At 73.5% G+C, this 57,671-nt stretch carries 50 protein-coding genes (1 of these 50 running past the window's edge); 19 read left to right on the forward strand and 31 right to left on the reverse strand.

All coding sequences use genetic code 11. From position 1 onward, the window contains the following. Positions 1 to 121: 121 nt before the first annotated feature. Together ACI783_RS06860 and ACI783_RS06865 are read right to left on the reverse strand one after the other, a co-directional pair. Positions 122 to 1,369, reverse strand: a complete 1,248-nt coding sequence (locus ACI783_RS06860; protein WP_457139750.1) for an SPFH domain-containing protein — start codon at positions 1,367 to 1,369, stop codon at positions 122 to 124. 128 nt (positions 1,370 to 1,497) lie between these two features. Further along, on the reverse strand, positions 1,498 to 1,929 hold the full coding sequence (locus ACI783_RS06865; RefSeq protein WP_457139751.1) for an NfeD family protein: 432 nt from the start codon (positions 1,927 to 1,929) through the stop codon (positions 1,498 to 1,500). A 101-nt stretch (positions 1,930 to 2,030) separates the two neighbouring features. Between ACI783_RS06865 and ACI783_RS06870 the strand changes: the two genes are divergently transcribed. Beyond that, on the forward strand, positions 2,031 to 2,771 hold the full coding sequence (locus ACI783_RS06870) for a hypothetical protein (RefSeq protein WP_457139752.1): 741 nt from the start codon (positions 2,031 to 2,033) through the stop codon (positions 2,769 to 2,771). 104 nt (positions 2,772 to 2,875) lie between these two features. Here ACI783_RS06870 and ACI783_RS06875 read toward each other — a convergent pair whose 3' ends face one another. From ACI783_RS06875 to fabG, 3 genes are read right to left on the reverse strand one after another with little or no spacing between them, the layout of a single operon-like run. Next, the gene (locus ACI783_RS06875; protein ID WP_457139753.1) at positions 2,876 to 4,069 is read right to left on the reverse strand and encodes a ferrochelatase; all 1,194 of its coding nucleotides are present in this window, start codon (positions 4,067 to 4,069) and stop codon (positions 2,876 to 2,878) included. Continuing rightward, the gene (gene fabI, locus ACI783_RS06880) at positions 4,062 to 4,841 is read right to left on the reverse strand and encodes an enoyl-ACP reductase FabI (RefSeq protein ID WP_457082751.1); all 780 of its coding nucleotides are present in this window, start codon (positions 4,839 to 4,841) and stop codon (positions 4,062 to 4,064) included. The genes ACI783_RS06875 and fabI overlap by 8 nt, the downstream gene beginning before the upstream one ends. Next, positions 4,841 to 5,545 (reverse strand): 3-oxoacyl-ACP reductase FabG, encoded by a 705-nt coding sequence (fabG, locus tag ACI783_RS06885; RefSeq protein ID WP_457139754.1) that lies wholly within the window; start codon positions 5,543 to 5,545, stop codon positions 4,841 to 4,843. Before fabG ends, fabI begins: the two co-directional genes overlap by 1 nt. A 227-nt stretch (positions 5,546 to 5,772) precedes the next feature. Between fabG and ACI783_RS06890 the strand changes: the two genes are divergently transcribed. The 3 genes from ACI783_RS06890 to ACI783_RS06900 all read left to right on the forward strand — a co-directional run bounded on the left by ACI783_RS06890 (position 5,773) and on the right by ACI783_RS06900 (position 7,434). After that, positions 5,773 to 6,606, forward strand: a complete 834-nt coding sequence (locus ACI783_RS06890) for an alpha/beta fold hydrolase (protein WP_457139755.1) — start codon at positions 5,773 to 5,775, stop codon at positions 6,604 to 6,606. A gap of 98 nt (positions 6,607 to 6,704) precedes the next feature. Next, positions 6,705 to 6,914 carry a hypothetical protein gene (locus ACI783_RS06895; RefSeq protein ID WP_457139756.1) on the forward strand — a complete coding sequence of 70 codons (210 nt, stop codon included), beginning with the start codon at positions 6,705 to 6,707 and terminating at the stop codon, positions 6,912 to 6,914. Positions 6,915 to 6,975: 61 nt separating this feature from the next. Further along, the gene (locus tag ACI783_RS06900; protein WP_457139757.1) at positions 6,976 to 7,434 is read left to right on the forward strand and encodes a nuclear transport factor 2 family protein; all 459 of its coding nucleotides are present in this window, start codon (positions 6,976 to 6,978) and stop codon (positions 7,432 to 7,434) included. A 130-nt stretch (positions 7,435 to 7,564) separates the two neighbouring features. On the opposite strand, the gene ACI783_RS06905 is transcribed toward ACI783_RS06900, so the two are convergent. Beyond that, positions 7,565 to 8,020, reverse strand: a complete 456-nt coding sequence (locus ACI783_RS06905; protein WP_457139758.1) for a heavy metal-responsive transcriptional regulator — start codon at positions 8,018 to 8,020, stop codon at positions 7,565 to 7,567. 89 nt (positions 8,021 to 8,109) lie between these two features. On the opposite strand from ACI783_RS06905, the gene ACI783_RS06910 reads away from it, so the two are divergent. Beyond that, entirely contained in the window at positions 8,110 to 9,750 is a 1,641-nt protein-coding gene (locus ACI783_RS06910) for a RecQ family ATP-dependent DNA helicase (RefSeq protein ID WP_457139759.1), read from the forward strand. A 3-nt stretch (positions 9,751 to 9,753) separates the two neighbouring features. Here the strand turns inward: ACI783_RS06910 and ACI783_RS06915 are convergent, their stop codons facing one another. Further along, positions 9,754 to 10,245 (reverse strand): YetF domain-containing protein, encoded by a 492-nt coding sequence (locus tag ACI783_RS06915; protein WP_457139760.1) that lies wholly within the window; start codon positions 10,243 to 10,245, stop codon positions 9,754 to 9,756. A gap of 408 nt (positions 10,246 to 10,653) precedes the next feature. Between ACI783_RS06915 and ACI783_RS06920 the strand changes: the two genes are divergently transcribed. The 6 genes from ACI783_RS06920 (at position 10,654) to ACI783_RS06945 (ending at position 17,375) form a co-directional block, all read left to right on the forward strand. Next, entirely contained in the window at positions 10,654 to 11,430 is a 777-nt protein-coding gene (locus ACI783_RS06920) for a DeoR/GlpR family DNA-binding transcription regulator (protein WP_457139761.1), read from the forward strand. A 154-nt stretch (positions 11,431 to 11,584) separates the two neighbouring features. Then, positions 11,585 to 12,634 (forward strand): autoinducer 2 ABC transporter substrate-binding protein, encoded by a 1,050-nt coding sequence (locus ACI783_RS06925; protein ID WP_457139762.1) that lies wholly within the window; start codon positions 11,585 to 11,587, stop codon positions 12,632 to 12,634. Positions 12,635 to 12,714: 80 nt separating this feature from the next. After that, complete coding sequence (locus ACI783_RS06930; RefSeq protein WP_457139763.1) at positions 12,715 to 14,271, forward strand: sugar ABC transporter ATP-binding protein; 1,557 nt, start codon at positions 12,715 to 12,717, stop codon at positions 14,269 to 14,271. Then, a complete protein-coding gene (locus ACI783_RS06935; protein WP_457139764.1) occupies positions 14,268 to 15,314 on the forward strand; it encodes an ABC transporter permease in 1,047 nt (348 codons plus the stop codon). Before ACI783_RS06930 ends, ACI783_RS06935 begins: the two co-directional genes overlap by 4 nt. Further along, positions 15,311 to 16,423 (forward strand): ABC transporter permease, encoded by a 1,113-nt coding sequence (locus ACI783_RS06940; RefSeq protein ID WP_457139765.1) that lies wholly within the window; start codon positions 15,311 to 15,313, stop codon positions 16,421 to 16,423. The genes ACI783_RS06935 and ACI783_RS06940 overlap by 4 nt, the downstream gene beginning before the upstream one ends. Positions 16,424 to 16,484: 61 nt before the next feature. Beyond that, positions 16,485 to 17,375, forward strand: a complete 891-nt coding sequence (locus ACI783_RS06945; protein WP_457139766.1) for a sugar phosphate isomerase/epimerase family protein — start codon at positions 16,485 to 16,487, stop codon at positions 17,373 to 17,375. Positions 17,376 to 17,412: 37 nt separating this feature from the next. Here the strand turns inward: ACI783_RS06945 and ACI783_RS06950 are convergent, their stop codons facing one another. The 4 genes from ACI783_RS06950 to ACI783_RS06965 all read right to left on the reverse strand — a co-directional run bounded on the left by ACI783_RS06950 (position 17,413) and on the right by ACI783_RS06965 (position 22,540). Continuing rightward, positions 17,413 to 18,873, reverse strand: a complete 1,461-nt coding sequence (locus tag ACI783_RS06950; RefSeq protein ID WP_457139767.1) for a rhamnulokinase — start codon at positions 18,871 to 18,873, stop codon at positions 17,413 to 17,415. Then, the gene (locus ACI783_RS06955) at positions 18,870 to 20,906 is read right to left on the reverse strand and encodes a bifunctional aldolase/short-chain dehydrogenase (protein ID WP_457139768.1); all 2,037 of its coding nucleotides are present in this window, start codon (positions 20,904 to 20,906) and stop codon (positions 18,870 to 18,872) included. The genes ACI783_RS06950 and ACI783_RS06955 overlap by 4 nt, the downstream gene beginning before the upstream one ends. Positions 20,907 to 21,011: 105 nt before the next feature. Continuing rightward, positions 21,012 to 22,184, reverse strand: coding sequence for an L-rhamnose isomerase (rhaI, locus tag ACI783_RS06960; RefSeq protein ID WP_457139769.1), 1,173 nt, complete (start codon positions 22,182 to 22,184; stop codon positions 21,012 to 21,014). Then, the gene (locus ACI783_RS06965; protein WP_457139770.1) at positions 22,181 to 22,540 is read right to left on the reverse strand and encodes an L-rhamnose mutarotase; all 360 of its coding nucleotides are present in this window, start codon (positions 22,538 to 22,540) and stop codon (positions 22,181 to 22,183) included. Before ACI783_RS06965 ends, rhaI begins: the two co-directional genes overlap by 4 nt. 56 nt (positions 22,541 to 22,596) lie before the next feature. Here ACI783_RS06965 and ACI783_RS06970 point away from each other — a divergent pair, with 56 nt between their 5' ends. From ACI783_RS06970 to ACI783_RS06985, 4 genes are read left to right on the forward strand one after another with little or no spacing between them, the layout of a single operon-like run. Beyond that, entirely contained in the window at positions 22,597 to 23,676 is a 1,080-nt protein-coding gene (locus ACI783_RS06970) for a LacI family DNA-binding transcriptional regulator (protein WP_457139771.1), read from the forward strand. A 13-nt stretch (positions 23,677 to 23,689) separates the two neighbouring features. Next, positions 23,690 to 24,454 (forward strand): (Fe-S)-binding protein, encoded by a 765-nt coding sequence (locus ACI783_RS06975; RefSeq protein ID WP_457139772.1) that lies wholly within the window; start codon positions 23,690 to 23,692, stop codon positions 24,452 to 24,454. Beyond that, on the forward strand, positions 24,451 to 25,911 hold the full coding sequence (locus ACI783_RS06980) for a LutB/LldF family L-lactate oxidation iron-sulfur protein (protein ID WP_457139773.1): 1,461 nt from the start codon (positions 24,451 to 24,453) through the stop codon (positions 25,909 to 25,911). Before ACI783_RS06975 ends, ACI783_RS06980 begins: the two co-directional genes overlap by 4 nt. Next, positions 25,908 to 26,537 (forward strand): LutC/YkgG family protein, encoded by a 630-nt coding sequence (locus ACI783_RS06985; RefSeq protein WP_457139774.1) that lies wholly within the window; start codon positions 25,908 to 25,910, stop codon positions 26,535 to 26,537. Before ACI783_RS06980 ends, ACI783_RS06985 begins: the two co-directional genes overlap by 4 nt. A 33-nt stretch (positions 26,538 to 26,570) precedes the next feature. On the opposite strand, the gene ACI783_RS06990 is transcribed toward ACI783_RS06985, so the two are convergent. The 5 genes from ACI783_RS06990 to ACI783_RS07010 all read right to left on the reverse strand — a co-directional run bounded on the left by ACI783_RS06990 (position 26,571) and on the right by ACI783_RS07010 (position 30,691). Further along, a complete protein-coding gene (locus ACI783_RS06990; protein ID WP_457139775.1) occupies positions 26,571 to 26,747 on the reverse strand; it encodes a hypothetical protein in 177 nt (58 codons plus the stop codon). Positions 26,748 to 27,083: 336 nt separating this feature from the next. Further along, entirely contained in the window at positions 27,084 to 27,272 is a 189-nt protein-coding gene (locus tag ACI783_RS06995) for a hypothetical protein (RefSeq protein WP_457075843.1), read from the reverse strand. A 59-nt stretch (positions 27,273 to 27,331) separates the two neighbouring features. Beyond that, a complete protein-coding gene (locus ACI783_RS07000; protein WP_457139776.1) occupies positions 27,332 to 29,722 on the reverse strand; it encodes an ATP-binding cassette domain-containing protein in 2,391 nt (796 codons plus the stop codon). A gap of 34 nt (positions 29,723 to 29,756) precedes the next feature. Beyond that, positions 29,757 to 30,236: a VOC family protein gene (locus tag ACI783_RS07005; protein ID WP_457139777.1), complete on the reverse strand. Its 480-nt coding sequence runs from the start codon at positions 30,234 to 30,236 to the stop codon at positions 29,757 to 29,759. Positions 30,237 to 30,241: 5 nt separating this feature from the next. Beyond that, on the reverse strand, positions 30,242 to 30,691 hold the full coding sequence (locus ACI783_RS07010) for a helix-turn-helix transcriptional regulator (RefSeq protein WP_457082214.1): 450 nt from the start codon (positions 30,689 to 30,691) through the stop codon (positions 30,242 to 30,244). Positions 30,692 to 30,774: 83 nt separating this feature from the next. Between ACI783_RS07010 and ACI783_RS07015 the strand changes: the two genes are divergently transcribed. Next, positions 30,775 to 33,021, forward strand: coding sequence for an EAL domain-containing protein (locus tag ACI783_RS07015; protein WP_457139778.1), 2,247 nt, complete (start codon positions 30,775 to 30,777; stop codon positions 33,019 to 33,021). Positions 33,022 to 33,035: 14 nt separating this feature from the next. Further along, positions 33,036 to 33,674, forward strand: coding sequence for an HD domain-containing protein (locus tag ACI783_RS07020; protein ID WP_457082218.1), 639 nt, complete (start codon positions 33,036 to 33,038; stop codon positions 33,672 to 33,674). Between the two features lie 187 nt (positions 33,675 to 33,861). Here ACI783_RS07020 and ACI783_RS07025 read toward each other — a convergent pair whose 3' ends face one another. After that, complete coding sequence (locus ACI783_RS07025; protein WP_457082220.1) at positions 33,862 to 34,293, reverse strand: VOC family protein; 432 nt, start codon at positions 34,291 to 34,293, stop codon at positions 33,862 to 33,864. A 115-nt stretch (positions 34,294 to 34,408) separates the two neighbouring features. Here ACI783_RS07025 and ACI783_RS07030 point away from each other — a divergent pair, with 115 nt between their 5' ends. Continuing rightward, positions 34,409 to 35,503, forward strand: coding sequence for a helix-turn-helix transcriptional regulator (locus ACI783_RS07030; RefSeq protein ID WP_457139779.1), 1,095 nt, complete (start codon positions 34,409 to 34,411; stop codon positions 35,501 to 35,503). On the opposite strand, the gene ACI783_RS07035 is transcribed toward ACI783_RS07030, so the two are convergent. From ACI783_RS07035 to ACI783_RS07095, 13 genes are all read right to left on the reverse strand, one after another. Further along, entirely contained in the window at positions 35,403 to 37,175 is a 1,773-nt protein-coding gene (locus tag ACI783_RS07035; protein WP_457139780.1) for a sulfatase, read from the reverse strand. The genes ACI783_RS07030 and ACI783_RS07035 overlap by 101 nt on opposite strands. Next, positions 37,172 to 38,722 (reverse strand): carboxylesterase/lipase family protein, encoded by a 1,551-nt coding sequence (locus tag ACI783_RS07040; RefSeq protein WP_457082226.1) that lies wholly within the window; start codon positions 38,720 to 38,722, stop codon positions 37,172 to 37,174. Before ACI783_RS07040 ends, ACI783_RS07035 begins: the two co-directional genes overlap by 4 nt. Further along, positions 38,719 to 41,154: a beta-glucosidase gene (locus tag ACI783_RS07045; RefSeq protein WP_457139781.1), complete on the reverse strand. Its 2,436-nt coding sequence runs from the start codon at positions 41,152 to 41,154 to the stop codon at positions 38,719 to 38,721. Before ACI783_RS07045 ends, ACI783_RS07040 begins: the two co-directional genes overlap by 4 nt. 53 nt (positions 41,155 to 41,207) lie before the next feature. After that, positions 41,208 to 42,776 carry a sulfatase family protein gene (locus ACI783_RS07050; RefSeq protein WP_457082231.1) on the reverse strand — a complete coding sequence of 523 codons (1,569 nt, stop codon included), beginning with the start codon at positions 42,774 to 42,776 and terminating at the stop codon, positions 41,208 to 41,210. 56 nt (positions 42,777 to 42,832) lie between these two features. Then, positions 42,833 to 43,675, reverse strand: a complete 843-nt coding sequence (locus ACI783_RS07055; RefSeq protein WP_457082233.1) for a formylglycine-generating enzyme family protein — start codon at positions 43,673 to 43,675, stop codon at positions 42,833 to 42,835. 113 nt (positions 43,676 to 43,788) lie between these two features. Beyond that, positions 43,789 to 45,909: a dipeptide ABC transporter ATP-binding protein gene (locus ACI783_RS07060; protein WP_457082235.1), complete on the reverse strand. Its 2,121-nt coding sequence runs from the start codon at positions 45,907 to 45,909 to the stop codon at positions 43,789 to 43,791. Next, entirely contained in the window at positions 45,906 to 46,838 is a 933-nt protein-coding gene (locus ACI783_RS07065; protein ID WP_457082237.1) for an ABC transporter permease, read from the reverse strand. Before ACI783_RS07065 ends, ACI783_RS07060 begins: the two co-directional genes overlap by 4 nt. Before the next feature lie 5 nt (positions 46,839 to 46,843). Further along, the gene (locus ACI783_RS07070) at positions 46,844 to 47,788 is read right to left on the reverse strand and encodes an ABC transporter permease (protein WP_457139782.1); all 945 of its coding nucleotides are present in this window, start codon (positions 47,786 to 47,788) and stop codon (positions 46,844 to 46,846) included. A gap of 262 nt (positions 47,789 to 48,050) precedes the next feature. Further along, the gene (locus tag ACI783_RS07075) at positions 48,051 to 49,607 is read right to left on the reverse strand and encodes an ABC transporter substrate-binding protein (protein WP_457082241.1); all 1,557 of its coding nucleotides are present in this window, start codon (positions 49,605 to 49,607) and stop codon (positions 48,051 to 48,053) included. 182 nt (positions 49,608 to 49,789) lie between these two features. Further along, positions 49,790 to 51,424: a sulfatase family protein gene (locus ACI783_RS07080; protein ID WP_457082243.1), complete on the reverse strand. Its 1,635-nt coding sequence runs from the start codon at positions 51,422 to 51,424 to the stop codon at positions 49,790 to 49,792. Between the two features lie 114 nt (positions 51,425 to 51,538). After that, the gene (locus tag ACI783_RS07085) at positions 51,539 to 51,883 is read right to left on the reverse strand and encodes a DUF202 domain-containing protein (protein WP_457082245.1); all 345 of its coding nucleotides are present in this window, start codon (positions 51,881 to 51,883) and stop codon (positions 51,539 to 51,541) included. Further along, positions 51,880 to 52,269 (reverse strand): YidH family protein, encoded by a 390-nt coding sequence (locus ACI783_RS07090; RefSeq protein WP_457082247.1) that lies wholly within the window; start codon positions 52,267 to 52,269, stop codon positions 51,880 to 51,882. The genes ACI783_RS07085 and ACI783_RS07090 overlap by 4 nt, the downstream gene beginning before the upstream one ends. Next, on the reverse strand, positions 52,262 to 52,888 hold the full coding sequence (locus ACI783_RS07095; protein ID WP_457082249.1) for a TetR/AcrR family transcriptional regulator: 627 nt from the start codon (positions 52,886 to 52,888) through the stop codon (positions 52,262 to 52,264). Before ACI783_RS07095 ends, ACI783_RS07090 begins: the two co-directional genes overlap by 8 nt. Before the next feature lie 279 nt (positions 52,889 to 53,167). On the opposite strand from ACI783_RS07095, the gene ACI783_RS07100 reads away from it, so the two are divergent. Next, the gene (locus ACI783_RS07100; protein WP_457139783.1) at positions 53,168 to 55,636 is read left to right on the forward strand and encodes a glycoside hydrolase family 3 protein; all 2,469 of its coding nucleotides are present in this window, start codon (positions 53,168 to 53,170) and stop codon (positions 55,634 to 55,636) included. Positions 55,637 to 55,672: 36 nt separating this feature from the next. Here ACI783_RS07100 and ppsA read toward each other — a convergent pair whose 3' ends face one another. Further along, positions 55,673 to 57,671 carry the 3' portion of a phosphoenolpyruvate synthase gene (gene ppsA / locus ACI783_RS07105; RefSeq protein WP_457082253.1) on the reverse strand. Its footprint extends 416 nt past the window's final position, so the window shows 1,999 of its 2,415 coding nt (coding positions 417–2,415); its start codon lies beyond the right edge, outside the window — the gene reads right to left on this strand; it ends in the stop codon at positions 55,673 to 55,675.

Below are 57,671 nucleotides of genomic sequence, written 5' to 3' on the forward strand. Positions count from 1 at the left end.
CCCCCCCCCCCCCCCCCCCCCCCCCCCCCCCCCCCCCCCCCCCCCCCCCCCCCCCCCCCCCCCCCCCCCCCCCCCCCCCCCCCCCCCCCCCCCCCCCCCCCCCCCCCCGGCGTTCAGCGCATCAGGACGGCGGGAGCTGCGCCGGGTCGTCGTCCGCAGGTCGGTTGCGCGGGTCGGCGGCCGGGCCGCTCTCCTGCACGTCCTGCTTCACCTGCGCCAGCGGCGGCGGGGTGGGGATCTGCGGCGTCGTCTCCGCCGGCTGGTCGGCGATGCTGGACAGCGAGATCTTGGCCTCGGGCTGCTCGGCCGCCGGCGGCAGGTTCGAGTCGAACCAGTTGCTGGTGTCCAGGGAGGACGCCGGTGGCTGGGTCGCACCCGCCCCCTGCCCGCCGGACGACGCGTCGACGTCGAGCCAGCTGCGCGACTGCTCGCCGTCGTCGCCACCGCCCAGCTTGGACAGGCCCTCCAGCGCCTTGCTGAACTCGCTGGGGACGATCCACATCTTGTTCGCGTCGCCCTGGGCGATCTTCGGCAGGGTCTGCAGGTACTGGTAGGCCAGCAGCCCCTGGTCGGGCTTGCCGTCGTGGATGGCCTGGAAGACCGTCTCGATCGACTTGGCCTGCCCCTGCGCCTGCAGGAACAGCGCGGCGCGCTCACCCTCGGCGCGCAGGATGCGGCTCTGCCGCTCGGCCTCGGCGTCCAGGATGGCCGCCTGCTTCTTGCCCTCCGCCGACAGGATCGAGGCGGCCTTCTGGCCCTCGGCGGTGGTGATCGCCGACTGCCGCTGCCCCTCGGCGGTGAGGATGACCGCGCGCTTGTCGCGGTCGGCGCGCATCTGCTTCTCCATGGAGTCCTGGATCGACGGCGGCGGGTCGATCGCCTTGATCTCCACCCGGGCCACCCGCAGGCCCCAGGGGCCGGTGGTGCCGTCGAGCACGCTGCGCAGCTGGGAGTTGATGCCGTCCCGGCCGGTGAGCGCGCCCTCGAGGTTCAGCCCGCCGACGACGTTGCGCAGGGTCGTGGTGGTCAGCTGCTCCATGCCGGTGATGTAGTTCGCGATCCCGTACACCGCCAGCCGCGGGTCGGTGACCTGGAAGTAGACGACGGTGTCGATGCCCACCTGCAGGTTGTCGGCGGTGATCACCGGCTGCGGCGGGAAGGAGATGACCTGCTCTCGCAGGTCGATCGTGGCGCGCACCCGGTCGACGAACGGGACGAGGAGGGCCAGGCCCGGCGACAGGGTGCGGCTGTAGCGACCGAGACGCTCGACCACCTTGGCCTGGGCCTGGGGGACGATCGTCACGCTCCTCGCCAGCACGAAGACCACGAGCACGGCGATCACGATCAGGGCGATCAGGGCGGCATCCACGCGGGTGGTGCTCCGTTCCTAGGAGGCGGTGCGTCCCGCTGATCCTGCCCTCCGGGGCAGCACCGCGTCACCTCCCCGCGCGCGGTGTCACCCGATCGCAGCCCGGACCGGCCAGTGCCGGTACCCGGTCACAGGTGGCTGACGTAGGCGATCGGCCCCTCGATCTGCACGATGCGCACCGCGGCGCCGACCTCGTAGGCCTCGCCGTCCAGCTGGGTGCGGGCCGTCCACTCGTCGTCACCGAGCCGGATGCGGCCGTCGGTGTTGTCGACGCGCCGGCTGACCACGGCCTCGCGGCCGACGTAGGTCGCGACCCCGTCGATCTGCTCGGGGGTGCGGTCGACCAGGTGCCGCTTGGCGATCGGGCGGACCACCACGAGCAGACCCGCGGCGACGACGACGAACGCGAGCAGCTGCAGCCACACCGCCCCGCCCAGCAGGGCGACGGTCATCCCACCGAGGGCGCCGCCGGCGAACATGAGCAGCACCAGGTCCAGGCTGGCGACCTCACCGGCCGCGAACAGGCCTGAGGCGATCAACCAGAGCAGCCAGGCGGGCACACCCCGAGTCTGGCACGCGCTGGCGCGCCCGGCCGATCGCTGCGCCCCGCGTGCCGCCCGCCCGGGCAGCACCGTCCGGCGTCGTCGTAGCCTCGGTCACCGTGCACGATCTCGCCGCCGGCCGTCTCGCCGTCTGGGCCACCGCCTGGCTCACCGGCCGCTCCTCCTACGACGAGGCGCTCGACGCCGTCACCGGGGACACCGCCCACCGGGTCGTCGGGATGCCCGGCACCGACGAGGCCGTACCGCTCGGCTGGGCGCTGAGCGCGCTGCGGGGTCTCGACGAGGCGCGGCTGCGCCTGGTGCTCCCGGCCCCCGGCGACACCCGCGGGGTGCCCGCCGTCCCCGCGTTGACGGCTCTCGCGCTGGAGTCGGGGCAGGTCGCGGTCGGCGGGCAGGTGGCGTTGGTGCCCGAGGAGCTGGGCACGGAGATGGTCGCCTGGACGGTGGTGCCGCTGGACGGCGCTCCCCCGGCCGCGCCCGCCGCCGAGGGGACGCTGCGGGCGGCCTCCGGGGCCCTGGACCTCGCCGTCGGGGACGCGGCGCGCACGCTGGCCTCCCTCGACCTGGCCCGCTGGCACCCGGAGGTCCCGTCGCTGCTGGCGGGGCTGGCGAAGGGCGTGCGCGCGCCCGGGTTGCCCGACGACCACGACCCGCTGGCGGTCTCGGTGCTCGGCCGGGCCCAGCGGCTGCGGCAGGTGCTCGACCTGGCGATGGCCGACGCACCCGGGGCCGCGGTCACCCACGCCCAGGCGACCGCCCGGGACGAGGCGCTGCGTCCGCTGGCCACCGCCGTCCGCGAGGCGACCGTCGCCGCCTACAACTGGGTGCCGAGGGACTGAGCGCGACACCGGAGCCTGCAAGGTGACCCCGGCGCGGCGGAGCCGCTCCGCCCGGCGAGTGGGGGCCGGAGGCCTCCGCGATGCCGGGCGGGCAACGGCTCAACTCAGCTGGGGGACGGCTCCTGGTCGTGGGGTCGTCCGGTAGGACGACGTTGGACATAGCAGCAGAACGCCGGGCAGTTGGTGCCCAGCCGCGGCTCGCCCCCGGCGCGGCGTTCCTCGAGCAGCTCGCGCAGCGAGCGGACGAACGCCGGGTGCGTGCCCGCCGTCGCCGCGCGGGCGAAGGCGAGACCGAGCTCCTCGGCCGTCTCCTTCGCCTCGTTGTCCAGGTCCCAGATGACCTCGAGGTGGTCGCTGATGAAGCCCACCGGGAAGACGACGACGGCCCGCTCCCCGTCCTCCGCCAGCGCCCGCAGGTGGTCGTTGACGTCGGGCTCCAGCCACGGCACCGACGGCGGGCCGCTGCGGCTCTGCCAGACCAGGTCGAACGGGCGGCCCGGCGCGGCGGCGTCGACGACCAGCTGGGCGGCGCGCTGCAGCTCGGCCTCGTAGGCGTGCCCCTGCGGCCCGGCGACGTCGGCCATCGCGTTCGGGATGCTGTGCGCGGTGGCCACCAGCCGGGCACCGTCGCGCAGGTCGGCCGGCAGCTGCGCCAGCGCGGCGGTCAGCGCGTCGGCGTTGGCCTGCACGAAGCCCGGGGCGTCGAAGTAGTGCGGCAACTTCTCCGCGGTGGGGCCGGCCGGCGCCGCCGGGTCCGACTCCAGCGCGACCCGGGCCCGGGCGACGTCCTCGTGGTACTGCCGGCAGCCGGAGAACGACGCGTAGGCCGACGTCGCCAGGACGTAGGCGTGCTCGATGCCGTCCTCGGCCATCTGCCGCCAGGCGTCCTCGACGTAGGGCGCCCAGTTGCGGTTGCCCCAGTACACCGGCAGGTCGAGGCCGGCCGCCTCGAACTCGGCCTCCAGGGCCGCGATCAGCGCCTCGTTCTGGTCGTTGATCGGGCTGACCCCACCGAAGTGGTGGTAGTGCTCGGCGACGGCCTCCAGCCGCTCCCGCGGGATGCCGCGCCCCCGGGTCACGTTCTCCAGGAACGGCATGACGTCCGCGGGCCCCTCCGGGCCACCGAAGCCCAGCACCAGCAGCGCCTCGCGGCGGCCGGCCGGCGCGGGCTCCGCCGACGGGGCGACCCCGCCGTTGTTGCGCACGGCGAGCGAGGGCTCCTCGTTCGGCTGCTGGCCGGCCGGGGTGATCGACGCCCCCTCCGGCATCGGGTGCGCCGGGCGGGAGAGGTCAGACACCGACGGCATGGAACCCGCCGTCCACGTGCACGATCTCCCCGGTGGTGGCCGGGAACCAGTCCGAGAGCAGGGCGGCGACGGCCTTGCCCGCGGGGTCGGTGTCGGTGACCGACCAGCCCAGCGGGGCGCGCTGCTCCCACGCCTCCTCAAACTGGTTGCTGCCCGGGATCGACTTCATCGCCATGGTGCGCAGCGGGCCGGCGGCGACCAGGTTCACCCGCACGCCCTCGGGCCCGAGCTCGCGGGCGAGGTACCGGGAGGTCGACTCCAGGGCGGCCTTGGCTGCACCCATCCAGCCGTAGACCGGCCAGGCGACGGTCGCGTCGAAGGTCAGGCCGACGACCGACGCGGTCTCGCCGAACAGCGGCCGGCAGGCCTGGGTCAGCGACGCCAGCGACCAGGCCGAGACCTGGAAGGCGGTGGCCGCGTGCTCCCAGCCGACCTCGGGGAAGCCCTCCCCCATCGCCTCCTGCGGCGCGAAGCCGATCGAGTGGACGACGCCGTCCAGGCGCGCGTCGTCGCCGCCCAGGTGCTCGCGCAGCCGGTCGGCCAGCGTCGACAGGTGCTCGGTGTCGGTGACGTCCAGCTCGACGACCGGCGCCTCCTGCGGCAGCCGCTTGGCGATCCGCTGGCACAGCGAGAACGCCCGGCCGAAGTTGGACAGGACGACGGTGGCGCCCTGCTCCTGCGCGATCCGCGCCGCGGAGAAGGCGATCGACGCCTCCGTCAGCACGCCGGCGATCAGGATCTTCTTGCCGTCCAGAATGCCCATCAGTGCCCCATCCCCAGTCCGCCGTCGACCGGGACGACCGCCCCGGTGATGTACCCAGCCTGCTCGCTCGCCAGGAACCGCACGACGCCGGCGATCTCGTCTGCCTGCGCGTAGCGGCCCAGCGGCACCTGCCCGAGGATCTCCTGCTGCCGCTGCTCGGGCAGCTCCGCGGTCATGTCGGTGGCGACGAAGCCCGGCGCCACCACGTTCGCGGTGATGTTGCGGCTGCCCAGCTCCCGGGCGATCGAGCGGGCCAGCCCGACCAGCCCGGACTTGCTCGCCGCGTAGTTCACCTGCCCGGCCGAGCCGGAGAGGCCCACCACGGAGCTGATGAAGACCATCCGGCCGGTGCGGGCGCGCACCATCTTCGACGCCGCGCGCTTGGCCACCCGGTAGGCCGCGGTCAGGTTCGCGTCGAGGACGTCGGTGAACTGCTCCTCGCCCATCCGCAGCAGCAGCCCGTCGCGGGTGATGCCGGCGTTGCTGACCAGCACCTCGACCGGCCCCTGGTGCTCCTCCACCTCGGTGAACGCGCGGTCGACCGCGGCCGCGTCGGTGACGTCGCACTCCACGCCGAACAGCCCCTCGGGCGCGCCGCTGCCGCGGTGGGTGATGGCCACCGAGTCGCCCTGCTCGGCGAAGGAGCGGGCAATGGCCAGCCCGATCCCCCGGTTGCCGCCGGTCACCAGCACCGACCTGCCCACGTGCCCCACCTCGCCGATCGCCGCCTGCACTGCGTTTCGTCGGGCTCAACCTAGTCGGTGGGCGAGGGCCGGCCCGCCGGGGCGTCCGCCGGGGGCCGGGCGTTCCGCGCGGAGGATTGACCTCCCGCGGCGACGGGCAACGCCCGTGGATGCTCCCCGAGGAGACCCGCCCGACCGACGTCGTGTCCCCCGACGGAACCCGCCTGGCCGTGACCGCCTGGGGCCCCGTGGGCGCTCCCCTGGTCGTGCTGGTGCACGGGATGGGGATGTCGACCAGCTCCTGGGGTGACGTGCCCGAGCGCCTGGCCGGCGCCTGCAGGGTGGTCGCCTACGACCTGCGCGGGCACGGCGACAGCGGGGCGGCCCGCGACGGGTCCTACGGACTGGCCACCCACGCCGCCGACCTGGGCGCGGTGCTCGACCGGGTCCGGTCCGAGGGTGAGCGGGCCACCGCCCTCGTGCACAGCCTCGGCGGTGCGATCGTGCTGGAGCACGTCGCCAACGCCGGGGACGGCGCACTGTCCGGCATCGTCTTCGCCGGCTCGGGCGGCTCCGCGGTCAAGCTCCCGGGCCTCCCGACCGCCGGTGCACGCGGCCCGCTGGCCCGGGTGGCGCGGGGCTGGTGGCTCGCCGTCGTGGTGGCGGCCATCGGCCTGGGCCACGCGCTCCGGCCGTGGCGCTGGGGCACCGCCCGGCTGACCCGCTGGTACGCCTTCGCCCCGGGCGCACCGGACCACCTCGTGGCCCGGGTCCGGGAGGACTTCCTCCGCACCCGCACGCGGGCGCTGGCGCGGACCGCGCTGGCCAGCCTGGCGCACGACGGGCAGAGCCTGGCCCCCGCGGTGTCGGTGCCGGTGACGGTGGTGCACGGGACCCACGACAGCGAGGTCTCCGGCGCCGACGCCGAACGGCTGGTCGAGCGGATCGCGCGGGCGGAGCTGGTCGAGGTCCCCGACGGGGCGCACATGCTCCCGCTCACCCACCCGGACGTCGTCGCTGACGCGGTGCTGACCATGGTGCGACGCACCGGGGACGGCGAGCGGCACCAGGCCAGCGCGTGAGCGCACCGGGAGGCCCACCGGCGTCCGGGGCGTGGTGCGCCTGCTGAACCTCCGGCGGGCGGCTGCTGTGCCTGGCCGGGCAGGTCGACGTCGCCGCCGTGACCGCGTACGTCGACCGCTACGGACGGGAGCCGGCGCGGGTGGACGCGATCGACGCGGGCTCGGTGACCGCGCTGTCGCCGTCCGGGCTCGAGCTGCTGCTGGACCACCTGGCGGTCGCTCGACTGGCTGGGCGCCAGGTGCCGGTGCGCCGTTCCCCACCGGTCGACCGGGCACTGACCGCCGTGGCCGGCGCCGACCGCTGGTGAGCCGCCCGGCCGTCGGCCACGATGGGGCGAGCCGCCCGACCCCCGACCAGCTGGAGCGCCCGTGTCCGATCGCCCACCCCTGCCGCCGTTCACGCGGGAGACCGCGCTGCAGAAGGTGCAGGCCGCCGAGGACGCGTGGAACTCCCGGGACCCGGAACCGGTGTCGCTGGCCTACACCGAGGACTCGGAGTGGCGGAACCGGGACACCTTCCTCACCGGCCGCGCGGAGATCGTCGACTTCCTCACCGCGAAGTGGGAGCGCGAGCTGGACTACGTGCTGCGCAAGTCGCTGTGGGCGTTCACCGACGACCGGATCGCGGTCCGCTTCCAGTACGAGTGGCACGACGCGTCCGGGCAGTGGTGGCGCAGCCACGGCAACGAGAACTGGGAGTTCGACGCGCACGGGCTGATGCGCCGCCGGGAGGCGAGCATCAACGACGTCCCGATCAGCGCCGACGACCGCCGCTGGACCGGCCCGCGCACGGACGCCGAGCGCGGGGTGGAGATCCCGCTGCGCTGACCGGCACGGGAGCGGCTGGGCGTCCCCGGCGCGGCGGCCGCCGAGCTGCCACCGGCCCGGGTCCGGTGGCAGCCAGCGCGCCGTGCGGCTCAGCAGTCGCAGGAGCAGTTCTGGTCGGCGCAGTCGCAGCTCAGTCGCAGCACGTCGGGTCACCTCCCTCCTGGCTCGGGCACCAGGTGCCGGGGCTCGGCGGCGGGCAGTCGTCGGCCGGCAGCGCCTCGGCCATGGCGACCATCTCCGCACGCAGCCGGGTGAGCCGGTCGAGCTCGGCGTCGAGCTCGGCGAGCCGGCGGCGCAGCAACTGCTCCGCCGGTTCGCAGGCGCACGAGCCGGTGTCCCGCACGGCCAGCAGCTCGCGGATGTCGGCCAGTCGCAGCCCCAGGCGCTGTGCGCCCTGGACGAAGCGGAGCCGGTCCAGCTCCTCGCGCGGGTAGCTCCGGTAGCCCGCCGCGGTCCGGGCGGGCGGGCGCAGCAGCCCGACCCGCTCGTAGTAGCGGACCGTGTCGCCGGAGACCCCCGCGGCCGCCGCGAGCTCGGCGACGCGCAGCGCGCGGGCCCCGTTGTTGCCGGCCTCGGTCGTCGTCATGGCCGGACCGTAGACCTCGGAGTCGGCTCCAAGGTCAAGGCGATCGACCCGACGGTTGCGGCGGCCCGGAGCGTGGGTAGCTGCCATCGGTGCCGGACACCCGCCAAGCCCTGCAGCAGACCGCCGCCGACAGTTTCGGCTGGACCGAGCTGCACCCCGAGCAGCTCAAGGCCATGGAGCAGGTGATGGCCGGCCGCGACGTCCTCGCGGTGCTCCCCACCGGCGCCGGGAAGTCGGCGATCTACCAGGTGCCGGCGTTGCTGATGGACGGCCCGACGCTCGTCGTCTCACCGCTGCTCGCCCTGCAACGTGACCAGATGGAGGGCATCGAGGAGTCGCGTGCCCCCGAGGCGGTGGCGGTGAACTCCGCGCAGCGGGCCGGGGAGACCCGGCACGCCTGGGACGCCGTCCGGGAGGGCGAGGCGGAGTACCTGTTCCTCTCCCCCGAGCAGCTGGCCAAGGACGACGTCCTCGACGAGCTGGCCGAGTTGGGCGTCAGCTTCTTCGTCGTCGACGAGGCGCACTGCGTCTCTGCCTGGGGCCACGACTTCCGGCCGGACTACCTGCGGCTGGGCGCGGCGATCGAGCGGCTCGGGCACCCCCCGGTGCTGGCCCTCACCGCGACCGCGGCGCTGCCGGTGCGCAAGGACATCGTCACCCGGCTGGGCCTGCGGGACGCCGCGGAGGTGGTCGCCAGCTTCGACCGGCCGAACCTGCGGCTGGCCGTGGAGCGGGAGAGCGACGACCGGCGCAAGCGGTCGGCGGTGGTGGTGCGGGTCGGCGGGCTGATGTCCGACCCGGCCACCCGGGGCGGGCTGGTCTACGTCGCCAGCCGCAAGGACGCCGAGTACTACGCCGACGAGCTCGCCCAGCTGGGCCACCGGGTCGCGGCCTACCACGCGGGGATGAAGGCGGCCGACCGCAGCCGGGTGCACGCGGCGTTCCTCGGCGGCGAGGTGGACGTCGTGGTCGCCACCTCGGCGTTCGGCATGGGCATCGACAAGCCCGACGTCCGCTTCGTCGTGCACGCCTCGGCGCCGGAGTCGCTGGACTCCTACTACCAGCAGATCGGGCGGGCCGGCCGGGACGGCGAGCCGGCGGAGGTGTACCTCTTCCACCGCCCCGAGGACCTCCACCTGCAGACCTTCCTCACCGCCAGCCGCGCCCCCGAGGAGGTGCTGGCGGAGGTGGCGGAGTCCCTCGACCACCACGAGGGGCCGGTGCGCACCGCCGAGCTCGCCGACGACGTCGACGCCCCGGCGGCCAAGCGCACCCGCGCGGTCAACCTGCTGGAGCAGGCCGGCGCGGTCGGCACCACCGACGACGGCCGGCTGGAGTACCTGGACCCCGACGTCGGCCCGCGCGAGGCGGTGCAGGAGGCCGTCGAGGTGTCCGAGACCCACCAGCGGCTGATCCGCTCCCGGATCGAGATGGTGCGCGGCTACGCCGAGACCACCGGGTGCCGGCGGCAGTTCCTGCTCGGCTACTTCGGCGAGCAGCTCCCGCACCCGTGCGGCAACTGCGACACCTGCGAGGCCGGCACCGCGCAGGAGCACGCGGTCGACCACGCCCCGTTCCCGGTGAACAGCGGCGTCCGGCACCCGGAGTGGGGGCACGGCGTCGTGATGTCCGTGGAGCCGGACCGGCTGACGGTGCTGTTCGACCAGGAGGGCTACAAGACCCTGGCCACCGCCGCCGTCGAGTCCAACCACCTGCTCACCGCCGACTGAGCCTCAGGGACCCGGCGCCCGCCGGGGGACCGCCGACACCGAGCCCTTGGACTCGAAGATCGCCAGGTGGACGTCGGCGAGGGCGAGGCCGCCCTGCTGGCGCAGGATGCCGTCGAGGTCGGCCTCGACGAGCCCGCACCGCCTCAGGTTCCCCCGCTCGACCCGGCCGTCGCGCACGAGCACGCGCAGTGGCGGGTCGACCATCCGGCGGACCGGGGCGAGGAACCGCAGGCGGGCGAGCGCGGAGTGCACCAGCAGCAGCGCCACCAGCGCTACGGTCCCGGTCAGCCACGAGGTGTCGCCGGCGGTGGCGGTGCGCCCGACGATCGCCCCGACCGCCACCGCCGCCACCCAGTCGAAGGGCGCGAACTCCGCCAGCGTCCGCCGCTCGGTCAGCCGGAAGGCCACCACGGCGACGGCGAACAGCAGCACCACCTTCACGGCGGCCCGGGCGGCGGTGTGCCAGTCGCCGACCAGCACGTCCTGCAGGGCCACCGGGCGCCCCCTCCGGATCACCGAACCCCGACCGCGGCTCCCTGCCCGGTGTCCGCGTGCCCCAACCCCGTGCTCCGCCACCCGCACCCCGCAGTCCCACGACCTGCGATCCCACGACCCGCAGTCCCACGGCCCGCAGTCCCACGGCCCGCTGCCCCGGATGCCTGATGTCCGGGGCGCTCCCGCGTCCGGGCATCCGCCTGTCCGGGGGGTCCGCCTGCCCGGAGAGTGACCGTCCCGCGGCTCGCCGGCCCCGATTCGCAACCTGTCGGCTTTCGATTGGCTCGTCGGCAGCTTTCGTTACCTTTTCGTGCTTTGTCGCTCGCTTGTGCTTCTGCTTAGTTCTGCGACGCGAGTCACATCGAGACCCGCGCCACTGACAACGCAGTCGGCGGGAGACGAGGTGCTGTGGACGAGATCACCCGGTCCGAGGCGATCCTGTCCCGGCTCGAGGCGGACGGCCGGGTCGTCGTCCGCGCGCTCGCCAGCCAGCTCGGCGTCTCGGCCGTCACGATCCGCAAGGACCTCGAGGCGCTCGAGCAGCGCTCCGCCCTGCGGCGGGTCCGCGGCGGTGCGGTCGCCGCACGCTCCGCCGACGAGGGCACCTTCGACACCCGGCTCCGGCTGCACCGGGCGGAGAAGGAGGCCATCGCCGACGCGGTCGCACCTCTCGTGCGCGACGGCGATGTCATCGCCCTGGACTCCTCGACGACCTGCCACTTCCTGGCCGGCCAGCTGCTGGACCGGCGGGGCCTGGTGGTCGTCACCAACAGCCTGCCGATCGCCACCCTGCTCTGCGAGCGCACCGACGCCAACGTGCTGCTACCGGGCGGGGTGGTCCGCCGCTCCGCCCGTTCCCTGGTCGGCCTGGTCGGCGACGTGCTGGCCGGCCGTGGCCGGATCGACCGCGGGTTCCTCAGTGGCCACAGCATCACCGCCCACCACGGACTGCTCGACCTCGCCGGCGAGGAGGCCCAGGCCAAGCGGTACCTGGCCGGCGCCTGCCGCGAGGTCTACGGCCTGCTGGACTCGTCGAAGTTCGGCGGCTTCTCCATCCACCCGTGCGTCCCCATCGATCGGCTCACCGCCGTCTACACCGACTCCGGCGTGGACCCCGCAGCCGCAGCGGCGATCTCCGCCGCCGGCACCCGGGTGCACGTCGTGGACCTGGAGGACCGGTCGTGACCCGGCCACCGGCGACGCCGGGCGAGCCGGCCGACCGACTCCGGCGACCGGGTGGCCACCGGCCGACCCGTTCCGTCCGGGCCCTGCCCGGAACCCGCTCCCGGACCCGGGACGCGGCCCACCGCGGGTACGCCCGCCTCACGATGGAGTGAGCATGAGAGCACACCGGTACACGTCCCTCGCGGCCGGAGTCGCCGCGGTCTCCCTGGTGCTGGCCGGCTGCGGCCAGGGCAGCGGCGGCTCGGCAAGCGGCGGAGACGGGGGCGACGGCGGCGGCGGCGGCGGCGGGAACGACACCCCCACCGTGGCCTTCGTGCCCAAGCTGCAGGGCATCCCGTACTTCGAGGCCATGAACACCGGCGGTCAGCAGGCTTGCGAGGAGCTCGGCTGCGAGTGGCTGTACCAGGGACCGGTCGAGGCCGACGCCGCCGGGCAGGCCGACATCGTCCGTTCCTTCATCCAGCAGGGCGTCGACGTCCTGTTCGTGGCGCCCAACGACCCGGACTCGATGGCCCCGCTGCTCCAGCAGGCCGCCGACGCCGGGATCGCCGTGGGCACCACCGACACCGACGCCCCGAACTCGGTGCGCCAGGTGTTCGTCCAGCAGGCCTCCGACGAGGGGATCGGTCAGACCCTGACCGACCAGCTCATGGAGGCCATGGGTGGCTCGGGTCGCTACGCGATCGTCTCCTGCGGTGAGACGGCGGAGAACCTGAACTCCTGGATCGAGGTGCAGCGGGAGTACACGGCGTCGGAATACCCCGAGGCGGAGATCACCGAGGTCGTCTACGCCGGGGAGGACCAGTCGGTGGCGACCCAGATGGCCACCGACCTGATGAACTCCGACCCGACCCTGACCGGGCTGGTCGGGGAGTGCACCTCATCCGCGCCCGGCGTGGCACAGGCCGTTCGTGACGCCGGCCGGATCGGCCAGGTCTTCACGGTCGGGCTGGGCACCCCCAACTCGATGGCGCCCTACCTGGCCGACGGCTCGTCCTCGGCCAGTGTTCTGTGGGACGTGGAGAACCTCGGCTACCTGACCGCGTGGGCGGGGATGCAGCTGGCCGCCGGTGAGGAGTTCTCCGCCTCCCCCGAGGTCGGCGGCGACATCTCCGGCGTCAGCTACGACGACGGCTCGAAGGTGCTGCTGCTCGGTGACCCGCTGGTGCTGACCACCGAGAACGTCGACGAGTTCGACTACTGATCCTCCGGGATCACCCCGGGGAGGGCCGGCCGCCGGCCCTCCCCGGCGCACCCGGTCCACAGACCACGGAGGCCCCGGTCATGACAGACCAGCGACCCACCCCGCCCCGCCTGCAGGTGCGTGGGGTCACCAAGCGGTTCGGCGCCGTCCGCGCGATCCGCAACGCCGACATGGTCGTCCAGCCGGGCACCGTGCACGCCCTGGTGGGCGAGAACGGCGCCGGCAAGTCGACCCTCATCAAGATCCTGGCCGGGGCCGAGCGCCCCGACTCCGGCTCGATCACCTTCGACGGTGAGCCCGCGTCGATCACCACCACCACCGACGCGATGGCCCTGGGGATCGCGACCGTCTACCAGGAACCGCAGCTGTTCGACGAGCTCACCGTCGCCGAGAACGTCTTCCTCGGCCGGGAGATCACCCGGGGCGGACGCGTCGACTGGGCCGCCCAGAGCGCCCGGGTCACGGAGCTGCTGGAGCTGATCGGCCTGCCGGCCCGGTACGCCACGGTGGCGGCGGGCGACCTGTCGATCGCCGAGAAGCAGCAGGCCTACATCGCCAAGGCCCTGGCCGGTGACGCGAAGGTGCTCATCCTGGACGAGCCGTCGGCGATCCTCACCGACCGCGAGGTCGAGGTGCTCTTCGGCGTGGTCCGCCGGCTGACCGAGCGAGGCGTCTCGATCATCTACATCTCGCACCGGCTGGACGAGCTGTTCGTCATCGCCGACGAGGTCACCGTCATGCGCGACGGGGAGACGATCGGCACCCACCCGATCGACGACCTCACGGTCCGCCAGATCGTCGAGATGATGGTCGGCGGGGCCATCGAGGACACCCGCCCCGAGCGGACGGTGCCACCCGGCGAGCCCCGCCTGGAGCTGCGCGGCCTGGGGCTCACCGACCAGTTCCACGACGTCGACCTGCAGATCCGCGCCGGGGAGATCCTGGCCCTCTACGGGCTGGTCGGCTCCGGTGTCGCGGAGATCGGCGCCACCGTCTACGGCATGTCCCGGGCCACGGCCGGCACCATCCTGGTCGACGGCGAGGAGGTCCCCCCGCGATCACCCCGGGAGGCGCAGCGGCTGGGCATCGCCCTGCTGCCGGCCAACCGCAAGGAGCAGGGCCTCTTCTCCTTCCAGCCCATCTCCTTCAACATCTCCGCCGGTCACCTCGGGCTGCTCTCCCGCTTCGGGGTGTGGCTCGACCGCCGCCGGGAGACGACCGTCGCCCGCTCGATGATCGACCGGCTCGCGGTGAAGGCGCCGAGCGAGCGCACGCCGGTCGGGGCGCTGTCGGGCGGCAACGCCCAGAAGGTGGTCCTGGCCCGGCAGCTGGTCGACAAGCCACGGGTCCTGGTGCTCGCCGAGCCCACCCAGGGTGTCGACGTCGGGGCCAAGGAGGAGATCCACCGGCTGATCACCCAGCTGGCCGACGACGGCGCCGCCGTGCTGATCGTCACCTCCGACCTCCTGGAGGCCATCCGGATCGCCGACCGCCTGCAGGTGGTCCGCGCCGGCACCACGACCGTCGAGTTCGGGCCCAACGCCGACCAGGTCGACGTCCTCACCGCCGCGGCCGGTGACGAGTCCTCGGCACCGCCCCCCGGGCAGCAGCCCCAGCAGACAGGAGTCCCGGCATGAGCAGCCCGACGCTCACCCCACCCGGTCCGGCGGGCAGCTCCGCCGCCGGGAAGGCAGAGCCCGGCACCGGGGTCCGTGGCCGGGTGCTGCCCTCGCCGGTCACCGGCCAGGAGACCGTCCTCATCGCCGTCATCGCGCTGCTGTGGCTGGTGCTGAGCCTGGCGACCCCGGCGTTCTTCACCGCCGGCTCGATCGTGCCGCTGCTGGTCGCGACCACGCCGATCGCGCTCATCGGCATCGGCATGACGATCGTGATCATCACCGGGGGCATCGACGTCTCGGTCGGCAGCATCGTCATGGTCGCCTCGGTCGTCACGGCGCAGACGATGGTCGACACCGGCCTGCCCCTGGTGCTGGCGGTGCCGCTGTCGGTCGCGGTCGGCGGTGTGCTGGGCCTGGTCAACGGCGTGCTGATCGCCTACGGCCGGGTGCACGCGATCATCATCACCTTCGGCACGCTGAACCTGTTCCGCTTCATCGGGCTGCAGGTCTTCGGCTCCTCGACCGTCGAGGACATCCCCCGCACCCTCGCCTTCTTCGGCCGGGGCGAGGCCGGGCGCACCCTCGGGATCCCGCACGCCTTCCTCATCACCATCGTGATCGCCGCACTCGCCTGGTACTACCTGCGGCATACCGCGGGCGGGCGGCACTTCTACGCCATCGGCGGCGACGCGAACGCCGCCCGGCTGGCCGGTGTCGCGGTCCGCGCCCGGGTGCTGTCGGCGTACGTGGTCACCGGCCTGCTCGCCGGCCTCGCGGCCTGCTTCGTCCTCGCCCAGGGCACCTCCAGCCTGGCCGCGAACGTCGGGTCCGGGCTGGAACTGGCGGTCATCGCCGCGGTGGTGATCGGCGGGACGTCGATCACCGGCGGCCGTGGGTCGGTGCTGGGCACCGTGCTCGGCGCGCTGCTGGTGCAGACCGTGGCCACCGGGGTCACCCAGCTCGGCTGGCCGACGCAGCTGTCCTCCCTCTTCGTCGGGCTGTTCATCATCATCGCCGTCGGGGCCGACCTGCTCCGGCAGCGCACGAGGAGCGCGTCATGACCACCTCGACCACCCCGCCCACCGCCCCGGCCCCGGAGAAGCAGCAGCCGGGCGCCGCCACGGACCGCCCCGAGAACCTCGCGGCCCGGACGCTGCGGATCCTGCTCACCCAGCGGATCGCCCTGCTGGTGGTGCTGCTCGTCGCCGTGGTGGTGACGATGCTGACGCTGAGCCGGAACAACTACCTCGCCGCTCCGTACGACAGCTCCTACATGGCCGCGACGCTCATCAACGCGGTGCCGCTGGTCCTCCTGGGCCTGGCGGAGCTGCTGGTCATCACCTCCGGCCGGGGCGGCATCGACCTGTCCGTGGGCGCCATCGTGTCGCTGACCGGGATGGTCTTCGGCTTGGCCTACGGCGAGTGGGGCTGGTCGCTGCCCCCCGCGATGGCGCTGGCCGTCGGCTTCGGCGCGCTGTGCGGAGCGCTCAACGGCTTCCTCGTCGCCTACCTGCGCTTCCCGGCGCTGATCACCACGCTGGCGACCTACTACGCGTTCAGCTCGCTGGCGCTGGTGATCAACGACCAGCAGCCGATCAACGCCCGGCCGATCCAGGAGCTCTACTCCACGGCCCGGGCGGTGGACCTCCCCTTCCTGCCCGACGGGTTCCCCGCCGTCCCGCTCGGGGTCTTCACCTACCTGATCCCCGCCGTGGTCGTGATCTGGCTGGTGGTGGCGCGGACCACCTACGGCCGCCGCCTCTACGCCATCGGCACCAACGACGTCGCGGCCGAGTGGACGGGGATCGACGTGCGCCGCACCCGGTTCCTGGCCTACGTCGGCGCCGGGGCGCTGTCCGGGCTGGTCGCCGTCTACACCGTGGCGCAGTTCGCCTCCGCCCGGCCGGACGCCGGGGTGGCCGGCAACGGCATGGCGCTGCCGGCGATCACCATCGCCGTCCTGGGCGGGGTGGCGATCACCGGCGGCATCGGCCGGGTCGCCGGGGTGGTGCTGGCCACGCTGCTGATCGTGTGGCTCAACGCCGGCATCCTGCTCGCCGTCCCGGGCAACGCGGGCACCCAGTTCCAGCTGTTCGCCCTCGGCTTCGTCCTGGTCTTCGCCGCGCTGCTCAACGGCTTCGCGGTCCGGCGCTACGGCGGGACATCGTGACCGCCGCGCCCGCCACACCCCAGTCACGACCCCGGAACCGGGGCACGGAGAGAGGACCCACATGCCTGTGACCCACGGCGTCCACGCCCTGGTCTGGACCGGCGGCTGGACACCCGAGGAGGCCCGGAAGGCCATCGCCGCCACCGCCGAGGCCGGGTACGACCTGATCGAGATCGCCCCGATCGACCCGACCGGGTTCGACGGGGACATGACGGCCGGGCTGCTGGAGGAGCACGGACTCCAGGTCAGCGCCTCGCTCGGCCTGAGCGCGGACACCGACGTGTCCAGCGAGGACGCGGAGACGGTGGCCCGCGGCCGGGAGCGGCTGGCCGCCGCCCTCGGGGTCCTCCGGGACAGCGGCGGGACGACGCTGTGCGGGGTCCTGTACTCCAAGCTCGGCAAGTACGACGCCCCGGCCACCGAGCGCGGCCGGGCGAACTCCCAGGAGACCATCGCCTGGCTGGCGGACAAGGCGGCGGCGTCGGGGATCACGCTGGCCCTGGAGTTCTGCAACCGGTACGAGACCAACATCATGAACACCACGCAGGAGACGCTGGACTTCATCGCGGCGGTCGACCGGCCCAACGTCATGGCCCACCTGGACACCTACCACATGAACATCGAGGAGCACTCGTTCGCCGAGGCGGTGCGGGCGGCGGCGGCCGCCGGCCGGCTGGGGTACGTGCACATCGGCGAGTCGCACCGCGGTGCCCTGGGCACCGGCTCCGTCCCGTGGCCGGAGTTCTTCGGGGCGCTCGACGAGGTGGGCTACGCGGGGATCGTCACCTTCGAGTCCTTCTCCTCCGAGGTCGTGCACCGGACGCTCTCCAACGACCTGGCGATCTGGCGCAACCTGTGGACCGACAACGTCCGGCTGGCCCGGGACGCCCTGGCGTTCACCCGGGCCGGGCTGGCCGAGGCCGCAGCCCGGCGGGGAGCCGGACCGCGCTGACCCGGCGACCCCGCTCCACCGGGCCGGTGGAGCGGGGTCAGCCCCGCGCGGGCTGCGGCCGGCGGGGCGAGCCGGGGACGTACCGCACCAGGTCGGAGGTCTGCGCCACCAGCGCGCGCAGGTCCTCCAGCGCCCCGGTGACGGTGCCCGCAGCGCGGGCCTGCACCAGCACGTTGCCCAAGGCGGTCGCCTCCACCGGACCGGCCAGCACCGGCCGCCCGCAGGCGTCGGCGGTGAGCTGGCACAGCAGCGCGTTCTGCGCCCCGCCGCCGACGACGTGGACCACGTCGACGTCCCGGCCCGACAGCCGCACCGCGTCCTCGACCGCCCGGGCGAACGCCGCGGCCAGGCTGTCCAGCACGCAGCGCGCCACCGCCGGCCGTTCGGCCGGCACCGGCTGCCCGGCCACCTCGCACGCCTGCTGCACCCGCGGGACCATCGGGCCGGGCGGCAGGAAGACCGGGTCGTCCACGTCGATCACCGGACCGCCGTCGGGCAGCTCGCCGGCCGCGCCCAGCAGCGCCGGGAGGTCCGGGGCACCCAGCCCCCAGTCCGCCAGGCAGCCCTGCAGCACCCACAGGCCCATGACGTTGTGCAGGTAGCGGATCCGGTCGTCGACGCCCCGCTCGTTGGTGAAGCCGGCCGCGAGGCTCTCCTCGCTGAGCACCGGCTCCTCCAGCTCCACCCCGACCAGGCCCCAGGTGCCGCAGACGACGTAGGCGAAGCGCTCGTCCGTGGCCGGCACACCGACCACGGCCGAGGCGGTGTCGTGGCTGCCCACGGCCACCAGGCGGGCGTCGGCCAACCCGGTGCTCTCGACCACGGCCGGCCGGAGCCCGGCCAGCACGGCGCCCGGGTCGTGCTCCGGCGCCAGCAGCGCCGGGTCGACGCCGGCCAGCCGAACCAGGTCCGGGGCCCAGCGGCCGGTGTGCACGTCGGCCAGCCCGGTGCTGGAGACGTTGGTCGCCTCCGCACCGCGGTGCCCGGACAGCCACCAGCCGACCAGGTCGGGCAGCAGCAGCAGGCTGCGCGCCGAGGCGAGCAGCGACTCCTCCCGCTCGGCCACCAGCTGGTACAGGGTCGTGAAGGGGAGGTGCTGCAGGCCGTTGCGCCGGTAGAGCTCGGCCGCCGGCACCTGCTGGTGCACCCGCTCGGCGATCCCGTTGGTCCGGGGGTCCCGGTAGGAGCGGGGCGCGGCGAGGAGGGTGCCCTCGGCGTCCAGCAGGCCGTAGTCGACCGCCCAGGTGGCCACGCCCACGCTGGCCACCGGCTCCCCCGCCTCCCGGGCCAGCTCGGCGACCCGCTGCAACCCGGCCAGGGACTCCCGCCACAGGCCGAGCAGGTCCCAGTACAGGGCGGTGCCCTCCGCCCGCGGCACCGCCACCGCGCCATTGCGGAACCGCGCGGCCTCGGTGAGCCGGAGGTGGCCGGGGCCGGCCGCGCCCAGCATCACCCGCCCGCTCGAGGCGCCGAAGTCGACCGCGGCGTGCAGGCTCACCGCAGGAAGGCGGCGGCGACGCCGGAGTCGACCGGGACGTGCAGGCCGGTGGTGCGGGTGAGCTCGCCGCCGGTCAGCGCGAAGACCGCGTCGGCGACGTGGTCCGGCAGCACCTCCCGCTTGAGCAGGGTGCGCTGGGCGTAGAACTGGCCCAGCTCCTCCTCCGGCACCCCGTAGACCGCGGCGCGCTTCGCGCCCCAGCCGCCGGCGAAGATCCCCGACCCGCGGACGACGCCGTCGGGGTTGATGCCGTTGACCCGGATCTGGTGCTCGCCGAGCTCCGCGGCCAGTAGCCGCACCTGGTGCGCCTGGTCGGCCTTGGTCGAGGAGTAGGCGATGTTGCTCGGGCCGGCGAACACCGAGTTCTTGCTGGAGATGTAGACGATGTCGCCGCCCATCCCCTGCTCGATCATGATCCGGGCCGCCTCGCGGGAGACCAGGAACGAGCCCTTGGCCATCACGTCGTGCTGCAGGTCCCAGTCGGCCTCGGTGGTCTCCAGCAGCGGCTTGGAGATCGACAGCCCGGCGTTGTTGACCACCAGGTCGACCCCGCCGAAGGCGAGCACCGCCGCGCGGAACGCCGCGGCCACCGCCTCGGCGTCGGACACGTCGGCGGCCACGCCCACGGCGACGTCGGCCGAGCCGATCTCGGCGGCCGCGTCCGCGGCCTTCTGCAGGTCCAGGTCGGCGACGACGACGCAGGCGCCCTCGGCGGCCAGCCGCTGGGCGATCGCCTTGCCGATGCCGCTCGCCGCACCGGTGACCAGCGCGACCCGGGTGGCCAGCGGCTTGGGCTTCGGCATCCGGGCGAGCTTGGCCTCCTCCAGCGCCCAGTACTCGATCCGGAACTTCTCCGCCTCGTCGATCGGCGCGTAGCTGGAGACCGCCTCGGCGCCGCGCATCACGTTGATCGCGTTGACGTAGAACTCACCGGCGACCCGGGCGGTCTGCTTGTTCGCGCCGAAGCTGAACATGCCGACCCCGGGCACCAGCACGATCGCCGGGTCGGCGCCGCGCATCGGCGGGGAGTCCGGGCTGGCGTGCCGCTCGTAGTACGCCGCGTAGTCGGCGCGGTAGGCCTCGTGCAGCTCCTTCAGCCGGGCGACGACGTCCTCGACCGGCGCCGTCGCCGGCAGGTCGACGACCAGCGGGCGCACCTTGGTGCGCAGGAAGTGGTCCGGGCAGGAGGTGCCCAGCGCGGCGAGCCGCGGGTGCTCGGCCCGGGACAGGAAGTCCAGGACGACGTCGGTGTCGGTGACGTGCCCGACCTGGGGCTTGTCGGTGCTGGCCAGGCCGCGGATGACCGGGGCCAGCGCGGCCGCCCTCGCCCGGCGCTCGGACTCCGGCAGCGGCTCGAACCCGGGCAGGACGGGACCGAACGGCTCGGGCCGGCCGCGCTCGGCGAGGAACTGCTCCGCCGTCCGGATGATCTCCAGCGAGTTCGCCTCGCACTGCTCGCTGGTGTCGGCCCAGGCGGTGATCCCGTGTCCGCCGAGGACCGCCCCGATGGCCTGCGGGTTCTTCTCCGCGATCTCGGCGATGTCCAGCCCCAGCTGGAAGCCGGGACGCCGCCAGGGCACCCAGACGACGCGGTCGCCGAAGCACTTCCGGGTCAGCGCCTCGCCGTCGGCCGCGGTGGCCAGCGCGATGCCGGAGTCGGGGTGCAGGTGGTCGACGTGCGCGGCGCGGACCAGCCCGTGCATCGCGGTGTCGATGCTCGGGGCGGCGCCGCCGCGGCCGTGCAGGCAGTAGTCGAACGCGGCGACCATCTCGTCCTCACGGTCGACGCCGGGGTAGACGTCGACGAGCGAGCGCAGCCGGTCCAGCCGGAGCACGGCCAGGCCGGCCTCCTTCAGGGTGCCGAGGTCGCCGCCGGAGCCCTTCACCCAGAGCAGCTCGACGGGCTGCCCGGTGACCGGGTCGGTCTCCGTGCCGGCGGCGGAGGTGTTGCCACCGGCGTAGTTGGTGTTCCGCGGATCCGCGCCGAGGCGGTTGCTGCGGGCGAGCAGGTCACTGACCACGGGATTGGTCACGAGGGGTTCCTTTGCGTCGGTGGAGACTGTCGGCGCTCGGCCCTGGTGCAGGGGCCCGCCGCGAGCTGGCGAGTGGTGGGGGGCAGCAGGGGCCTTCTGCCTCGTTCAGGCGCCCCAGGAGGCCTGCTGGCCCCCGACGCGCTCGGTGGCGATCTGCTCCTGGTGGCCGGAGGCGACGTAGGCCCGGTAGGGGTCGGCGGGCAGGCCCGTCGACTCGCGCAGCTCGGCGAGCAGCGGGCGGACGTCGGTGTTGTAGGCGTCCATCAGCGCGGCGTTGGCGCCGAGTACGTCACCGGACTGCTGGGCGGCCCGCAGCGCCTCGCGGTCGACCAGCAGCGCCTTGGCGGTGGCCTCCTGCACGTTCATCACCGAGCGGATCTGGCCGGGGATCTTCGGCTCGATGTTGTGGCACTGGTCGAGCATGAAGTTGACGCCGGAGTCCGGGCGCAGCGCGTCGGCCCGGACGATCTCGTTCATGATCCGGAAGAGCTGGAACGGGTCGGCCGAGCCCACGATCAGGTCGTCGTCGCCGTAGAAGCGGGAGTTGAAGTCGAAGGCACCGAGCCGGCCGACGCGCAGCAGCTGGGCGACGATGAACTCGATGTTGGTGTTCGGCGCGTGGTGGCCGGTGTCCAGCACGACCTTCGCCTGCTCGCCCAGGGCCAGGCAGTGCAGCAGCGAGGTGCCCCAGTCGGGGATGTCCATCGTGTAGAAGTACGGCTCGTAGAACTTGTACTCGAGGATCAGCCGGTGTTCGGGGTCCAGCTCGGCGTAGATCTGCTGCAGCGACTCGGCCAGCCGCTCCTGCCGGTCCCGGATGTCGTCCTGGCCGGGGTAGTTCGTCCCGTCGGGCAGCCAGATCTTCAGGTCGGTCGACCCGGTGGCCCGCATGACGTCGATGCACTGCACGTGGTGGGCCACGGCCTTGGCCCGCACGGCCGGGTCGGCGTGGGTGAGCGAGCCGAGCTTGTACTCGTCGGCCTGGAACAGGTTCGAGTTGATGGCGCCGATCGAGACGCCCTCGTCGGTGGCGTGCTGCGCGAGCTTGCCGAAGTCCTCGACGAGGTCCCACGGGATGTGCAGCGAGACCCGCGGGGCGGCGCCGGTGTAGCGGTGCACCACGGCGGCGTCGCTGATCTTCTCGAACGGGTCGCGGGGGACGCCGGGGGTGCTGAAGACCTTGAACCGGGTGCCGGCGTTGCCGAACGCCCAGGACGGCAGCTCGATGGTCTGCTGAGCGAGCGCGGTCAGGGCCTGGCCGCGGAGATCGGTGGTCACGGGGTCTCTCCGTTCGTGGTGGTGTGCTCCCCGGCGGCCCGCAGCTGGGCGTCGAGGTCGAAGACGAGGTCGAGCGTGGCCTTGCCGCGGCCGTCCCCGCTCTCGAAGAAGGGGGCCATCTCGGCCTCCCACCGGGAGCTGACGTCCGCGGCGTCCACCGCGGCCTGCGCGGCGGCCAGGTCGTCGGTCTCGACGACGCCGACGAGCAGCCCGTCGGGGCGCAGGAAGAGCTGGTAGTCGCGCCAGCCGGCGTCGCGCAGCGCACGGAGCATCTCCGGCCAGACCGCGGCGTGGCGCTCGCGGTACTCGGTGAGCCGGTCGGCCCGGACCTGCAGGGTGAAACAGACCCGCGGCACGACGGCTCCCCACTGAAACGATTCACAAGGTGCTGTGGGCCACAGTAGGATGCTGCATGCGAGCGGTCAACGGGCCGGCCGGGGAACCGAGGGGGGCGACACTGACCGCCAGCATCCGGGACGTCGCCGTCCACGCCGGAGTCTCGGTCGGCACGGTCAGCAACGTCCTCAACCGGCCCGACTCGGTCAGCCCCGCGACCCGCGACCGGGTGCTGACCGCCATCACCACCCTCGGCTTCGTGCGCAACGAGTCGGCCCGCCAGCTGCGCGCCGGCCGCAGCCGCACCATCGGGCTGGTGGTGCTCGACATCGCCAACCCCTTCTTCACCGACGTCGCCCGCGGGGTGGAGGAGGTGGCCAACGCGCAGGGGCTGTCGGTGGTCCTGTGCAACTCCGACGGCCGCCCGGCCAAGGAGGCCGCCCACCTCGACGCGCTCACCGAGCAGCGGGTCCGCGGGGTCGTCCTCACCCCGACCGCCGAGCTCTCCCCGCAGGTCGAGACGTTGCGACAGCGCGGCGTTCCGGTCGTGCTGCTGGACCGCCGCGCGCCCGGGTCCGACCAGTGCGCCGTCGCCGTCGATGACGTCCTGGGCGGCCGGCTGGCCGCGGACCACCTGCTCGGCCACGGGCACCGCCGGATCGCCTTCATCGGCGGCCCCGGCGGGCTGCCGCAGCTACAGGAGCGGTACCAGGGGGTCGTCGCCGCCGTCCGCGAGGGCACCGGCTCCGACGACGCCCTGGCCGTGATCACCCCCGAGGCGCTCACCGTGGCCGGTGGCCGCGAGGCGGCGTCCCGCCTCCTCGGGCTGCCCCCCGGGCAGCGTCCCACCGCCGCGGTCTGCGCGAACGACCTGCTGGCGATGGGCGTGCTCCAGGAGATGGTGCGCCGGGAGGTCCGGGTGCCCGACGACTTCAGCATCGTCGGTTACGACGACATCGACTACGCCGCGGCCGCCGCCGTCCCGCTGACCTCGGTCCGCAAGCCCCGCCACGAGCTCGGCCGTCGGGCGGCGGAGCTGCTGCTGGACGAGGCTGCCGGCGAGGGCCACCAGCACCAGCAACCGGTCTTCGAGCCCACGCTCGTCGTCCGCGAGTCCAGCATGGTCCGGCACCCCAGCCGGTCCGTCGCGAGCTGAGCGGAGGTCTCAGTTGAAGGTCGCACTCTTCGCCACCTGCCTGGTGGACACCATGACGCCGTCGGTGGCGGTGGCCACCGCGGCGCTGCTGCAGCGCCTGGGCCAGGAGGTCGTCGTCCCACCCACCCAGGCGTGCTGCGGGCAGATGCACGTCAACACCGGCTACCGGCGCGAGGCGGTGTCGATCGTCGCCAACCACGTGCGCGCCTTCGAGGGTGCGGAGGTGGTCGTCGCGCCGTCCGGCTCCTGCGTGGCCTCGATCCACCACCAGCAGGCCGCCGTCGCCCGGCGGGCCGGGGACGAGGCGCTGGCGCAGGCCGCCGACGAACTGGCCGGGCGCACGTACGAGCTGTCCCAGTTCCTGGTCGACGTGATCGGGGTGACCGACGTCGGCGCGTACTACCCGCACCGGGTCACGTACCACCCGACCTGCCACTCGCTGCGGATGCTCGGCGTCGGTGACCGGCCGCTGCGGCTGCTCCGCGCGGTGCGCGGGCTGGAGCTGGTCGAGCTGCCCGGCGCGGAGCAGTGCTGCGGCTTCGGCGGCACGTTCGCGGTGAAGAACGCCGACACCTCGACGGCGATGCTGACCGACAAGATGGCCAACGTGCTGGGCACGCACGCCGAGGTGTGCACCGCCGGGGACGCATCCTGCCTGATGCACATCGGTGGCGGGCTGTCCCGGCTGCGCGCGGGCACCCGCACGGTGCACCTCGCGGAGATCCTGGCCGCCACCGAGCACGACCAGGCCCTGGTCACCGGGACGGTGACCTCGTGACCGCGACGTTCCTGGGTCTCCCGACCGCCCCCCGCGGGGTCGGCCACCTGCGTGGGGACCAGTCGTTCCCCGATGCCGCCCGCGGTGCCCTCCGCGACGGGCAGCTGCGGGCCAACCTCGGCCACGCGACCAGCACGATCCGCGGCAAGCGGGCCCGGGTGGTCGACGAGGTGCCCGACTGGGCGCAGCTGCGCGCCGCGGGCAAGGCGATCAAGGCCGCGACCATGGCCCGGCTCGACGACCACCTGGTGGAGCTCGAGCGCCAGGTCACCGCCCGTGGCGGCACGGTGCACTGGGCCCGCGACGCCAACGAGGCCAACGCGATCGTCACCCGGCTGGTGCAGGCCACCGGCACCCGGGAGGTGGTCAAGGTCAAGTCGATGGCCACCCAGGAGATCGGCCTGAACGAGGCGCTGGAGGAGGTCGGCCTGGACGTCTTCGAGACCGACCTGGCCGAGCTCATCGTGCAGCTGGGCGAGGACCGGCCCTCGCACATCCTGGTGCCGGCGATCCACAAGAACCGGGCCGAGATCCGGGAGATCTTCGCCGGCACCATCCCCGGCGTCGACCCCCATCTCACCGACGACCCCCGCCAGCTGGCGATGGCTGCCCGCGCCCACCTGCGCGAGCGGTTCCTGCGGGCACGCGTGGCGGTGAGCGGGGCGAACTTCGGCATCGCCGAGACCGGCACGCTGACCGTGGTGGAGAGCGAGGGCAACGGGCGGATGTGCCTGACCCTCCCGGAGACGCTGATCACCGTGATGGGGATCGAGAAGGTGGTGCCGACCTGGCGCGATCTGGAGGTGTTCCTGCAGCTGCTGCCCCGTTCCTCCACCGGCGAGCGGATGAACCCCTACACCTCCACCTGGGCCGGCGTGACCGCCGGCGACGGCCCCCAGGAGTTCCACCTGGTGCTGCTGGACAACGGCCGGACGGCGGTGCTCGCCGACGAGGTGGGCCGCGAGGCGCTGCACTGCATCCGCTGCTCGGCCTGCCTGAACGTGTGCCCGGTCTACGAACGGGCCGGCGGGCACGCCTACGGCTCGGTCTACCCCGGCCCGATCGGCGCGGTCCTCTCCCCGATGCTCACCGGGGTGGAGGACAACGCCTCACTGCCCTATGCGTCGTCGCTGTGCGGCGCCTGTTACGAGGTCTGCCCGGTGGCGATCGACATCCCCTCGATCCTGGTGCACCTGCGCGCCGAGCACGTCGAGGCCCAGGAACGGCCGACCGCCGAGGGCACCGCCTTCCGGGCGCTGGCCCGGGCGATGAGCAACCCGCGGCTGTGGCACCTCACCCAGCGGGTGGCCCGGCTCGGCCGACTGATCGCCCGCGGGCGGCCGACCCTGCCCAACGTGTTCCCGCCGCCGGTCGCCGGGTGGACGCGCAGCCGCGACCTGCCCACCCCGCCGGCGAGGACCTTCGTGCAGCAGTGGACCGAGGAGCACGGGAAGTGAGTTCACGCGAGGAGGTGCTCGGCCGGATCCGGTCCGCGCTCGGGGAAACCCGGTCACCCGCGCCCGAGGTGGCACGCGACTACCGGCAGGCCGACGACGTGCCCGCCGACGCCGCCCTGCTCGACCTCCTCTTCGAGCGGGTCGAGGACTACCGCGCCGACGTGCTCCGCTGCGCGGCCGGTGAGATCGGCGCGACGGTCGCTGCGGCGCTCGACCGGGGGCTCGGCACCGGCTGGCCGGCGTCCGGCGTCGTCGTGGCGCCGGGGCTGCCCGCGGACTGGCGCCCGGCCGGCTGCGACGTCGACGACGACCGGCCCGCCTCCCAGCTGGCCGAGCGGACGGCGTCGGTCACCGCCGTCGCCGTGGCGATCGCCGAGACCGGCACCCTGGTGCTCGACGGCTCCCCCGCCTGCGGCCGGCGCGCGCTGTCCCTGCTGCCCGACGTGCTCGTCTGTGTGGTGACCGCCGACCAGGTCGTCCGCGGGGTGCCCGAGGGCATCGCCCGGCTGGACCCACTGCGGCCGCTGACCATGGTCAGCGGCCCGTCGGCGACCAGTGACATCGAGCTGGAGCGGGTGGAGGGCGTGCACGGGCCGCGCAGCCTGCTGGTGGTGCTGGCCAGCTGACCGGGGCGCCCGCTCCCGCTGCCCGCGGGCGGATCAGGTCTTGCTCTTGCCCTGGGCGCTGGAGTGCTCGTGCCGGTCCTCGCCCTTGCGCACGTGGCGGGTCTGCTTGGACGCGCCGGTGGTCACTCCCGCGGCGCTGGGGGACTCACCATTGCGGTGTGCCTCGCGGACGGCGGCGCGCTGGGCATCTGCATCGTTGTTCTTGGCCATGCCCCTGGGTTTCCCGGAACCGCCGTGAGCACACACCCAGGCACCGGCCGAACCACCCGACACCTCCCCGACGAAGCGGCGACCATCCGGCGCTCGACCACCGGGAACCCCAGCCACCATCAGGCGGAACGGGCACCGGCCACCACCGGCGGAACCCGGACCGCCACCCCCTGACCTGGCGGACGACCGACCCCTTCCGAGCCGACGCCCCCCGGTCGCCATGTCCGCATGCCGTCATGTCGACAAAGCGGCATGCGGACACGGCGCCTCGGGCCCGCCCGCCGGGCGTGGGGTGAGGCGCCGGCGGAAGCCCGCCACACAGGGGGGCGCGGTCGGCTACTCGTGCACCGCCCAGACCTCGGCCGGGCCGCGGGGCGTGTCGACGGTGCGCCGGGGCTCCACCCGCTCGTAGACGCCGAGCCACCGGGGCCCGTCGTAGACCAGCAGCGAGGAGGCGAGGGCGTCGTCCGGCAGGTCGTCGACCTGGCCGTCACGGGGCCCGCCGACGTGGAGGATCAGCGGCATCGAGGCAGTCTAGACAGCGCTGTTTACGTTGTAAACACCCTGTCCACCCGCGGCCGGGCTCACCCGCCGACGTAGGCCGCCAGGTGCTCACCGGTCAGGGTGGCGCGCGAGGCCACCAGGTCGGCCGGGGTGCCCTCGAAGACCACCCGGCCGCCGTCGTGGCCGGCCCCCGGCCCGAGGTCGATGATCCAGTCGGCGTGCGCCATCACCGCCTGGTGGTGCTCGATGACGACGACCGACGTCCCGGCGTCGACCAGCCGGTCGAGCAGGCCGAGCAGCTGTTGCACGTCGGCCAGGTGCAGGCCGGTGGTGGGCTCGTCCAGCACGTAGACGCCGCCCGGCTCCCCCATGTGGGTCGCCAGCTTGAGCCGCTGCCGCTCGCCGCCGGACAGCGTGGTGAGCGGCTGGCCGAGGGTGAGGTAGCCGAGCCCCACGTCGGCCAGGTGGGTCAGCACCTTGTGCGCGGCCGGCGTGCGCGCGTCACCGGCGCCGAAGAACTCCTCGGCCTCCGCCACCGACATGGCCAGCACCTCGCTGATGTCCCGCCCACCCAGGCGGTACTCCAGCACCGAGGCCTGGAACCGCCGGCCCTCGCACTCCTCGCAGGGGGTGGCGACGGCGGCCATCGTCGCCAGGTCGGTGTACACCACCCCGGCGCCCTTGCACGTGGGGCAGGCGCCCTCCGAGTTGGCGCTGAACAGCGCCGGCTTGACGCCGTTGGCCTTGGCGAAGGCCTTGCGGATCGGGTCCAGCAGCCCGGTGTAGGTCGCCGGGTTGCTCCGGCGGGAGCCGCGGATCGGGGTCTGGTCGACCGTCACGACGCCGTCCCGGCCGGACACCGACCCCGAGATGAGCGAGCTCTTGCCCGACCCCGCCACCCCGGTCAGCACCACCAGCACGCCCAGCGGGATGTCGACGTCGACGTCGCGCAGGTTGTGGGTACTCGCACCGCGCACCTCCAGCGCGCCCGACGGCGTGCGGACGGCGGGCTTCACCGAGACCCGGTCGTCGAGGTGCCGGCCGGTGAGGGTGCCGCTGGCCCGCAGCCCCTCGACCGTGCCCTCGAAGCAGATCGTGCCGCCCGCCGTACCGGCGCCGGGGCCGAGGTCGACGACGTGGTCGGCGATCGCGATGGTCTCCGGCTTGTGCTCGACGACCAGCACGGTGTTGCCCTTGTCGCGCAACCGGAGCAGCAGGTCGTTCATCCGCCCGATGTCGTGCGGGTGCAGGCCGATCGTCGGCTCGTCGAAGACGTAGGTGACGTCGGTGAGCGAGGAGCCGAGGTGGCGGATCATCTTGGTGCGCTGCGCCTCGCCGCCGGACAGCGTGCCCGCGGGCCGGTCGAGGCTGAGGTAGCCCAGCCCGATCTCCACGAAGGCGTCCAGGGTCTCCCCCAGCCCGCCCAGCAGCGGTGCCACGGACGGCTCGTCGAGCGCCCGGACCCACTCGGCGAGGTCGCTGATCTGCATCGCGCAGACGTCGGCGATGTTCTTGCCGCGGATCCGCGACGACCGGGCCTCCGCGCTCAGCCGCGTGCCGGCGCAGTCCGGGCAGGTGGTGAAGACGACCGCCCGGTCCACGAACGCCCGGACGTGTGGCTGCATCGCCTCCCGGTCCTTGCTCAGCATCGACTTCTGGATCTTCGGGATCAGGCCCTCGTAGGTCAGGTTGATCCCGTCGACCTTGATCTTGGTCGGCTCGCGGTGCAGCAGGTCGTGCAGCTCGGTCTCGGTGTAGTCGCGGATCGGCTTGTCCGGGTCGAAGAAGCCGGAGCCGCTGTAGATGCGCCCGTACCAGCCGTCGGCGCTGTAGCCGGGGACGGTGAACGGGCCCTCGTTGAGCGACTTGCTGTCGTCGTAGAGCTGGGTGACGTCGATGTCGGTGACCCGGCCCATCCCCTCGCAGCGGGGGCACATGCCGCCGGTGATGCTGAACTCGCGGCGCTCCTTGACCGTCTTCCCGCCCTGCTCGAAGGTGACCGCGCCGGCGCCGCTGATCGAGGCGACGTTGAAGGAGAAGGCCTGCGGCGAGCCGATGTGCGGCTCGCCCAGCCGGCTGAACAGGATCCGCAGCATCGCGTTGGCGTCGGTCGCGGTGCCCACCGTGGAGCGCGGGTTGGCGCCCATCCGCTCCTGGTCGACGATGATCGCCGTCGTCAGTCCGTCGAGCAGATCGACGTCCGGCCGGGCCAGCGACGGCATGAAGCCCTGCACGAAGGCGCTGTAGGTCTCGTTGATCAGCCGCTGCGACTCCGCGGCGATCGTGCCGAACACCAGCGAGCTCTTGCCCGACCCGGAGACGCCGGTGAACACCGTCAGCCGGCGCTTCGGGATCTCGACGCTGACGTCCTTGAGGTTGTTCTGCCGCGCGCCGATCACCCGGATCAGGTCGTGCCGGTCGGCCGCGTGCGTCTCGCGGGACGGCGCGTCGGTCCCGGTGGCCGTGCTCATCGCACTCTCCCTCCGCCCGGCTGGGCCCGGCTGCTCACCGCAGCTGCTGGATCCGGATCAGGTTGCCCGCGGGGTCGCGGACCGCGCAGTCACGCAGACCATAGGGCTGATCGGTCGGCTCCTGGACCACCTCGACGCCGCTGCCGACCAGCGCCGCGAACGTCCCGTCCAGGTCCGGGGTGGCCAGGTTGACCCCGAAGAAGCTGCCCTTGGCCAGCAGCTCCTCGATCGTGCGGCGCTCGGCGTCGGTGAGACCGGGCCCGGCGGCCGGCGGGTGCAGCACGATCGCCGTGTCGGGCTGACCGGGCGGGCCCACGGTGATCCAGCGCATCCCCTCGTACCCGACGTCGAGGCGGACGTCGAACCCGAGGACGTCGCGCCAGAACCGCAGGGAGGCGTCCGGATCGCTGTGCGGCAGGAAGCTGGAGTGGATGGTGAGGTCCATGTCCCTGGCGTCCTTGCTGTCCCTGGCGTCCTGGCTGTCCCTGGCGTCCCTGGCGTCCTTGGTGTCCATGCCGGTCACGCTAGGGACGGCACGGGTGCCGGTGCTTCTCGATTCCTGACCGGTCTGGTCACCTGCCGGGCCACGCACGGCGACATGCCCGCCGTCGCCCCCGCCGCCTCCCGCCGGTAGACGCTGGGCGGCACGCCGACCAACTCGGTGAAGCGGGTGCTGAAGGTGCCCAGCGATGAGCAGCCCACAGCGAAGCACACCTCGGTGACGCTCAGGTCACCCCGGCGCAGCAGCGCCATCGCGCGTTCGATGCGCCGGGTCATCAGGTAGGCGTGCGGCGGCTCCCCGTAGGCGGCCCGGAACGCCCGGCTCAGGTGGCCGGCGGACATGTGCGCGCCCCGGGCGAGCGCCTCGACGTCCAGGGGACGGGCGTGCTCCCGGTCGATCCGGTCGCGGACCCGGCGCAGCCGCGCGAGGTCGCTCAGGCGCTGGTCGGCGGCCGATGAACTGCTCACCGGCCGGATCCTGCCGTACCCCGTGGGCGAGTGGCGTGCTCGACGCCGCGCCCGTCGCCGGACCACGTGGGAGGCTGAGGTGCATGCCCCGGCCGCTGCGCTCGGTTGACGCGGTGCGATCGCTGTTCCAGCCGATCGTCGACCTGCACGACGGTGCGCTGGTGGCCGTGGAGGCGCTGTCGCGCGGCGAGGCCGCGCCCCTGGAGTCACCGACCCGCCTGTTCGCCGCCGCCGCGGCCGCCGGGACGACCGCGGCGCTCGACCGCGCCTGCCTGCGCGCCGCGCTGGCCGGGGTGGCCGACGTCCCCGAGCCCACGACGCTGTTCGTGAACATCGAGCCGGCGACCCTGGCGACCCTCTCCGCGGACGACCTGGCCGAGCTCGCCGAGCGCACCCCGGCGCTGGTGCAGATCGTGCTCGAGGTGACCGAACGCGACCTGCTGGAACGCCCGGCGGACCTCGTCCGCGGGGTGCGGCGGGCCCGGGACATCGGCTGGCGGGTGGCGCTGGACGACGTCGGCGCCGAGCCGGCCGGGCTGGCGCTGGTGTCCTTCCTGCGACCGGACGTCATCAAGCTCGACCTGGCCCTGGTGCGGGGGCACACCACGCTGCAGGTGGCCGGGGTGGTCAACGCCGTCCGGGCCGAGGCGGAACGCTCCGGCGCCGTCGTCCTGGCCGAGGGGATCGAGACCGAGCAGCACCTCGAGCGGGCCCTGGCACTGGGTGCCCGGCTGGGGCAGGGCTGGATGTTCGGCCGCCCCGAGCCGCGGCTGCCGACCGGCATGCGGGCGGTGCGCTTCCGGCCGCGGAGCCCCCGGGTGGTGGCGTCGGCGGAGGGGGCGGCGGCGGAGGGGGCGGCGGCGGAGGGGGCGGCGGTCACGCCGTACACGGTCCTCGCCACGGCGACGGCGCCCCAGCGCACCAGCGTGCCGCTGCTGGCGTCGATGACCCGCCAGCTCGAACGGCAGGCCCTGCTGCTGGACGAGCAGACCGTGGTCCTGGCGAACTTCCAGCACGCGGCGTCGCTGAACGCGCGCACGCGCCGCCGGTACGAGACGCTCGGCAGCGTCACCGCCCTGACCGCGGTGACCGGCGTCGGCATGCCCGCCGAGCCGGTCCCGGGAGTCGTGGGCACTGCGCTGGAGCCCGACGACCCGCTGGCCGCCGAGTGGGTCGTGACGATCGTCAGCCCGCACTTCGCCGCCGCGCTCGCCGCGCGCGAGGTGCCGCCGGGGGTCCGCGGGTCCGGGGGGCCGGCCGAGGCCACGGAGCGGCGGCTGGACTACGCGCTGACCTACGACCGACAGCGGGTGCTCGACGCGGCCGGCCTCGTGCTGGACAGGGTGCGGCCCATGACCACCGGCCCGGCCCAGGTGCTGGTGACCGAGCACCGCGCCGACACCGAGGTCCTCCGGGTGGCCGAGGACGAGCTGCCCGACCTGATGCTGCGGGCCGTCGCCGTCGCGAGCAACGGCATCGTCATCGCCGACGCGCGGCTGCCCGACCTGCCCCTGGTCTACGTGAACGCCGCGTTCCTGCGCATCACCGGGTACACCGAAGCGGAGGTCCTGGGCCGCAACTGCCGCTTCCTCCAGGGCCCGGACACCGACGCCAGCCAAGTCCAGCCGATCCGCCGGCGGCTCCTCGCCGGCCGTGACGTGCACGCGGTGCTGCTCAACCACCGGCGCGACGGCTCCCCGTTCTGGAACGAGGTCCGGGTCAGCGCCGTCTGGAACGGCGGGGAGATCACCCATTACATCGGCAGCCAGCTCGACGTGACCGCCCGCGTCGAACGGGAACGGCGGACGACGTACCTCGCGCACCACGACGAGCTGACCGGCCTCCCCAACCGGGCGCACGTGCTGGAGCACCTGGACCTCGAGCTGCGCCGGGCCCGGCGGAGCGGGAGCACCGTCGCCGTCGTGCTGATCGACCTCAACGGGTTCAAGGCCATCAACGACCGCTTCGGCCACGCCGTCGGCGACGCGGCGCTCGTCGGGGCGGCGACCCGGCTGCGCGGGGCGCTCCGCGCCGGCGACCTGCTCGGACGGCTCGGCGGGGACGAGTTCCTCGCCGTCCTCGCCGTCCTGCCCCCGACCGACGGCGTGCCGCCGGGTCTCCGGGGCACGGTCACCGCCGAGGAGACCGTCCGCCGCGTGCAGCAGCACCTGCACGCCGCGCTCGGCCGCCCGCTCGAGCTGGCCGGCGTCACCGTCCGGCTGACCGCCAGCTCGGGGGCCGCGCTCTTCCCCCGGGACGCCGACGACGCCGCGACGCTGATCGCCCGGGCGGACGCGGTGATGTACCTGGGCAAGCCCCGGACCGCCTGACCGAGAGGAACCCCGTGACCGAGACCATCGCCGGCGTCGCCGTCCCCGACTCCACCCTGACCAGGGAGGCCACGGAGCTGGTCCGCGACGCCACCGACGACCTGCTCTTCCACCACTCCCGCCGGGTCTTCCTCTTCGGCTCGCTCCAGGGCCGGCGGCTGGGCCTGAGCGCCGACCCGGAGCTGCTCTACGTCGGCGCGATGTTCCACGACCTGGGCCTGACCGAGCGCCACCGCCGCGACGACCAGCGGTTCGAGCTCGACGGCGCGGACGAGGCGCGGGCGTTCCTGCAGGCGCACGACGTGCCCGAGCCGCGGGTGCGGCTGGTCTGGGAGGCGATCGCGCTGCACACCACGCCCGAGGTGCCCTGGCGGCTGGAGCCGGAGATCGCCCTGGTCACTGCCGGCGTGGAGACCGACGTCCTGGGCATCGGCTACCGCGACCTCCCACCCGCCGACGTCGCCGCGGTGACCGCCGCCCATCCCCGTCCCGGGTTCAAGACGGCGATCGTCGATGCCTTCGCCGACGGCTTCCGCCACCGCCCCGACACCACGTTCGGCACGGTCAACGGCGACGTCCTGGAGCACCGGGTGCCCGGCTACCGGCACGTCGACTTCGTGGAGGTCATCGAGAACTCGCCCTGGCCGGAGTGACCGGCGCGCCGGAGGACGCCAGGAGCTGGTGCGGACGGCGGGGCACTGGGGCGCCCGGGTCATCGCCACGCAGCGGCCGACCGCGCCCGACGCCGCCACCGGTGCTGCGGACCGCTCGCCCGCGCGACCGCTGACCGGCCGCACCGGGGGCAGCGGACCCCTCGGCCCGCGCCCCCGGCCGGACGGGTCAGCCGTTGTACGGGATGACCACGTCGAGGACCCAGGTCACCCCGAAGCGGTCGGTGACCATGCCGTAGAGCGGGGCGTGGCCCGCCGGGCCCAGCGACGCCCGCACGGTGCCGCCCTCTGCCAGCCCGTGCCAGTACCGGGTGATCTCCTCGGCGTCGTCGCCGCGCACCGAGACGTGGACGGCGTCGGTGCCGGCGTCGTACGGCCGGTTCGGCGGGACGTCGAACGCCATGACCGAGAAGCCGCCGGGCGACTGCACGCCGCCCCACTTCAGCTGGTCGGGCACGGCCCCGTCGGCGGCGTCCCGCTCGTCGCCGCCCTGGGCGAACGTGAACGCCATGACCTCCCCACCGAAGACGGTGGCGTAGTGCTCCAGTGCCTCGCGGGCCTGGCCGCGGAAGTTCAGGTGGGTGGTCGTGGTGACGCTCATGTCGGGCTCCTCGCCTCTGGGTCCTGCCCACCGGCGCTGCTCGCCGGCGGTGTGCAGCCACTCTGGCGAGGAAAGCGGACAGGTTCTGTCCTCTACCCGGGGCATCATCGGCGACGTGAACGGAACCTCCTCCCGGCTGCTGGCGCTGCTGTCGCTGCTGCAGGCGCGCCGGGACTGGCCCGGCGCCGTGCTCGCCGAGCGGCTCGGGGTCACCCCGCGCACCGTGCGCCGCGACGTGGACCGGCTCCGGGAGCTCGGCTACCCGGTGCAGGCGGTCAAGGGCCCCGACGGCGGGTACCGCCTCGCGGCCGGCGCGCAGCTGCCGCCGTTGCTGTTCGACGACGACCAGGCGGTCGCCCTCGCCGTCGCGCTGCGGGTCGCCGCGGCCAGCGGAGCGGGGATCACCGAGGCGGCGGCCCGCGCCCTGGCCACCGTGCGCCAGGTGATGCCGGCCCGGCTGCGGCACCGGGTCGACGCCGTCCAGGTCACGCCTGTTCCCGCCGACGGCGACCAGCTCGACCCGGCGGTGCTGGTGGCGCTCACCACCGCGATCCGTGCGCGGGAGGTGCTGCGCTTCGACCACGCCGCCGCCTCCTCCGGGGACGACCCGGCGCAGCCCCCACCCCTGCGGCGGGTGGAGCCGCACCACCTGGTCAGCCGGGCCGGGCGGTGGTACCTCGTCGGCTGGGACCTCGACCGCGCCGACTGGCGGACCTTCCGCGCGGACCGGATCAGCCCGCGCACCCCCACCGGTCCGCGCTTCACCCCCCGCGGCCTACCCGGTGACGACGTCGCGGCCTTCGTCGACGCCCGGTTCCGGGGCTCGACCGGCGCCGCCGGGTGGCCCTGCACCGGCGTGGTCGAGCTGGAGCTGCCGGCCACGGAGGTGGCGCCGTTCGCGCTCGACGGGACGGTGGAGCCGCTCGGCCCCGGGCGCTGCCGGCTGACCCTGGGCGCCTGGTCCTGGGTCGGGCTGGCCGCGACGCTCGGCCGGTTCGACACCGGGGGTCCGCGTCGTCGGCCCACCGCAGCTGCGCGACGCCTGCGCCACGCTCGCCGCCCGCTACGCCGCCGCGGCGGAGGGCTGACCACGGGGCCGTGGCACCCCGTCAGCGGACGGCGAGGTCCTCGGCCAGTGCCCGCAGCGTCGCGGCAGGCAGCAGCGCGGCCCGCGCCATGCCCAGCAACCCCATGGTCGGCGGGATCGTGAGCAGCTCCGTCTGGGTGAGCTCGGGGGCGTGCCGCTCCACCACCGCCCGCGCCCGGTCGTCCTGCAGCAGCCGGGGCAGCGGCTCGGTCAGCAGGTCGGCGGCGGGCAGGTCGGCCAGCGGCGGCAGCGGCTCGGCAGTGGCGGCAGCCCGGTCGGCCTGCGCCCGCACCAGCAGGTGCTCGGCGCCGATCTCGCCGTCGAACGGGATGCCCAGCCGCTGGAACTGGCTGGCCGGTGCGTCGTTCTCGTGCATCAGTCGGGCCAGCAGCCGCAGCATCCGGAGCTCGACGTCGTCGTCCTGCAAGGGGTGCTGCTGGCCGGGGTCCGCCGCCAGGTCGAACAGCAGCGTCCCGTGCAGCCAGGGGTTGTTCCGGGCCGGGCCGGCCGGGATGCGCATGGTCCGCAGGCCCTTGGTGAACGAGAACGGCTCGGCCGGCTCCCAGGCGGCGAGCTCCCCCACCCCGAACCGGCTGCGCATGTGGTTGGGCATCAGGGTGTGCTCGTCCAGCGGGGCGTTGGCGGCCTCGGCCGGCGCCCGCATGTAGACGTACCGGCCGTCGGTGACGTTGACGTGGCCCCCGTGCGCCCCGAAGAGCGCACCCTCGCGGGCCAGGCGGCCTGCGGCCAGCGCATCGGCCAGGTCCCGGCCCTGCATGTCCGGTGTCGGCTCGAGGCCGAAGAAGCGGAGCAGCGTCGGCGCCAGGTCGATCGTCTGGGCCAGCGCCCCGCAGCGCGTGCCCCGCTCACCGGTGCGCGGGTCCCAGAGGAAGAAGGGCAGGCGGACCAGCTCGTTGAACCACGGCATCGCCGACTTGGCCCACCAGCCCCGCTCGCCGAGCAGGAAGCCGTGATCGGTGTTGACGATCAGCATGGTGTCGGCCCACATGTCGTGGCCGTCCATGAAGTCCAGCAGCCGTCCGAGCGACGCGTCGCACATCGAGACCAGCGCCGCGTACTCGTACCGTGCGTGCTCGACCTGGTCGGCGGGCTCGGTCACCTTCTGGTAGCCGGGCCAGTCGAACTCCGGGCCGTCGTAGTCGTGCGCGTAGCGCTTCTTGTAGTCCTCGTGCGTGAAGAACGGCTCGTGCGGGTCGAACAGCTCCAGCTGCAGCAACCAGTTGTCCGCGTCGGCGTTGGTCTCCAGGAAGTGGATCCCGGCATCGACCGTGCGGGTCTGGTTGTGATCGGCCTCGGTCGGCATGTAGCTGCGGTTGATGACGTCCTGCCGACGCATCGCCTGGAAGAACGGCGGGCCGGGGTAGCTGACCACCGGGTCGGTGGGCCGCGGGACGACACCCTTCCACGGGTCGCCCTCCTGGCCGCGGAAGAACTCCCAGGTCGAGTAGCGGGTGTGGTAGTCGCCGCCGCCGTCCTCGAAGTAGTGCTGGTGGTCGGTGGCGAGGTGGGTGTGCACGCCGGCCTGCTTCAGCAGTTCCGGCATCGAGTCGTCGAACGGCTCGAGCGGCCCCCAGCTGCGGTGCAGGAAGTTGTACCGGCCGGTGTGCATCTCCCGGCGGGCCGGCATGCAGGGCATCGACCCGGCGTAGAAGCTGTCGAACGTCACCGTGCGCTCCGCCAGCCGGGCGAAGTTGGGGGCGTCGACGAACGTGTCGCCGTAGGACGGCAGCATGTGCCGGTTCAGGCTGTCGAACATCAGGACGATGGCCTTCATGCGTGCTCCTCGGGGAGGTCGGCTGCGGGACGTTCAGGTCGGGCGGCGGTGCTGAGGGCCTGCTGGAGTCGACGCTCGACCTCGTACAGCGGCCCAGGGTGGCTGTCCTGGTCGAACACCATGCCGATCCGGCCGTCGGTCCACCGGGCCCAGCCGGGGTCACCGTCCCGGACGAACCGGACCCACGCGCCGTGCATGGCGTCGGCCAGCGGCTGCGGTGGGTTCTGCCCCAGTGCCGCCGGCACTCCCACGGCGTCGAGCAGGTCCCAGGCGAAGGGGATCTCCGCGCAGTGCACGGCCAGCCCCAGCGGCGTCCCGGACCAGCGGAAGTCGTAGAGCCAGGTGCGGTCCGCCGGGCCGCCGCGGGTGGCCCGCGCCTCGGCCCAACGCAACAGGGGCAACCGGAACGTCGTCTCCGTGCGCAGCTGCGCGAGCCGGTGCGCCGGCTCGGTCAACTCCGGGTTCCCGCGGAGCAGGTCCTCGGCAGCGGCAGCCGGCAGCCCCGCCTGCACGAGGACGGCGTGCACGTCCTCGCCCGCCAGGGCGTCGCGGGCACGGGTCAGCACCATCGTGAACTCGTGCGCGGTGCTGCCGGCCAGCAGCCGCTTGTCCGCACCCACCCCCTGTGCCAGGGCCTGCTCCACCGGTTGGGGGACCAGGTCACCGTCCACGACCGGCCCGAAGGCCAACCCGTCGTCACTGGGGAAGAGGCTCGTGCGCGCGAACGCGACCGGGTCCACCGGCCCCGACTGCGGGCGGAACCCGAAGGGCGCCTGGACGTCGAGCACCTCGTCCTCGCTCAGCCGGGACCAACCGGCGCGCGTGGGAGCCACCCCGGCGGCCGCCGCCATCCTCCGTCCGATCTGCTCGCACGCGGCCGCGTCCTGCGTGCGGTCCGCGCCCGACTGGCTGATGACCGCACGGAACAGGTGCTGTGCCCGCGGGACGGCCAGCAGTGACATGACGGAGCTGCCGCCCGCGGACTGCCCGGCGATGGTGACCGCTGCCGGGTCTCCCCCGAACGCGGCGATGTTCTCCTGCACCCACTCCAGCGCCGCGATCTGGTCGAGGAGACCACGGTTCAGTGGCGCGTCCTCGATCCACCCGTACCCGTCGAAGCCCAGCCGGTAGGAGAGCGAGACCACCACGACGCCGTCCCGGTTGAACGCGGAGCCGTCGTACCAGGGGCTCGCCGACACCCCGGAGACGAATCCCCCACCGTGGATCCAGACGAGGACGGGCAGCCGCGCTCCGGGCTCTCCGGGCGCCGGTGTGAAGACGTTCAGGCTCAGGGTGTCGTCCCCGGGCACCGACCGTTCCGGGACCATGGTGACCGCTCGGAACGGGCGCCGCTGTGGCGTCGGCCCGATCTCGGTAGCCGCCCGCTCCCCGTCCCACGGCGCCACGGGCACCGGTGCGGCGAAGCGGAGCGGCCCGACCGGCGGCTGCGCGTACGGGATGCCCAGGAACGCTGCGCCGGTGTCGCGCTGGACCCCGACGACGGTGCCCGAGGTGGTCGCGACCCTGGGCGCGCTGTCCGCGCTCACGAGAGGGCCAGCCGCGCGCGGACGTCGCCCAGGCCGCGGGCGAGCACGAGCTGACCGGCCGCGGGCAGCAGGTCCCAGTCCCCCGAGGCAACGTCCCACCGGCGCCACATCCGCAGGTCGGTCGGCACCTCCACGGTCCGGCTCTCCCCCGGTTCGACGATCACCGCCTGCCAGCCGGCCAGCCGGACCGGTTGCTCGGGGTCGGCCGGCTGCAGGTAGACCTGCACCACCTCCCGGCTCCGCCGCAGACCGGTGTTGGTCACGGTGACCGCGACGCCGGGGCGCTCGGCGCCGGCCACCAGCCGCGCGTCCGAGTACTCCCAGTCCCCGTAGCCCAGGCCGTGCCCGAACCAGAACAGCGGCACCGGCGCCCGGCCGGCGGCGTGCCCGCGGTGGCCCAGGAAGGCTCCCTCGGCGTAGACCAGCCGGCCGTCGACCGGCGTCACCGACCAGGCCGGGGCTGCGCCGTCCGCGACCGGCCAGGTGGAGACCAGCCGGCCGGCGGGCTCGCGGTCGCCCAGCAGCACCGCGGCGACCGCGTGGCCGGCCTCCTGCCCGGGCAGCCCGGCGACGAGCACGGCGTCCACCTCCTCGATCCACGGCATCAGCACGGGGGTCGCGGAGTTGACCACGACCACGGTGCGCCGGGCCGCGGCAGCCACCGCCCGGACCAGGGCGTCCTGCTCGCCGGGCAGCGCGAGGGTCGACTTGTCGACCGACTCGGTCTCCTGCTCCTCGGTCATCCCGACGACGACCACGGCGACGTCGGCCCCCCGGGCGGCGTCCGCCGCCTCGCGGAGCACCACGTCGCGGTCGCGCGGCGCGGGGCCGGCGACCAGGCCGAACAGCCCGGCTCCCGCCATCCGCCCCGGTCGGCCCAGCCCGCTGGCCGTGCGCAGGTCGACGGTGGCCTCGACCAGCGCGCCGTCGGGCACCTCGGCCAGGACGGTGCCCGACGGCGGCCGGAGGATCGCTTCGCCGGCGTCCTCCGTCGACAGCCGGAGCTGGAAGCCCCCGACCGGGGTGCCGGCCACGGCGAACCGCCAGTTGCCGACCCCGAGGGCGCCGAGCTGCATCTCGCCACCGTGCGGGACCACCGCCCGGAAACGGGCCTCGGTCACCGGCGCCGGCAGGTCGTCGTCGACACCGATCATGCTGGTGGCCGTCCGTTCGTGCCGCTCCTCGATCAGCTCGCCGTCGGCACCCAGCAGCAGCAGGTGCACGCCGCTCTCGCCGCTGGTCGGGTCGAGCACCGTCCCGGCCCGGGCCGCCACTGCCCGGCTGCGCACCTCGACACCGTCGAGGACGTTCACCGCGGACCCCAGCGACGAGGTGAGCCCGTCGGCGATGCTCACCTGGTGCACCGCCCTCACCTGGGCTGATCCGCCGCCCATGCAGACGGTGTCGATCGCGTGCCGTCCGATGAGCGCCACCGTGGTCCCACGCTCGAGGGGCAGGGTGGCCCGCTCGTTGCGGACCAGGGTCATGCCCTGGGCCGCCAGCCGGGTGAGCTGCTCGCGGCGCAGGTCGCTGTCCGGCCGGGGCAGCTCGGCGACCACCGGCCGGGGCGCCCCCAGGGCCTTCACGCGCTCGGCCAGCAGCAGCAGCCGGTGCAGGTGCTCGTCGACGATCCGCTCCGCCACCTCTCCCGCCGAGACCGCTGCCACCAGGGCATCACCCCACGGCCCGACCGGTCCGGGCATGACCAGGTCCAGCCCGCCGTTGGCCGAGGCCGCGGTGCTCCGGGTGGCGAACCAGTCGGAGACGACCAGCCCGTCGTAGGCCCACTCCCCCTTGACGACGCCGTTCAGCAGCCCGTCGTGCTCGGTCGCGGACACCCCGTTCACCCGGTTGTAGGCAGCCATGACCGACCACGGCTGGGCGTCGGCGACGGCCATCTCGAACGGCAGCAGGTAGACCTCGCGCAGCGTGGCCTCGTCCACCACGCTGTCCACCGAGTGCCGTTCGGTCTCGGACTCGTTGGCGACGACGTGCTTCAGGCAGGCCCCGATGCCCTGCTCCTGCAGGCCCCGCACATAGGCGGTGGCCAGCCGGCCGGAGAGGTAGGGGTCCTCCGAGAACGCCTCGAAGAGGCGGCCGCCCAGCAGGCTCCGGTGCAGGTTGATCGTCGGGCCGAGCACCACGTGGACGTCCTGCGCCCGGGCCTCCTCGGCGAGCAGCCGCCCGGTCTCGTGCAGCACCTCGTCGCTCCACGCCGAGGCGAGCAGCGACGCGTTCGGGAAGAGCGTCACCGGGGGCCCGCTGGTGAAGGTCAGCCCGCGCACCCCGGTCGGCCCGTCGGACAGGTGGATTTCGGCGAGGCCGATGTCCTCCTCGGCGTGCAGGCCGTACATCGTGCTGCCGGTGAGCAGCCGCACCTTGGCCTTGAGGTCGAGCCGGGCGATCAGGGCATGCAGATCCGGGCGGGGCATCGGAGTGCTTCTCTCTGGCGTCGTTGCGAGGGTCACGGAGCCGGGGCGGCCGCTCAGTCGAGCTCGTCGTCGCGCTGGGCGAACATCCGCGCCATGCGGACCCGGCGCTCCGGCGTCCAGGACTGCTCCGAGGCGTGCCAGGAGACCGGGGTCGCGCCCACGGCCGTGGCCAGCTGCTGCTCGAGGTCGTCGGCCAGGTGCGCACGTCCGGTCGCGCGGAGGTGCTCGGCGTACATGACCGGGTCGTTGTAGTACGTCGGCCCCACCTGCAGCGTGGTCTGCATTGGATCCGGCAGCGCGCCGGGCCGGCCGGCGTAGGTGTGCCACCACTCGGCCAGGTGGGTGCGCATCGTCCCCGCCAGCTCCGGCTGCTCCTCGACCAGGTTGCGGGTCAGGTGCGGGTCGGTGGTGACGTCGTAGAGCTGCTCCCAGTCCACCTTCATGCAGCCCGGGTGGTACGTGCGGATGTACATGTGGTCGCGGGTGCGCACCGCGCGCTGGTAGGTGTGCGCCCCCTGGCCGAGCACCAGGTACTCCCGCGAACCGATCTCCTCCCCCCGCACCGCACCGGCGAAGGAGGTGCCCTGCCAGCCAGAGGGGATCGGGACGCCGAGCAGGTCGCACAGCGTGGGAGCCAGGTCGATGTTGTAGAGCAGGCTGTCGCAGTGCCGGGCCGACTCGGGCAGGTCGTCGGTGACGCCGGGCCAGTAGACGACCAGGGGCAGGCGCAGCACCGCCTCGTTGGCGTGGCCGTGCTCGCCGTAGGACCCGTTCTCGCCGAAGGACTCGCCGTGGTCGGCGCTGACGATGATCGCCGTCTCGTCGGCGATGCCGAGCTCGTCCAGCGTCGCCAGCAGCTCCCCGAACAGCTGGTCCCAGTACATGATCGTGCCGTCGAAGCCGTTGATCAGGTGCTCGAAGTCCGCCCGGGTGCGGATCTGGTCCGGTGCGTTGTGCGGCGTGGGCGACTTCTGCGGGACGACGCTGTAGTGCAGGTCGACCGCGCTGCGCGGGCCGTAGACCTCCTGGTGGCCGTCGATCGCGGCCTGGTCCGGCCAGGCCGGCGGCGGGCCCGAGGCGGCGGCCTTCTCCGTCCAGCCGGGCTCGGTGAGGTAGGGGGTGTGCGGCTCCCAGTAGGTCAGGTGCAGGTACCAGTCGTCCTCGTCGGCGTGGCGGCGGATCCAGTCCAGCCCCACCCGGTTGATCGCGCTGCCGTCCTCGTCGTTGATCTCGTTGGTGGCGCGGATCGACTCCCGGAAGTTGCCGAGGAAGTGGTACGCCCGGTGGCGCTCGGCGAACATCGAGACCGCCGCGGTGTACCAGCCGTGGTCACCGAGCCGCTGGCCCAGCAGCGGGCGTTCGGGGTGCGGCCGGTGGCCGGAGTCCAGCCGGTACCGGGCGGCCTCCCCGAAGTGCCCGATGACCCCGTTGCTGATGCCGAACTGGCCGCTGGTCAGCGCCGTACGCGAGGGCAGGCACGGGGAGTCCGAGCAGTAGTAGCGGTCGAAGGTGACCCCTCGGTCGGCCAGCGCCTGCAGGTTGGGCGTGGTGGGCCGGGCGTAGCCGTAGGGGGTGGTGTGGTCGGCGCGCAGGGTGTCGACGTCGATGTAGATGATGCGCATGGGTCGCCTCCGGGACGGTTCGGTTCGGACGCTGGGGCTTCGGGCGACGCGCCGGCTCAGCCGGCGTCGCGGGCGCAGCGGAAGCCGGTGTTCCCGCCGGCGCTGCCGAGCTCGTTGCGGGTACGGGCGGCCACCCGGTAGCGGTTGCAGTAGCTGTCGTGGCAGAGGTAGGAACCGCCGCGCATGACCTTGCCGGGGCCGGCCGCCGGCCCGGCCGGGTCGCGGACCCGGCCGGTCGGGTGGTCGGTCCCCCACCAGTCGGCGCACCACTCCCACACGTTGCCGGCGGTGTTGAACAGCCCGAAGTCATTGGGCGGGAAGGCGTGGACCGGGGCGGTGCCGGCGAAGCCGTCCTCGGCGGTGTTCTTCACCGGGAAGCGGCCCTGCCAGATGTTCGCCCGGTGCTCCCCGCCCGGGGTGAGCTCGTCCCCCCAGGGGTAGCGCCGCTGGTCGTGCCCACCCCGGGCCGCGTACTCCCACTCCGCCTCGGTCGGCAGCCGCTTGCCCGCCCAGGTGGCGTAGGCGACCGCGTCGTCCCAGGACACGTGGACCACCGGGTGGTCGCCTCGGTCGTCCAGCGAGCTGCCCGGCCCCTCCGGCCGGCGCCAGTCGGCGCCGGTGACCGCCGCCCACCACGGCGTGATGTCCGGGCGCGGGGAGATCCGGCGCAGCTCGCCGGGGAGGAAGCCGGCGAATACGTACGACCACCCGAACCGCTCGGCCTCGGTCACGTACCCGGTGGCCTCGACGAAGGTGGCGAACTCGTCGTTGCGGACGGCGTACCGGTCGATCAGGAAAGGGGACAGCTCGACCTCACGCACCGGCCCCTCCCCGTCGGAGGGGAAGCCGTCCGTGTCGGTCGTCCCCATCCGGAAGGCACCGCCGGGCAGGTGCACCATCGCCTCCTGCCCCACCACGGTGCCCGCCGGAGCGACCCCGGGAGCGGGACCCGGCGCCGGGCGGCCCGGGGGTGCGGAGTCCGCCCCCCGGGCCGGGGCGCAGCAGGAGCCGGTCACGCCGGCGCCCCCGCGCGGGACAGCTCCCCCGCGAAGTGGCAGGCGGCCAGCTGGCCGGTCGGGGTCGGCTCCAACGCCGGTGCCTGCTCGATGCAGATCGTGCGGTCGGGGTGCGCGAGCGGGCCGATCGGGCACCGGGTGCGGAACCGGCAGCCCGACGGAGGGTTCTTCGGGCTGGGCAGGTCCCCGCCCAGCACGATCCGCTCCCGGTCCCGCTCGGCGGTGTCCGGGACGGGCGAGGACGCCAGCAGCGCCGCGGTGTACGGGTGCTGGGGGTTGCTGTACACCGCCTCCGCGTCGCCCATCTCGACGAACGACCCGAGGTACATGACGACCACCCGGTCGGACAGGTGGCGGACCACCGACAGGTCGTGGGCGATGAACAGGTAACCCAGGTCGAACTCGTCGCGCAGCGACTCCAGCAGGTTGATGATCTGCGCCTGGATCGAGACGTCCAGGGCCGACACCGGCTCGTCCAGGATGAGCAACTTCGGCCGCGCCGCCAGCGCACGGGCGATGCCGACCCGCTGGCGCTGCCCGCCCGAGAAGGCGTGCGGGTAGCGGTCGAGGTGCCGCTCGTGCAGGCCGACCCGCTCGACCAGGACACGGGCCTCGTCTCCTCGCTCCGCGGTCGGCACCCCACGGACCGCGAGCGCCTCCTCCAGCGACTGGCGGATGGTGCGCCGGGGGTTGAGCGAGGCGTAGGGGTCCTGGAAGACGTACTGGACGGTCTCCCGCAGCGCTTGGGACCCGGCGCCCTCCTTGGACCCGACGACGTGCTCGCCGACCTGGATCGATCCGGAGGCAGCGGGGTTGATCCCGACGATGGTGCGGGCCAGCGTGGACTTCCCGCAGCCGGACTCACCGACCAGCCCCAGCGTCTCGCCGCTGGAGACCGTGAGGCTGACCCCTGCCACCGCGTAGACCGGTTCATGCTTGCGGAACAGGCTGCGCTTGTCCCCCGCGACGTCGACCTTCAGGTCCTCGATCCGGAGCAGCGGCCTCGACTCGCTGTTCCGGGCCGACCCGGCTGCGTCGTCCGCCCTCAGCGGCGGGATCTCCGTCCCGCGCTGGGTGACGTGGCAGGCGGCCAGGTGTCGTTCACCCTCCCGCGGCAGCAGCTCGGGGACCCGCTCGGCGCAGACGTCCTCGGCCAGCCGGCAGCGCGGCTGGAACGGGCACCCCGGCGGCAGGTGCGCCGGGTCGGGCGGCGATCCGGGGATCGCCGGCAGCCGGCGGCCGGCGGACTGCTCGTCGATGCGCGGCATCGCGGCGAGCAGGTCGGCGGTGTAGGGCAGCTGCGGACGGCGGAAGATCGTCTCCACCGGCCCGCGTTCCATGACCCGCCCGCCGTACATGACGACGACGTCGTCGCACATCTCCGCGACCACGCCCATGTCGTGCGTGATCATGATGACCGCGATCCCGAGCTCGTCGCGCAACTGCCCCAGCAGCCGCAGGATCTGTGCCTGGATGGTGACGTCCAGGGCGGTGGTCGGTTCGTCGGCGATCAGCAGCGAGGGCTTGCTGGCCAGCGCGACGGCGATGACCACCCGCTGGCGCATGCCGCCGGAGAACTGGTGCGGGTACTCGTCCAACCGCCGGTCGACGTCGGGGATGCCGACCTGCCCCAGGAGCTCGCGGGCCCGGGCGCGGGCCTGCTTCTTGTCGGTGCCGTGCACGATGAGCGCCTCGGCGATCTGGTCGCCGACCGTCATCACCGGGTTCAGCGCCGACTGCGGGTCCTGGAAGACCATGGCGATCTCCTCACCCCGCAGCTCCCGCATCCGCTTGTCGTCCAGGGTCAGCAGGTCGGTGCCGCGGTAGTGGACCTCCCCTGCGGTGATCTGCCCCGGCGACCGCACCATCCGCAGGATCGACCGGGCGGTGACCGACTTGCCCGAGCCGGACTCCCCGACGATGCCGACGACCTGGCCGGGGCGCACCGAGAAGCTCACGTCGTTGACCGCCCGCACCACCCCTTCGGCGGTGCGGAACTCCGTGCGCAGACCGCGCACGTCGAGCAGGGCGTCGGTGCCGGGTGCGCCATCAGCTGGGGCCCCGACGGCGGGGGCGCCCACCGCGGTGGCGCCCGAGTGCTTGGAGGAGAGGGTCATCGCCGGTTCGCCACCTGGTTGAGAGCGTCGGACAGGAGGGTGAAGGCCAGCGCCAGCAGCAGCAGCATGACGCCCGGGCCGATGACGTAGGTCGGGAGCGTCTGCACGTACCGGGCACCGACGTTGAGCATCGCGCCCAGCGAGGGGTTCGGTGGGTTGATGCCCAGGCCGACGATGGACAGGCCGGCCTCGATGAAGATGGCGACCACCATGAACACCGACGCCTGGACCAGCAGCGGGTCGACCACGTTGGGCAGGATGTGCCGGGTCATCACCGTGGACCGCTTGACCCCGAGCACACGGGCGGCCATCACGTACTCCCGCTGCTCCTCGCTCAGCAGTCCGGCGCGGGCCATGCGGCCGAAGCCGGGCAGCCCGGCGACGACGATGGCCAGGAAGAGCGCCAGCCACCCGGTGCCGATGACCAGCACGATCATGATGCCGAGGATGAGCCCGGGGAAGCCGAGGATGATGTCCAGCACCCGCTGCGTCACCGACCCCAGCGTCTTGGACAGGTACCCGGACAGCCCCAGCGCCGTGCCGATCACCATGCTGACCGGCACCGCGGTGAGAATCAGCGAGAGGTCGGTCCGCAGCCCGTAGATGGTGCGGGTCAGGATGTCCCGGCCGAACTCGTCGGTGCCCAGCAGGTGGCTCCCCGAGGGCCCGGCCAGGGCGCCCCGGCCCTGCTGGTCGTACCCGCCGGGGAAGATGACCGGCGCCAGCACCGCCACCCCCACCAGCAGGATCAGCAGCACGGCGGCGGCGATCCCCTTCGGGGTGCGAAGCGCGCTGGCGTACCGCGACCATGCGCCGCCACCGGTGCGGCGCCGACGGCGCCCGGGGTGCGTGGTGGGGACCGGTCCCGAGCCGGGGTCCCCGGCGAGGTCGCCGGGTCCGTTGCTCGACGTGTCGATTGCCTTGGTCATGTCGATCAGCCCAATCGGACTCGGGGGTCGAGAGCGGCCAGCACGATCTCGGTGAGGAGCTGGCCGGCGACGGCGATGAAGACCGCGAAGACGATGAGCACCTGGACGACGGTGTAGTCGGCGGTCTGCGCCCCGGAGACCGCCAGTTGGCCCAGTCCGTTGCGGGCGAAGATCGCCTCGATCACCACCGCCCCGGCGAGCAGGTCACCGAACCGGATGCCGATCGCCACCACCGCGGGGCCGAGGCTGTTGCGCAGCACGTGCCGCAGGCTGATCCGCCGCGGCGGCACGCCCTTGCTCACCGCCAGGTCGATGAACTCCTCCTGGCGGATCGCCAGCATCCGGGTCTGCACCAGCCGGGCCACCCCCGCCGACATCGGCAGGGCCAGGGCCAGCGCAGGGAGCACCAGGTACTGGATCCCGATGCCCGGGTCCTCCAGCAGCGAGACCTCACCGCTGGTGGGGAGCAGCCGGAAGGCGACGCCGAACAGCAGGATGAACAGCAGGCCGACCAGGAACGGCGGGGCGGCCAGCAGGCCGGTGTTGGTCCCCTCCACCAGCACCCGCGCCCACCGGGCACGGGCGGAACCGGCCAGCACCCCCAACCCGATGCCGAACACGATCAGGAACAGGCCCGACAGCAGGGCCAGCTCCAGCGTGCTGGCCAGCCGGTCGCCGATCAGCTCGGCCACCGGCCGGTTGAAGCGCAGGGACTCCCCCAGGTCACCGGTGAGGACACCGCCGATCCAGTCGAAGTACTGGCTGACCAGCGGGCGGTCCAACCCCAGCTCGGTACGGATCGCCGCGATGGTCTCCGCCGACGCGTCCGGGCCGGCGACGACCGCGGCGGGGTCGCCGGGCACCAGTCGTGGCAGGAGGAAGGCGATCACACTGGTGGCGACCAGCACCAGCGCGACCGACGGGATCCTCCTGATCAGGAAGCGGATCACGTCAGCAGACCCGACCCACGTCGGACCGACGGACGGCGGCGGTGCCCTGCGACGTCGGCTGCACGACGGCCGGCACGTCCCCTCGGCCACCTGGGGCCGGATGGCTCCGTCCGCCACCTGGACTGGTGGCGGCTGCGGGCTTGCTCACGAATGCACTCCTCATCGGGATCGGAAGACGTCCGGACCGCAGAGCGGTGGTCCTGGCCGGGTGCGCGCTGCCGGTGGCCACCGACGCAGGCGCCCACCCGGCCAGGACGGTCGCTCACTCGGTGAAGCAGGTCCTCGTCGGGATCCAGCCACCGATCGCCACGTCCACGTCCTGGACGTCGGCGGTCTGCACCGCGACACCCGACTGCGACACCAGCGGGTGCAGGAACGCCTGGTCGTTCATGTACTCGGTCAGCTCGCGCACCGCCTCGACGCTCTGCTCCTCGCTGCTGGCCTGGATGACCGCCTGGGCCAGCTCCTCGTACTCGGGGGTGCTGAACTGCCGGTGCGCCCCCTCCAGGCGGAGGTCGGCGTTGGTCTGCAGGAGGAAGGCCGGCGAACCGTTGATGCCGCGCAGCGACAGGTACGTGCCACCCGAGCCACTGGACAGGCGCTGCTGGTAGTCCGGCGGCGCCAGCGCGTTCAGCGTCGGGTTGAGGCCCACCTCGGTGAGGTTGTTGGCGATGATCTCGTACTCGGCCGCGAGGACCGGGATGTTGATGGTGGTGATGGGCACCTCCATGCCGGCGGCGCCGGCCTCCTCGATCATCTGCCGGGCGCGGTCCGGGTCGTACTCGTAGGCGTTGGCGAGGTCCTCGGGGTAGCTGGCCGAGCCCGGTGCCCAGTAGAGGCCGTCGGTCGAACCGAGACCGCCGAACACCTGCTCGTTGATCCGCTCACGGTCGATGGCGTATCCGATGGCCTGCCGGACGGTCTGGTCCTCGATGCCGTCCAGGACGATCGGGTACGTGCCGTAGACGGTGTCGAACAGCTCGAACTGGTCGTTGCCCTCGGTGATCGAGAGGGCGTCCTGCACGGTGAGCCCGTAGGAGATCTGCGTGCGGCCGGAGCGTGCGGCCGAGACCTGGGCGGTCGAGTCGGGGATGATCGTGATCTCGATGCGGTCCAGGTACGGCCCCTCGTCACCCCAGTAGTCGGCGAAGGGTGTCAGCGCCATGTCGGCGCCGGGCGTGTAGCTGTCCACCTGGTACGGACCCGTGCCGACGACCTGCGAGCCGTCGGCCAGGCCGTCGTAGGTCTCGGAGTCGACGATGGGGGTCAGCGCCAGCGTGCTGGCCAGGGTGTCGGTCAGCGGCGTGGTCGAGGTGATGGTGACCTCGTGCTCGCCGGTGGCCTCGACGGTCCAGTTCGCGAGGATCGACTTCACGTCGGAGACGGTCGCCGGCTCCATCGCCTTCTGGACGGTGAAGACCACGTCGTCGGCGGTGAACGGCCGGCCGGTGTGGAAGGTGACCCCTTCGCGCAGCTGGAGGACCGCCGACAGGCCGTCCTCGCTGATCTCCCAGTCGGTGGCCAGCGCCGGCGTGGGGTTGTCCAGGTCCGTGGTGTCCACGTTGATGAGCGGCTCGAAGACGCCGCGGACCCAGAGCAGGTTGGTCGCGCTCTGGGAGAGCACACGGCTGATCTCCGGGGGCGTGTTGGCGGCGGCGACGAGAGTGCCGCCCTGCTGGCAGGTGGCTTCCCCGTCGCCCGAGGCGGCCGCGTCGTCGGCCTGCTCGACCGCGGACTGGCAGCCGGCGGCCAGCAACGACGTCAGAGCCAGGGCGGCGACCCCGGTCCGGCGTGGACGGGTGCTGGTGGACTTGCGCATGGACAGACTCCTCACTGAGTTCTGGGCCCGGGTGTCGAGCGACGACTCCCCGGATGGCGCAGCGGGCACGGGTCCGACGTGACGGGAACCACGTGACGCAGCTAACTTACCGAGCATTCGGTAAGGGGCAAGAGGTCATCGACTTCTCACGCCGATGTCACCGAACCGTTATCTGAGGCGCGTCAGGTCGCCGGGACGGCGACGTCCTCGCTCGGCGCATGACCGAGCCGCCATGCGCGGACCCAGACCTCCGTACCGGCTGGCAGGTCCACCGGTCCGCTGTAGAGCCGCCAGTACCGGTTGTCCTGCTCCGGTGAGCCGATGGCGGCGGCGAGGAAGGCCGGCGGCGCCGGCTCGGTCGCAGGGTCGGTGGTCCACCCGATGGACGCACCGGGCGTGGCACAACTGACCTCGAGCCGCCCGTCGCGCACCACGACGTCCGGCGCCGCCGTGGGTCGCAGCTGCCCACCCGGGCGCCACTGCTCGATCAGCTCGTCCTCGGGTACCTGACCCAGGTCGCCGTACTCCTCGATCCAGCCGTCCAGTGCTGCCCGGAGCCGGTCGAGCACCTCCCGGTGCGCCGGGTCGCCGGCCAGGTTCACCGTCTCGTGCGGGTCCTCCTGCAGGTCGTACAGCTCCTCGGCGGGCTTGCTGGCCGCCACCACCGACCGCTGCAGCGGGGTGAGCACGTCGGGCACCTGCCCCGTGGCCAGCCGGTTGCCCTCCAGCGAGTGCAGCCGGCGGAACTCCGCCCAGGTGGCGAGGTGGTCGGGGTACTCGCAGTGCTGCATGCCGGAGCGGTCGGGGTGCAGGTTTCGGATGTAGCGGTACCGCGCGTCCCGGACGGTGCGGCAGGTGTCCTCCTGCACGTCCATCCGGTCGCGCCCGCCGAAGGCGTACTCGTTCTGGGTCAGGAAGGCGCCGGTCCGGTCGAGGAACGGCTTGGCCTGCATGTGCTCGGGCACCGGGATGCCGCAGACCTCCAGCATGGTGGGCGCCAGGTCCATCAGCTGGATCAGCTCGGTACGCCGCTGACCCGGAGCCAGGACACCTGGCCAGCGCACGATCAGCGGCTCGCGCAGCCCGCTCTCGTAGGACCAGCGCTTCCCCCGGGGCATGCCCAGCCCGTGCTCGCTCCAGAACACCACGACGGTGTTCTCCGCGAGCCCGTCCTCCTCCAGTTGGTCGAGGAAGTCCCCGGCCCACTGGTCCATCTCGGTGATCAGATCGGCGTAGCGCGCCCATGCCTGCCGGAACACCGGGGTGTCCGGGTGGTAAGGCGGCAGCGGCGCCTCGGCCGGGTCGTGCCGGTCCTCGGGCCGCACCCGGCTGGTCCGCGCCGCGAACGCGTCGTCGTCCAGGTAGATCTGCGACTCGTGGGTGATCATGCCCTGGAAGGTGGCGAAGAACGGGGTGTCGTCGGTCGGCCGGTTCCGCCAGTGCGCCGTCGTGCTGCACTCGTCGAACGCCGTGCCCGGCGTCTGCACCTGGAAGTCGGTGAACCAGTTGTTCGTCGTGTAGTAGCCGGCCGCCCGGAAGTACTCGGTGAACAGCTTCACCTCGGGCGGGGGCACCGCCTTGCTGCGCATGTGCATCGTGCCGATCGAGGTCGGGTGGCACCCGGTGTAGATGGCCGACCGGGACGGCGCGCACACCGGGGCGCTGGCGAACACGTTGTCGTAGACCACACCCTCGGCGGCCAGCCGGTCCAGCCGGGGTGTGACCGCGTACTCAGCACCCGGGTACACGCCCCGGTAGCAGCCCAGGTGGGGGTTGATGTCATGGGTGCTGATCCACAGCACGTTCGGTCGCTGCACTGCGATCGCCTCTTCCTCGTCGGGGCCGCGGACCGCCGGGCTCGAGAGCCGGCAGACGTGACGCAGGCAACTTACCGACCATTCGGTAAGGCGCCAAGGGGGCGCCCGGACCGGTCAGCGGAAGAGGACGAAGCCCAGCGCGAGCGCACCGACCAGCAGCCCCGAGCAGGCGAGCGCGGCGATCGGGACGCCGGCCTGGCGGACGCCGGTGAGGTCACCCCGGGTGGTCAGCGATTCGTGCACGACCCGGTAGCGGCGGCGCGCGGCCAGGGCGACGAGGACGGCCTGGACCAGCCCGACCGCCGCGACCACCAGCGCGAGGACGCCGAACACCGGCACGGCGAGCCGGCCGGCGCCGACGGCGCCGACCGCCATGGCCAGCGCGGTGCGCCGCCAGGCGAGCGCCGTGCGCTCGGCCTGGAGGCCGGCGTCGAACACCCGGCCCGAGGCCCGGGTCACCGGAGGACGAGCCCGATCAGCACGAGCAGTCCCGCCACGGTGACGCCCACCGCGGTGAGCAGCCCCAGTCGCGGGGACGGCAGCGGCCTCGACTGCCGCAGCGCCCGCTCGGTCGCCACCCAGCCGAACCACGCCTGCACGGGCGCGAGCAGGCCGAGGACGATGAACACCAGCGCGCTGGCCAGCCGGACGCCCTCGGCGATGGGGAGGTCGAGCGCCTCCAGCGCCACCCCGGCCGCCAGCAGTGCCAGCGAGGTGCGAATCCAGGCCAGGAAGGTGCGCTCGTTGGCCAGGCTGAACCGGGGGTCCGGTTCTGCCCCCGTCCCGTAGACCCGCCGGGGGAACCGGCGGTCGGCGCGCTGGCCGACCCTGGCCCCCTCAGCCATCAGACCGCTCCCCCTCGCGCCCTGCACCGTCGGCCACCAACCGCCGGAGGAACTGCTCGAGGAGAGCGCACATGTCGACCGGTGGCTGCATGAGCCACTGCAGCTGCAGACCGTCCATCAACGCGATCATCTCGGATGCGAGGTCTTCGGGGACCAACGTCGCCGGGAGCCGCCCCTTCTCCTGGTCGAGCTCGATCCGGCGGGCGACGGCGCGCCGGATGCGCTGGTACCTGCCCTGGAAGTACTCGTGGGCGGGGTGCGCCGGGTCCAGGCTCTCGGCCGCCGTCACGGTGTACAACCGCACGAGCTCGGGCTGGTCGGCGTTGCGGGCACAGAGCGCCGTCAGCCAGTCCACGACGCTGGGGTCCGCGTCCCGGAAGTACTCGTCCAGGTAGCGGGTCTGCACCTCGTCGCGCTCCTCGAGCACGGCCAGGATGAGGGCCTGCTTGTTCGGGTAGTGGTGCAGCAGCCCTGGCTGGGACACGCCGACTCGGGTGGCGACGTCGGCCAGGCTGGTGCCGTGGAAACCGGTCTCGGCGAAGGCCTGGGCCGCCGCGGCCAGGATCTGCTGCCGGCGCTGCGTCCGCGGCAGGCGCAGCCCCTCGATGCGTTCAGCCACCACTGCAGGACCCCTTGCCGCCGACGGACTGATGTGCGGGCACTGAGCCCCCGTGCCGGGATCATGCCATGCGGCACGTCACTTACCGACTGGTTGGTAGGTGACGTCACCCGCTGGACCGAGCCACGTCGGCGGGTTCGGAGCGGGACGCCGGAGGTGGTGCACACGCGCCCTTACCGAGCGCTCGGTAGGTGCCCTAGAGTGGGCCAGGTCACGCACCTCCGCCTCCTCACCGTCCGGGTCGCCGCCCGCGCGAGCAGCCCCGACCGAACGGATCCCATGACGAACACGCCGGTACGTCCCGACACGAGCGTCACCGATGCCCTCGCCGCGCTCACGCTCGAGGAGAAGGTCCAGCTGCTCACCGGCCGCGACTTCTGGACCACCTGGCCGATCGAGCGGATCGGGCTGCGCCGCATCCTGGTCTCCGACGGCCCCTCCGGCGTCCGCGGCGAACTCTGGGACGAGCGTGACCCGTCGCTGAACCTGCCCTCGGCCACCGCACTGGCCTCGTCGTGGGACCCCGACGTCGCCCGCCGTTTCGGCGCCGCCGCCGCGGTGGAGGCCCGGCGCAAGGGCGTCGACGTCGTGCTCGGCCCCACCATCAACCTGCACCGCTCCCCGCTCGGCGGGCGACACTTCGAGGCCTTCAGCGAGGACCCGGTGCTCACCGGCGAGCTCGCCGCCGCCTATGTCACCGGCGTGCAGGACAACGGCGTCGGGGCGACGCCGAAGCACTACGTGGCCAACGACTTCGAGACCGAGCGCTTCACCGCCGACGTCCGGGCCGACGAGCGCACCCTGCGGGAGGTGTACCTGCTGGCGTTCGAGAAGGCCGTCACCGAGGCCCGCGCGTGGGCGGTGATGAGCGCCTACAACTCCGTCAACGGCGCCACGGTCACCGAGAACGAGCTGCTGGAGACCCCGCTGAACAGCGAGTGGGGGTTCGACGGCGTCGTGATCAGCGACTGGACCGCGGTCCGCAGCCTCCAGTCGGCGAAGGCCTCCCAGGACCTCGTGATGCCCGGTCCGGACGGCCCGTGGGGCGACGCGCTGGTCGCCGCGGTGCGCGACGGGGAGATCGACGAGGCCGTCGTCGACCGCAAGGTGCTGCGCCTGCTCACCCTGGCCCAGCGGGTCGGGGCGCTGGCCGGCTGGCCGACGGTCGAGCCGGTCTGGGTGGAGGACGGGGTCGCGTTCGCCCGCGAGGCTGCCGCCGAGGGCACCGTGCTGCTGGAGAACCGCAGCGCCGACGGGCGCCCGACCCTCCCCTGGGACGCCGCCGCGCTGCGCTCGGTCGCGGTCATCGGCAACAACGCGGCGGCCGCGCGCACCCAGGGCGGCGGGAGCGCGACCGTCGTCCCCGAGACGACCGTCTCCCCGCTGGACGGGCTCCGCGCGGCCCTCCCGGGCGTCGACGTCAGCTACTCGGTCGGCGCGGTCGTGCAGAGCGGGGTGGCCGAGCTGCCGCTGTCCCAGCTGACCAACCCGGTCAGCGGTGCACCGGGGCTGCGCGCCCGGTTCCTGGCCGCGGACGGCAGCGAGCTGTTCGGCGAGGACCGCCGGGCGAGCGACCTGGTGTACTTCGGCGGCGACGCCCCCATCGAGGCCGCCGCCTCCTACGAGCTGAGCACCCGCTGGACCCCGGCCGAGTCGGGCACGGTGCGGCTCGGGTGCGCCCTGGTGGGGCACGCGCAGCTCCACGTCGACGGCGAGCTGCTGGTCGACGAGACCCTCACCCCGGTCGGCACCGACCTCGGCGCGGCGTTCCTGAGCCCGCCGACCGCCTCCGCCGAGGTGCGCCTGACCGCCGGCACGCCGCTCGACGTCCGGCTGGTCCTCGACCTGAGCGAGCGGACCGGCTTCAACGCACGGGCGCTGTCGCTGCGGCTGGGCACCGAGCCCGCCGACGCCGACCCCGACGCCCTGATCGCCGAGGCGGCCCGGGCGGCAGCGGCCGCCGACGTCGCCCTGGTGGTCGTCGGCACCAACTCGGTGGTGGAGTCCGAGGGCTACGACCGGGAGTCCCTGGCCCTGCCCGGGCGGCAGGACGACCTGGTCCGCGCCGTCGCCGCCGCCAACCCGCGCACCGTCGTGCTGGTGAACGCCGGGGCGCCGGTGCTCATGCCGTGGCGGGAGGACGTCGCCGGCCTGCTGATCGGCTGGTTCGGGGGTCAGGAGTTCGGCAACGCGGTCGCCGACGTCCTGCTCGGGGTCACCGAGCCGGGCGGCCGGCTGCCCACCACCTGGCCCGCGGCCGAGGCCGACGTGCCGGTGCTCGACTGCACGCCCGTCGACGGCGTCGTCGAGTACGCCGAGGGCATCCACATCGGCTACCGGGCCTGGCTCCGGTCCGGCACGGAGCCGGCGTACTGGTTCGGCAGCGGACGGGGCTACACCACCCTGGAACTGACCGGCGTCGACTGCCCCGCCGAGGCCCGGGCGGGCGAGAGCGTCACCGTGACCGTCGAGGTCGCCAACCGCGGGGAACGCGAGGGCAAGGAGGTCGTGCAGGTCTACGCCGAGCGGCCGGACTCCGCCGTCGACCGTCCGGTGCGGTGGCTGATCGGTTCGGCCGCGGTGCACGTCCCGGCCGGGCAGACCGCGCGCGCCCACGTCGCCGTGCCCACCCGGTACCTGGCCCACTGGGCCGGCGGCTGGCAGTACGAGCCGGGCGACTACCGGCTGCGGATCGGCACCTCGGTCGCGACCCTGCCGCAGGAACGGACGCTGCGGCTGCTGGCCTGAGCAGCGGGCACGACCTGACGGCGCCGGACTGCCCCGTCAGGTCGTGCCCGACGTCCTGCCCGACGTCCTGCCCGACGTCTTCGCCAGGTGCAGCCAGGTGTCGACGACGGTGTCCGGGTTCAGCGACATCGACTCGATCCGCTGCGCCACCAGCCACTCGGCCAGGTCGGGGTGGTCGCTGGGGCCCTGACCGCAGATGCCGACGTACTTCCCGCGCTCCAGGCAGGCCTTGATCGCCATCTCCAGGGCGGCGAGCACCGCCGGGTCGCGTTCGTCGAAGCCGCCGGCGACCAGGCCGGAGTCGCGGTCCAGGCCGAGCACCAGCTGGGTCATGTCGTTGGAGCCGATCGAGAAGCCGTCGACGTGCTCCAGGAACTCGCCGGCCAGCAGGGCGTTGGACGGCAGCTCGCACATCATCACCACAGAGAGGTCGTTCTCCCCGCGGCGCAGCCCGTGCTCGCCGAGCAGGCGCACCACGCCCTCGATCTCCGCGACGGTCCGGACGAACGGGATCATGATCTTGACGTTGGTCAGGCCCATCGCGTCCCGGACGAACCGCAGCGCCTCGCACTCCATGGCGAAGCACTCGGCGAAGTCGGCCGACAGGTACCGCGAGGCACCGCGGTACCCGATCATCGGGTTCTCCTCGTGCGGCTCGTAGCGCTCCCCGCCGAGGAGGTTGGCGTACTCGTTGGACTTGAAGTCGCTCATCCGCACGATCACCGGCTCGGGGGCGAACGCCGCGGCGATCATGGCCACCCCCTCGGCGACGCGCTGGACGAAGAAGTCCCGGGCCGAGGGGTAGGCGGCGATCCGCTCCTCGATCTGCGCCCGCAGCGGGGCGTCGAGGGTCTCCAGCTCCAGCAGCGCGCGGGGGTGGATGCCGATCTGCCGGTTGATGATGAACTCCAGCCGGGCCAGCCCGACGCCGGCGTTCGGCAGCCGGGAGAACGCGAACGCCTGCTCCGGCGTGCCGACGTTCATCATGATCTTGGTGGGGATCTCCGGCATGGCGTCCAGCTCGGTCTCCGCCACCTCGAAGCCCACCTCCCCGGCGTAGACCAGGCCGGTGTCGCCCTCGGCGCAGGACACGGTGACCGGGTCGCCGTCGCGCAGCGCACGGGTCGCGGTGCCGGTGCCCACGACGGCGGGGATGCCCAGCTCGCGGGCGATGATCGCCGCGTGGCAGGTCCGCCCGCCGCGGTTGGTCACGATCGCCGAGGCTCGCTTCATGATCGGTTCCCAGTCCGGGTCGGTCATGTCGGCGACCAGCACGTCGCCGGCGGCGAAGGAGTCCATCTCGTCGATGTCGCTGAGCACCCGCACGGCACCGGCGCCGATCTTCTGCCCGATCGCCCGCCCCTCGACCAGGACGTCCCCGGTGCCGGTGAGCCGGTAGCGCGCGGAGGTGTTCCCGGAGCGGGACTGCACGGTCTCCGGCCGGGCCTGGAGGATCATCAGCCGGCCGGTGCGACCGTCCTTGCCCCACTCGATGTCCATCGGCCGGCCGTAGTGCTCCTCGATCCTGAGCGCCTGGCGGGCCAGCTCGGTGACCTCGTCGTCGGTGAGGGACAGCAGCCGCCGGTCGGCGGGGTCGACGTCGACGAACTCCGTCGTCCGGCCGACCTCGGCGTGCTGGGTGTAGACCATCTTCGTGGCCTTCTCCCCCACACCTCGCTTGAGGACCGCGGGGCGCCCGGCCCGCAGCGCGGGCTTGTAGACGTAGAACTCGTCGGGGTTGACCGCCCCCTGCACCACGCCCTCCCCCAGCCCGTAGGCCGAGGTGACGAACACGGCGTCCCGGAAGCCGGACTCGGTGTCCATCGTGAACATCACGCCGGAGGCACCGAGGTCCGACCGCACCATCCGCTGCACACCGGCCGACAGCGACACCGCCTCGTGGTCGAAGCCGTGGTGCACCCGGTAGGCGATCGCCCGGTCGTTGTAGAGGGATGCGTACACCTCCCGCACGGCCTGCAGCACGGCTTCGACGCCGCGGACGTTGAGGAACGTCTCCTGCTGGCCGGCGAAGGAG

It is taken from the genome of Modestobacter sp. SYSU DS0511 (genome assembly GCF_054050755.1).

What these genes read in the sequence shown, in the direction of transcription:
- ACI783_RS06995 (WP_457075843.1), bottom strand. Translation starts at nt 27,272, where the DNA reads ATGCCGCTGATCCTCCACGTCGGCGGGCCCCGTGACGGCCAGGTCGAC.
- ACI783_RS07090 (WP_457082247.1), bottom strand. Translation starts at nt 52,269, where the DNA reads ATGGCTGAGGGGGCCAGGGTCGGCCAGCGCGCCGACCGCCGGTTCCCC.
- ACI783_RS06930 (WP_457139763.1), top strand. Translation starts at nt 12,715, where the DNA reads ATGACAGACCAGCGACCCACCCCGCCCCGCCTGCAGGTGCGTGGGGTC.
- ACI783_RS07060 (WP_457082235.1), bottom strand. Translation starts at nt 45,909, where the DNA reads ATGACCCTCTCCTCCAAGCACTCGGGCGCCACCGCGGTGGGCGCCCCC.
- ACI783_RS07005 (WP_457139777.1), bottom strand. Translation starts at nt 30,236, where the DNA reads ATGGACACCAAGGACGCCAGGGACGCCAGGGACAGCCAGGACGCCAGG.
- fabI (WP_457082751.1), bottom strand. Translation starts at nt 4,841, where the DNA reads ATGGGCATTCTGGACGGCAAGAAGATCCTGATCGCCGGCGTGCTGACG.
- ACI783_RS07025 (WP_457082220.1), bottom strand. Translation starts at nt 34,293, where the DNA reads ATGAGCGTCACCACGACCACCCACCTGAACTTCCGCGGCCAGGCCCGC.
- ACI783_RS07015 (WP_457139778.1), top strand. Translation starts at nt 30,775, where the DNA reads ATGCCCCGGCCGCTGCGCTCGGTTGACGCGGTGCGATCGCTGTTCCAG.
- ACI783_RS06940 (WP_457139765.1), top strand. Translation starts at nt 15,311, where the DNA reads ATGACCACCTCGACCACCCCGCCCACCGCCCCGGCCCCGGAGAAGCAG.
- ACI783_RS06935 (WP_457139764.1), top strand. Translation starts at nt 14,268, where the DNA reads ATGAGCAGCCCGACGCTCACCCCACCCGGTCCGGCGGGCAGCTCCGCC.
- ACI783_RS06905 (WP_457139758.1), bottom strand. Translation starts at nt 8,020, where the DNA reads ATGACGACGACCGAGGCCGGCAACAACGGGGCCCGCGCGCTGCGCGTC.
- ACI783_RS07055 (WP_457082233.1), bottom strand. Translation starts at nt 43,675, where the DNA reads ATGGTGCACCTGCCCGGCGGTGCCTTCCGGATGGGGACGACCGACACG.
- ACI783_RS07000 (WP_457139776.1), bottom strand. Translation starts at nt 29,722, where the DNA reads ATGAGCACGGCCACCGGGACCGACGCGCCGTCCCGCGAGACGCACGCG.
- ACI783_RS07050 (WP_457082231.1), bottom strand. Translation starts at nt 42,776, where the DNA reads ATGCGCATCATCTACATCGACGTCGACACCCTGCGCGCCGACCACACC.
- ACI783_RS06970 (WP_457139771.1), top strand. Translation starts at nt 22,597, where the DNA reads ATGCGAGCGGTCAACGGGCCGGCCGGGGAACCGAGGGGGGCGACACTG.
- ACI783_RS07045 (WP_457139781.1), bottom strand. Translation starts at nt 41,154, where the DNA reads ATGCCCCGCCCGGATCTGCATGCCCTGATCGCCCGGCTCGACCTCAAG.
- ACI783_RS07075 (WP_457082241.1), bottom strand. Translation starts at nt 49,607, where the DNA reads ATGCGCAAGTCCACCAGCACCCGTCCACGCCGGACCGGGGTCGCCGCC.
- ACI783_RS06990 (WP_457139775.1), bottom strand. Translation starts at nt 26,747, where the DNA reads ATGGCCAAGAACAACGATGCAGATGCCCAGCGCGCCGCCGTCCGCGAG.
- ACI783_RS07035 (WP_457139780.1), bottom strand. Translation starts at nt 37,175, where the DNA reads ATGAAGGCCATCGTCCTGATGTTCGACAGCCTGAACCGGCACATGCTG.
- ACI783_RS07100 (WP_457139783.1), top strand. Translation starts at nt 53,168, where the DNA reads ATGACGAACACGCCGGTACGTCCCGACACGAGCGTCACCGATGCCCTC.
- ACI783_RS06925 (WP_457139762.1), top strand. Translation starts at nt 11,585, where the DNA reads ATGAGAGCACACCGGTACACGTCCCTCGCGGCCGGAGTCGCCGCGGTC.
- ACI783_RS07065 (WP_457082237.1), bottom strand. Translation starts at nt 46,838, where the DNA reads ATGACCAAGGCAATCGACACGTCGAGCAACGGACCCGGCGACCTCGCC.
- ACI783_RS06945 (WP_457139766.1), top strand. Translation starts at nt 16,485, where the DNA reads ATGCCTGTGACCCACGGCGTCCACGCCCTGGTCTGGACCGGCGGCTGG.